Below are 57671 nucleotides of genomic sequence, written 5' to 3'. Positions count from 1 at the left end.
TCAACCAGGTTGGCTGCGATCATTTGTGCAGGACGACCTTCGATCATATGACGCTCGATGAAGTGTACCAGCTGACCATCTTTAAATAAAGCGATTGCGGGAGAAGACGGAGGGTAAGGTAACAGGTGAGAACGGATCTGCTGTACAGCCGCCATATCAAATCCTGCAAAGCTGGTCGTTAATCTGTCCGGCTTTTTCTCACTGTGTGCCACAGCTAATAAAACGCCCGGACGTGCAGTACCTGCAGAGCAACCACAAACGGAATTGATCATTACGAGCGTAGTTCCTTCTTTCTTTAAGATCTCATCTACTTTTTCTGGTGACAGCAATTCTTCAAAACCATTATCTGTCAACTCTGCCTTCATTGGCATTACAAGTTCTGCTGGATACATATAACTACAATTTTTTTTGTTCGATAGTTTACACAAAGTTAATCATAAGCTGATAAATAGAAAAACATGAATGAATATGTCTTTATGTCACATCAAACCATCGACAACAGACATAAAGTCCGATACATTAAGCCATATTATAGCAAAATAGCAGGTTTAATGCCCTGGTATTCCGTTTGCATATTTCCTTTCGTACAAATTTTTAACACAAACTCTTAAAATTTATAAAACATGACTTTCGTAAAATTCAATCAGGCACCAGCAGTAAAATCATTTGGCGGTTTAGTAGAAGAAATCTTTAACAACGCCGGTTTTAACAAAGCATGGAAAGACGATTTCCATACACATGACTTCTACGGCGCCTATCCCCCAGTGAATATCACAGAAAGTAAAGATGCCTACCAGGTAGACTTGCTTGTTCCCGGATTATCTAAAGAAGACTTTAAGATCAATCTTGAAAACAAGACCCTGACTATCAGTGCAGAAAAAGCAGCTGAAAGCAAAGATGAGAACCAGAAACAATTACGCAGGGAGTTCAGCTTCCGTTCATTCAAACGCTCTTTTACCCTGAATGAACAAGTGGATGCTGGAAAGATCCAGGCTAAGTATGAAAATGGCGTCCTGAAATTACAGTTAGCGAAGAAAGAAAATGTGCAGGATCCTGCTAAAGTGATCGTAGTAGAATAAGAGAAAGGTTGAATAAGTGTGATGGCCCCTCCCTTACCGGGAGGGGCTTTTTTATTTTAGCCCGTTTAGCAAATTCCTAAATAATTCACACAAACGTTTAAGAACTAAACTGTTTTTATAAGATAATTTGCCATACAACTATATGGGCTATGCCGCAGCTGATTAAAAGAATATATATACTGGCAGTTAAAATCTACCACAACACTCAGGAGGCTGTGATTGGCAATGCTTTACACATTAGTACCGATTCAAGAGAGAGATGTAATGCGCGGTTATTATTCGATTATCTGTTCTTTCACCTGCTCCTCCTGATACCGGAATCACTTATCGGACTATATACACATAATACAACGGAACTGTTACTTATCGGCGCTTTCCTTTTTTCACTGGGAGGTTGTCTTATACTGGTCAGAAAAGGAGTACCTGTCAAAACAGTCAGTATCATTGCAGCCTTTGTGACTTTCCTCATTCCTGCAGCCTGCTCTTTTCTAAATAGCCAGGATCTTTCACTGCGGTATTCTATGATATGGGTATTGAGCATCCTGTTCTGCTACATCGCAACAAATATTGCAGCTACGCTTGCGCTTGGCGGACTACTATGCGGTTATCTCAGCCTGGTTGCATGGATAAAGGTGAATAATATCACCACTTATGTTGTGCCCGGCTTCACTTCTGAACAAAGCTTAATCTTTACACCGGTGCTTGCCGGTTTCTATATAATATTCTTAATCAGGGTACTAGGGGGACATTACAGGAACATTTTTATATCGGAGCACGAACGCACCATTCAGAAACAGAAACAGCATTCCTCACTGTTAAGCCAGCACCTGACCAAACAGTTCATCATTCTTAAAGGCCTCTCCCGTTCAGGGAAGTCAAAATACCTTGATGGCAACAAAGAACTGCTGGAGGCTTGCCTGATAGAGATAGAAAAACAGTGTGAGAGCGCGATCAGCTACCTGGACAGTAACCATCAGCCGGAAAATTAAGGCTAAGTCCGTCGGGTACACATCCGTGTGAGTGGTTTGCAGATATGGTGATTAACCGTTTAAAAAATTACAACTTTCGGGTATTTCCCACCTTTCAGAACCACCTTACCTTTGTTATGTAAACAAACAGGGTCCTATTCTCCCTATACACCAGCTGATTCTCTTTTTCCCTATACACCACAACCTTTTATCCCTTTCATTTTACAGTCTTATTTTCCTATATGCTTTTTGATGGTACGCCTATGCCATGGAATTTTATGCCCGGGATAAATCCCCGGGCAATTTTTTTTTGGGGGATTGTCATGTTTCCCCGGGGTTTACAATCCGGGCTACAAACAAGGGAACCCCTACGGAGTCATATTGAGATTTGTTAATGCCGGTATGTAGTACGCTTTATACATGCTTTATACATGCTTCATACACGACGTATATACGGCGCATACACGACGCATCTCGCTTTGAAGGGTGGGCCAAAATGGCTAAAAAAATAAACCCCGCGAGAAATCGCGGGGTGTTTCAGTGGATTACTAACCCATTTTTTTAATAACCCAAAATCTTTAACATACTCTGGGCGGTCTGTTCCTTGGCATACAGCCAGTCTTTCAGTTGCCCGTTTTTGTCATATCCTATGATCACATGCTTGGGTGAAGGGATCAGGCAGTGTTTGATACCGCCATAACCGCTTAACTGATCCTGGTATGCTCCCGTATGGAAGAAGCCGATGTAGAGAGGCTCTTCTCCGGCCAGCTTTGGCAGGAATACCGCATTTATGTGTTCTTCAGAAGTGTAAAAGTCATAACCGTCACAAGTCAGCCCTCCGAGGTGTACCTCCTGGTATTCCTGGTCCCATTTGTTAATGGGCAGCATCAGGAACTTCTCACCTATCCCCCAGGTATCCGGCAGTGTCGTAATGAAAGAACTATCGATCATATACCAGTTTTCCCTGTCGTTCTGCATCTTCTCTCCTACCACGCTGTAGATCACAGCTCCGCTTTCACCGACAGTAAAGGAACCGAACTCTGTATAGATGTCTGGTACGGGTACCTTGTTCTTCTTACAAACACTCTTGATATTGGCAACGATCTCATTTACAATGTAGTTGTAATCGTAATCGAAGCCCAGGGAATGCTTGATCGGGAATCCACCGCCTATATTAATACTATCCAGTTCGGGGCAGATCTTCTTTAACTGACAGTACAGGTTCAACACACGGTTAAACTGGCTCCAGTAATAGATGTCATCTTTGATCCCCTTGTTCATGAAGAAATGGAGCATTTTCAGCTCAAATCTGTCATTTCCCTTCAACTTGTCCACATAGAACTCCAGCACATCGCGGGAACGGATACCTAATCTGGACGTATAAAAGTCAAAGGTAGGTTCCTCTTCTGCTGCAATACGCAGCCCCAGTTTCACCTTATCCTTTGAACGGACGAATTTCTTATAATCTTCCAGCTCCTCTGTGTTATCCAGTACCGGTATAACGTTACGGAAGCCGGAGTTGATCAAACGGGCGATCGCTTTAGTATATGGCTTTGTTTTGTAACCATTGCATATTACGAACGTGTCCTTGTTGATCTTCTTCCTTTCATATAATTTGGTAATGATATCAATATCATACGCAAAGGAAGTCTCAATGTGAATATTGTGCTTCAGCGTTTCCTCCATTATAAAGGAGAAGTGCGAACTTTTGGTGCAATAACAATAGTAGTAGTTTCCGTCGTACCTGTTCTTCTTAATTGCATCCTGGAACATTTTTTTGGCCTTATTTATCTGCATCCCGATCTTGGGCAGATAAGTCAGCTTGAAAGGTGTCCCATACTTGTCTATCAAAGCCTTGATATTCACCCCATTAAACTCCAGGTAGCTATCCTGAACATCAAATCCTTCCTGAGGAAACTCGAAGGTCTGGTTAACGAGATCTGTGTAGGTGCTGTTCATTTAAACCTATGACACATTTTAAGGATTAGTAAAAAGCAATCACAACCCTCGCTGGAAAACTCCTGGTTTACACACCTACGTCAGTTCGAAACCCAGCAAAATTGGTTGCAAAGCTAAATATTTTGTCGAATTGGCCGGGCAAAAACTTTCATTTTTTTTTAAACGGTTAGATATTACGCTAAAACGTTACACATCAACCAGTTGACGCTAAATACATATGTAGTTTTTATACTATTTAAGTAGCTCTATACTGCGCTTTCCTTCACAGAAAATAAGGTCCAGAATACTCATATCCGGAAGGAAACCAACCCTTTCCTGGAAGACCTGGGTATAACGTACGGTCTCTTCGTCTACCGGTTTCTGAGACGGCAATATTGTATCCCTTGCATCAGTAATGCCTTTACCGGCCTCATAGGTTTTATGATACTCGTCCGTGAAGGTGATAGGGGAGGAAACTCCGATGACCTTATTAGCCCATTCCAGGCACATCAGGTTCCAGTCTAACAGATAAGATACCTCTTTTGTAAAAAGCCTTCCCAGCTCATCTTCATAATATTCGAACCAGGGTGAACGGCGATAAGCGGACACGAGCGTCTTCCAATGCAGCGCCTGCCATTTCTCATCATTGCTGATCCGGACATCTTTCATGACAGTTCGCTGGTTCTTTCCACGGGCCAGGGGAACACTCAATAATATGCTTCCGTTCGGTCCGGCAATGTAACAGCGATTACGAAAACTAACCTTTTGGTAGTGTTCATATCTTTCTATCAATAATATATCGTGATTAATTAAAGTTTTATAAAAGGAAATGCTTGGAAAGTATTGTGATTCAATGAGTAATGATCTCTTATTTGTATCAACTGCCATATCGTCAAAAATTGGTGTTTTAGTGCTAAAAATGTATGTTTCAAGTAGTTGAAAAGTTTACCTTTAATTAACTGATAAGTAGATTTAATTTCCTGATAAACAGTTCATAGAAAAATTATAAATATGCTATTCTCTTTAGTAATTCTGCGTTTAAAGTAAAAAATTAAGCGCCCGCAAATTTACTAAACTATTTAGTAGCTTTTTCAATTCATTTTCACCCATTTAATGCTTCAAGTAAAATGTTAAGTAGTGGTTCTGAGGCCGTTAAAAGTTTCCTAATTCCTACTTAACCCTTTTGTAGTCTATTAAGTTTACTGTAGGTTTGATAAAAATTTGTCATGAAATTTTTCAGACTGGCCATATTTATTATGACAATTTGGGGCGTGGTAAGTTCGTGTGAAAAAGCAAAGGACCTCGAATTTGTCAGGGTTGCCGGAATCAATTTTGACAACCTCGGCTTTTCTAAAAGTGTGGTACGGTTGACCCTGGCTTACTACAATCCGAACAATTTTAAACTGAAACTGAAGGACGCGAATTTTGATCTTTTCTTCGACGATACCCAGGTGGGTCATTCCATCCAGGACACGATGATAGCGATCCCGGCAAAAGACACTTTTTACTTTCCGGTAAGGTTAGAGGTGAATATGGAGAACGTCTTCAAAAATGCCTTAGGCGCCCTCATGAATAAAGAAGTGACTATCCGGGCTACGGGTAATTGCAAAGTAGGGAAAGGTGGGGTTTATCTCCCGTTCCCGATAAAATGTGAAACAAAACAGCCACTTAAGTTTTTCTGATCATAACCGTGTAAAAACTAAAAAGGCCTCGTTGCATAGCAATCGAGGCCTTTCTCTTTTAATACGTTCCTGAAGTACGAGCTTAGTGCTTTTTCTCCATTCCGCCACCGTCTTCCGGTTTCTTGCAGCAGGTAGGCAGCTTTTTGTAGGCTTCTTCTTCTGCAGTTACGTTATCTGCGTCATACCCTGCATTTGCGATAGCAGTCTTCACGTTTTCTATATTGGTACGATCGCTGAAAAATTTCACGGTGGTGATGCCTTTTTTGAAATCTACCTTGGAGCTCTGTACACCCTCTTCTCTGGAGAGATATCTTTCTATGCGATTTTTACATTGCTCGCACTGCACAGTGGGGGTATTGATCTTAGCAGTTACCAATGTGCCTTTTTTTGCCTGGCCCATTGTTACGCCGATACCCGCAAATAATAATACCATTACTAGTTTAACGATACGCATAAGTTACTTTTTACGATCCTAATATAGTAAATACTTGTCAATTGAAGTGTCCTTTTGGGAAGAACGGTTTATACAGCGGGCGCTGCATTCCATTTATCAGGAGCCGCTCTCCAGGCTTCAAGGGTAGCCTGTTCGTCTGCTGATACCATCCCTTTCTCAACTGCCAGTTCGATCAACGCGCTGTAATTGCTCAGAGAATAGAACGGCACTTTTGCTGCTTCAAATGCTTTCACAGCAATATCAAATCCATAGTTAAAAATGGATACCATTCCGATCACTTCCCCTCCTGCTGCACGGATTGCATTCACCGCTTCGAGGCTGCTTTTTCCGGTAGAGATCAGATCTTCCACTACCACAACCGGCTGGCCCGGCTGCAATACGCCTTCGATCAGGTTACCCATACCATGTTCTTTCGCCTTTGCCCTTACATAAATAAAAGGCAGCTTCAACTGGTCAGCCACTAATGCACCCAGGGGAATACCACCCGTAGCTACTCCCGCGAGCACTGCTGCATCAGCAAAAGTTTCAAATACCACATTGCACAACTCGGACTTTACGTAGTCACGCACATAAGGATAAGACAAAATCTTACGGTTGTCGCAATAAATAGGCGACTTCCAGCCAGATGCCCAGGTGAAAGGTTCTGACGGGCGTAACTTTACCGCCTGTATCTGTAATAGCTTTTCTGCTATCTGTTTTTCGCTGATCTTACTCATAGGTGGCAAAAATACTTAATTACGGATTATTTTTGCGCCATGCAAAAAGATACAGTCATTTATCTCAATGAGCGTCCATTGGTCATCACTGCTACTCACCAGGGTATTCCTGCTGAATTTAAAGATGCTGTTTTGTACACTGAACCAGACGCGGCTACTATAGAATCGGTATTACAAGCTCTCGAAACCGGTAAATCCGAAGCGGCCATTTTCATCCATCCGGACACGGAGGCACTTGTTGAAACTGTTAAAGGTTACTTCAATGTATTAGTTGCTGCCGGTGGACTGATCACTAACCCGGAAGAAGAAGTTCTACTGATGTTCCGCCGTGGTAAATGGGACCTTCCTAAAGGCAAACAGGATGAGGGAGAAAACCTCGAAGCCGCCGCTGTCAGGGAAGTTGCTGAAGAAACAGGATTACACACCATTGCGTTGGAACATAAAATCGGGGAAACCTTCCATTTTTATACCTATAAGGAGAAAAGGATCCTGAAACATACCTACTGGTACAAGATGAAGTTTACCGGTACGGAACTGACTATTCCGCAGATCGAAGAAGACATTATTGATATCCAATGGGTTAAACCGGAACATCTGGGTAAATACCTTAAATTTTCCTATCAGAATATTGTAGATGTATTTGTGAAGGAAGGTTACGCTGTATGACGTAACGGGGCTTAATGTTGTGTGTGACCCACATCCGGCATTAAGCCTTTTTGTCTCTTATTGCTACAGTTAACCGGCTGATACACACCAGCTTATTATCATCGTCACAGATACGGATATCCCATACGTGCGTGGTCGTTCCTATATGTAATGGCCGCGCTATCGCATGTACATACCCGGATGTAACACCTTTGATATGATTGGCATTGATATCCAGGCCCACACAGATCTGTTTCTTCGTATCAATAACAAGTGATGAGGCCACGCTTCCTACTGTTTCTGCCAGCGCTGCAGACGCTCCCCCATGTAGAAGCCCATATGGTTGTTTTGTTCTATTGTCAACAGGCATGATCATCCGCAGATAATCGGGGCCGATCTCTGTAAACTCCATACCCAGCAAGCCTGCCATATTATTGTTCCCGATTTCATTCAGTTGATCCAGGGAAACATCCAGAGAGTGCCATATCGGTTTCATGGGTGATGCGCGTTAATAGTTAAAGAATGATCTCAGGCTTTTTTTAACTCCCTGATGATATTTTCGGGTAGTAAGCGGGAGGTGTCTCCTCCATATCGCAATACATCCCGCACCAGTGAGGAAGCCAATGTTGAATATTGGGGTGAGCAACTCAGGAAGACAGTTTCTATACTGCTGTCCATCATGCGGTTTACATCTGCGATCGCTTTTTCGTACTCAAAGTCGCCGATACTACGAATACCACGTAATATAAACTGGGCGCCTACTTCCTTACAACTCTTGATGGTAAGTCCTTCGTAAGAGATCACTTTCACTTTAGGCGTATGACTATAAATATCCCTTATCCACTGCATTCTTTGTTCCAGGGGGAACATCGGAGTTTTAGCTGAATTGACGCCTATCCCTACCACAATTTCATCAAAAAGGTCCAGCGAACGGTCTATAATATCGGTATGTCCCAGTGTGATCGGGTCGAATGTACCTGGGAATAAACAAATACGTTTCATGCCAGTTTATTTTTTCAGCTCCTCCCTGTTTATAAAGATCGAAAAGATGGTTGTGCCATAGTTGCGTTCCGTACGATAGTAAGAGTAATTTTTGTAGTTGTTGCGGGGCGTATGTTCCAATACAAACCACCCTTCCGGTTCCAGCAGCTGCTTTTCAAAAATGATCAGCGGCAACTGGTCTATTGTAGTAAGGGCATATGGAGGGCCTGCAAATATAAAGTTGAACTTTTCAGTACACTGCTCCAGGTATTTGAATACGTCCATACGCTGCAGCTTCAATGGCACCTCGAGCAATTTGGCTGTTTTCTGGATGTAATCGGCCATGCTCGGATCTTTCTCCACAATTGTCAGATCGGTCACTCCTCTGGACGACAGCTCATAGCTGATGCTACCGGTACCTCCGAAAATATCCAGGGTTTTCAGTGTAGGAAAATCCAGGTTATTCTCCAGGATATTAAACAACCCACCTTTGGCAATGTCGGTAGTGGGCCGAGTATACGGCATATTTGCCGGCGGCTGGAACCTATGACCTCCCTTTTCTCCCCCGATTATACGCATAATGCCATTGCATAAAGGTTATTGAAATAATATCCGGGGATCTCTTCCATCTTCGGAATATAGCTGAAGCCTGGCAGGCGCGGCATCCATTCCAGTTTGGGAATAAAGCGGCGCAGTTCTTCATGGATCTGGGAGTCGGAAGTTACCGCCCCTCCTACTTTCACCTTCACGAGCTGCTCGTCCAGGCCTGTCTGGCGCAGGATATTCACCAGGTGATATACTACGTCAAGTCCTGTCTGGCTGGTTACATCCTGTTGGATGAGCAGTTTGCCGAACCGGAAGATCGTCAGGGAGAATTTATGTTGCTGAATATCAACGTATGCCACCCCGTTCAGCTCCAGGAAGTCATTATCAAAACGGTACGACTTCAGTAATCCTGTATTGGCATGGATCACTTTATCGGTAGAAAACTCTTTTCTGAGGTATCCCATCACATCCTTGTCCACCGCGTATACATTCACCAGCTGCTGATCTGTCAGTACGTCTGCCAGTACCAGTTCCTGCGTCTGTTCAGGGTAGATGACATGGAGATAATCTTTTTTCAGGGATGGATTATAGTGCTGTTCGGGCACCAATGTATTGTTAACACCATCAAACGCCAGCTGCACCAGGCTGAAGTTGGTGAATAACAACTTGTCCGCATCGAATATCTGTTCGATCATCTGCAGGTCTGCCGTAGCTGTTTTCTGCGGCAGGAAGTGGTACGACTTCAGGGCCAGGAACTTTTTCAGCCCTGGATCATATACCACATAACTAAACGTCCCTTTTCCTATTAACACGAGCAGCTGGCAGGAAGTGAGGTCAGTTTCAAGCAGAGAAGTATCATCAGCTGCGAAGGCAGGATGAATATTGTACGTCACAGACATTAGTAATACATTAGATATGGCACAATAATAACCAAAAAACGTGACTTTTGCTCCTATGCAATTCGAAGTAACTAACCGGCAGATCATAAAAATTGCTGCTCCTATATGCCTGGCACTCATTATTCCACAAATAAATCACATGACAAATACGGCTTTCCTGGGACGCCTGGGAGAGTTTGAACTGGCGGCGAATGGGATTGCGGGTATGTATTACCTGGTGATGTATATGGTGGCCTATGGCCTGAATAACGGTTTGCAGGTGCTGATAGCCCGCCGTGCGGGGCAATTGAACCCTAAGGGCATCGGGCAGTTATTTGCCAACGGACTGGAACTCGGGCTGTTCTCTTCTTTTCTTATAGTTGCCATGACCATGTTCCTGGCTCCCTGGTTCTTTGCCAGTACTCTTCATAATAAACAGATCTATGAAGCGGCCCTCTCTTTTATCCGCATCAGGATCTGGGGTTTGCCTTTCCTGATGATGCTTAGTATGGCCAACGCCTTTTATATTGGCAGCGGCAATTCTAAAGTGCTGGCCGTCACTTCCCTTTGCCAGGAGATGGTCAATATATTTTCTGACTATGTGCTGATCTTTGGAAAATTCGGGTTGCCGGCGCTGGGCCTGAACGGTGCTGCTATCGCCTCTGTCATTGCAGAAGGAACGGGATTACTGGTGGCGTATAGCATCCTTTTCGGGAAAGGGTTTCACAAACGATTCTACCTGTTCGATTATCTGAAGCCTTCCTGGCAGATCTTCCGCAGTATCCTTTCCATTTCTGCTCCGCTGATTGTCCAGTTCCTGTTCAGTATTGGCAGCTGGTTTATATTCTTCATTTTTATTGAGCACCTGGGGGAAAGGCCGCTGGCTATTTCCAATATGCTAAGAAGTATCTTCGGATTTTTCGGTGTGTTTACCTGGGCTTTGAGCGCTACCTGCAATACGATGGTCAGTAACGTAATTGGTCAGGGAAAGCATGATATGGTATTCAGCGCCATCCGCAGAATAGCGACAATCAGTCTTCTTTGCGCCCTGGTAGTGTGTATCCTCGTCAACCTGTTCCCTGGTACCATCCTGCAGATCTATACGACGGACAAGTCACTGATCAGTGATTCTATCCTATCTGTGAGGATCATCACGTTGAGCACATTGCTCATGGCCATATCGGGCATAGTGCTGAGTGCAGTTACAGGTACCGGCAATACCCGGATCAATCTGGGTATAGAAATGGCAGCTGTAATCGGGTATCTTTTGTATTGCAGTATTGTGGTAGAACGTTGGCGCAGTCCGCTGCACATCGCATGGCTGGCGGATTTCATCTACTGGACCATCATTTTTACACTGAGCTTTTTCTATCTGAAAAGCGGGAGGTGGAAAGCTAAATCGATCTGATAACTATTCCAGTTCTTCCAGCATCTTTTTACAAGCCGATTTGATATTGAGATCATCCTGGTAAATAGGACGCAAGGTTACCGCTTTGCGCAGTGTTTCAATGGTCTTTTCCAGTTCATCGTTGTCTTTATAAGCTTTTGCGAGGTCCAGGTAATTGGGCAGGTAGGAAGGATCGAGCTTACGGCATTTCTCATAATTGGCGATAGCATCTTGTAAGGTTGCTTCCGGCATACCACCGAACAACATCTTAGCCGCTGCTTTTTCCAGGGTGTTCATATTAGCCACTTCATAGTTCCATTTACCCAGCAGGTTGAATGCTTTCGCATATTTCGGGTTGAACTTGATAGCCAGTTCTGTATATCTTTTTACTTCTTTGGAAGCAGCTACTTTCTCTTTGGCTCCTGACGAGAGTGCAATACGTCCGAGTGCTACGGCCATTACATAGTTAGCGTCTGCATTTTCCGGGGCGAGTTTCAATGCCTGTTCAGCATAGCTTTTCGCATCGTTATAGTTACGGCTTTTTTCATCTTTGTCGGCTATACGGAAACCTTCGCGGGCAGAAACCTCGCTGGCGCCGGTCAGTGCGGCAATATTGTCAGGCTGTACTTTCAGCGCATCTTTATAGGCAGAAAGCGCAGCAGCGTCTTTCATTTGTTTTTCCTGCTGTTTGGCCTGGTCAACCAGTTCATCGGCAGTTTGAGCAAAGGATACAGTAGATACCAGGAATAAAGCAGCAGATGCAAATACCTTCTTAAACATAGGGCGGAAATTTACACATATGAAAATAACTAAATTTAATACTTTATTGACAGTTTTTCAATACCGCATATGTATTAATCTGTAAAAGGCAGTGTCTGGCGCTGCTTTTAGTAGTTTTTTTCGAGAGAGACAACAGAATTCCGGATGGAAGCCCCCATTGGCGGGTTCATTTTACGCAGGGATACGACTGATTTCTGGATTTCAGGGTATTTGTTTTTGATAGCATCGCTCATGTTATAAACCACCTGTTCCAGCAATGGCTGCGGAACGGCCATGATCTTCTTTACAATATTGTAAAGCCCCTGATAGTTAACAGTTTCGGAGATGTTATCAATATGGTGTGTACCCGGGATCGTTACATATACATCTACTATGAATTCATTCCCAATGATACGTTCTTCCGGGTATAAACCATGGAAGGCATGAAAATGAGCTTGTTCTACCCCTATAGTAAGCATGCAGTAAAATTAAAAATCAGGAATTAAACATTGCAGATCATTTTCTGACCTGCAATGTTCCGTTCCTGATTGATTTATTATTAATGTCCTAATGCAGATAAATATCTTTCTGCGTCCAGTGCAGCTATACAACCGCTACCGGCAGCAGTTACCGCCTGGCGGTAGATCTTATCCTGCACGTCGCCACAGGCAAATACGCCTTCGACGTTTGTGCGGGAGGTACCAGGTACGGTTACGATGTAACCCTGTTCATCCATTTCCACATAATCTTTGAAGATAGCGGAATTAGGCTGGTGACCAATAGCTACGAAGAATGCGCTTACCGGTACAGTTGTTTCCTCCTGTTTTGCGGTGTTGAGCAGTCTTACGGCTTCTACTTTGTTTTCGCCTAATACTTCCTGTGTTTCTGTGTTCCAGTAAACAATGATATTGGAAGTTTTCAGCACACGGTCCTGCATTACTTTGGAAGCACGCATTTCATGGCGGCGTACGATCATGTGTACGTTGGTACACATTTTAGAGAGGTACAGTGCTTCTTCAGCGGCAGTATCACCTGCTCCTACGATAGCTACTTCTTTACCACGGAAGAAGAATCCGTCGCAAACAGCGCAGGCAGAAACACCGCTACCGTTCAGGCGTTGCTCTGAAGGCATTCCCAACCATTTGGCGGAAGCGCCTGTAGCAATGATCACAGCATCTGCTGTTATTAACTTTGATTCATCGATCGTTACTTTGAATGGCTTGCTGCTGAAGTCAACAGAAGTCGCCAGGCCAAAACGGATATCCGCTCCCATGCGGGTGGCCTGTTTTTCAAAATCGACCATCATTTCAGGCCCCTGGATCCCTTCCGGATATCCGGGATAGTTTTCTACTTCTGTTGTGATGGTGAGCTGGCCACCTGGTTGAATACCCTGGTAAAGTACAGGTTTAAGATTAGCTCTGGCGGCGTATATAGCAGCAGTGTAACCTGCTGGTCCGGAACCTATGATCAGTAATTCGACATGTTCCTGTTGGTTAGTTTCCATGCTTACTATGTAATATTAAATGTAATCGTTTCTAAAATTCTGTCTTCCTGAATGCGCACATGACAAGTAAAAGAAATGATGAGCCATGCGGCATACAAAAATACGTTTCCCCTTAAAATAAAAAACACCGGCTTGTAAAATATACAGCCGGTGCGTTCTATAAGAAATGATATAGATCTTTGATTTGAATTGGCAACTGTTATTGCCTATCTCTTCTTTGCTTAAATCTTCGTCAGCTATTAACCCAGGTAAGATTTAAGTGCTCCGCTGTAGCGGGCTTTCTGCAGCCTTTTGATGGCGCGTTCCTTGATTTGACGAATTCTTTCTTTTGTAAGATCGTACTTCTGACCAATCTGTTCGATCGTTGCTCCGTTCTCACCATCCAGACCAAAGTATGCGTTTACGATTTCCGCTTCGCGTGGGCTGAGTGATTTCAGTACACGACGGATCTCTTCACGCAGTGAATCACGCATAACATCATCATCAGTGATATCGCCACCTTCCAGCAGATCGCCCATAGCCACGTCTTCTGCTTCGTGTACCGGAGCGTCGAGTGACATGTGACGGGTATTGCTTTGGAAAATGTTGTTAATCTCTGATTCGGACATTTCCAGGATTTCTGCTAACTCCTCAGTAGAAGGTTCTCTTTCATTCTCCTGTTCAAATGCCATGTAGGCTTTATTAGCTTTATTGTAAGTGCCGATTTTATTCTGCGGCAGACGAACCAGACGGCCCTGTTCTGCTAAAGCCTGCAGTATGGATTGACGAATCCACCAAACAGCATAAGAAATGAATTTGAACCCTTTCGTTTCATCAAATCTTTGCGCCGCCTTAATCAAGCCTAAATTGCCCTCGTTAATGAGGTCGCTGAGGCTAAGCCCCTGGTGCTGATATTGCTTTGCTACTGATACAACGAACCGAAGGTTTCCTGTAGTTAAACGTTCAAGAGCCTTTTGGTCACCCATTTTAATGCGCTGCGCCAAAACGGTCTCTTCCTCAGGGGTTAACAAAGGGATCTTTGAAATCTCCTGCAGGTATTTTTCTACCGCCTGCGAATCACGGTTTGTGATCTGGGTGGCAATTTTAAGTTGCCTCATATTGAAAGTTTATTAGTTTATAAATTGAATAACATCGAAAGATTTATTTTGTTGAGATATTTTAAATAATTATCTTACAACCTATTCCACTCTCCCAATATTATCGTTTTAACAAATTAGCCTGCAAAGATCGTGCTAATACCCCATACTGCCAAATCGTTCTCAAGCCATTTGATTAGTATAACAAAGTACTCCATATAAACGATATTTAATAGCCCTTTATTAGGTATTTTTGCCGCTTTAATTAAATTTTAACAATTGATAAGTAATCAACTTCAGATTATTAACTTCACTAATTTATTGTTCAATACATTGCAAATTCTTCAATGATGATTATTGATTTCAGGAGTGATACATTCACCCGGCCCACCCCCGGTATGCTCCGGGCTATGTCAACTGCTTCCACCGGAGATGATGTATTCGGGGAAGATCCAAGCGTTAACCAACTGGAAAGCACGATGGCAGCCTATTTCGGCAAAGAAGCAGCCTTGTACTGCCCATCAGGCACTATGAGTAATCAGATAGCCATTAAGGTGCATACACAACCAGGCGATGAAGTGATTTGCAGCGACCTCGCTCACGTATATATATATGAAGGCGGTGGTATCGCTTTCAATGCCGGCGCACAGGTACGGGCGCTTGAAGGCGACCGTGGCATGATCACCGCAGCCCAGGTAGCAGCGGCCATTAATCCTGACGATGTTCATAAAGCCACTACCAGCCTCGTTTGTCTCGAAAATACTTCTAACCGTGGCGGTGGCTGTTGCTACGATATTGAAGAGATCAACAGGATAAAAAATGTTTGTCGTGATAATGGTCTGAAACTCCATCTGGACGGGGCAAGACTGTTCAATGCGCTTGTGGCGACAGGGGAAAATCCGAAGACTTTTGGGGAACTGTTCGATAGCATTTCAGTATGCCTCAATAAGGGCATGGGCTGTCCTATGGGCTCTGTGCTGCTGGGGAGCGCTGCGTTTATTAAATCTGCCAGAAGGATCAGGAAAAAATTAGGCGGCGGCTTACGTCAGGCTGGCTATATGGCAGCTACCGGACTTTATGCCATAGATCATCATATTGCCAGATTGGCAGAAGATCATCATCATGCTAAACAGATCGCTAAATATCTGCTGCAGAAAACCTTTGTCGGTCACATGCTGCCGGTTGAGACCAATATCCTCATCTTCGATGTGCAGGATACCTGGACGCCGAAACGTTTTGCAGAATACATGAAAAAAGAAGGCATCCTCGTTATGGCCATTTCCGATACACAGGTGAGAATAGTAACCCACCTCGATATTACCCCGGAAATGGTGGAAAGGACCTGCGCAGTCATTTCACAGATGGAATAACAATAACCGGTCATCGTTCTAATCGGTTATTCTCTTATTTTTGCACACTTATATAAATGATATATCGCAAGCATGGAACTTTCAAAAAATTATACGCCCGCTGCTGTTGAAGGCAAATGGTACCAGCACTGGATGGACAAAGGTTATTTCCGAAGCAAACCGGACAACCGTCCCCCATTTACCATTGTGATCCCTCCTCCTAACGTGACAGGTGTGCTGCACATGGGACATACCCTGAACGAAACCGTCCAGGACATCCTCGTGCGCCGTGCCCGTATGAGCGGATATAATGCATGCTGGGTGCCTGGCTCCGACCATGCTTCCATTGCTACCGAGGCCAAAGTGGTGAACATGCTCAAAACCGAAAAAGGTATTGAGAAATCACAGCTGACCCGTGAAGAGTTCCTCAAATATGCATTTGAGTGGAAAGACAAGTATGGTGGCATCATTTATAACCAGATCAAGAAACTGGGCTGCTCCTGCGATTGGGACAGGGTGACCTTCACAATGGATGATCATTATTATGAAGCAGTTATAAAGGTTTTCGTTGACCTGTACAATAAAGGACTGATCTACCGCGGTGCACGCATGATCAACTGGGACCCGAAAGCTAAAACGGCCCTCAGCGATGAAGAGGTACAGTACAAAGACCTCCAGGGTAAACTGTTCCATGTACAGTATGCGATCACCGATTCTGAGAATAATCTCACCGGTGAATCCATCACTATCGCTACACAGCGTCCGGAAACCATCATGGGCGATACAGCGATTTGCGTAAATCCTGATGACGAACGTTATAAACACCTGGCAGGTCACTTTGCCATTGTGCCACTGGTGAACCGTAGAGTGCCTATCATCTTTGATACTTATGTAGATAAAGAATTTGGTACCGGTGCGCTGAAAGTAACACCTGCACACGATATCAATGACTATAACCTGGGCCTGAAACATAACCTGGAAATCGTTGATACCCTCAATGACGATGGTACCCTCAGCCCTGCTGCCGGTGTATTTATCGGCGTTGACCGTTTCAAAGCCCGTAAAATGGTGATCGCAGCGCTCAACGAACAAGGATTACTGGTAAAGGAACAGGAATACACTACCCGTCTCGGATACAGCGAACGTAACCCGGATACTGTAGTTGAACCCCGTATCAGTACCCAGTGGTTCGTGAAAATGGCAGAACTGGCCAAACCAGCGCTGGACGCAGTGGTAAACGGTGATGTAGACATCCATCCCGGCGATCGCTTCCTGGCTACCTACAAATACTGGATGGAGAATGTGAAAGACTGGTGTATTTCCCGTCAGCTCTGGTGGGGACAACAGATCCCTTCCTTCTACGCTCCGGACGGTACTTTTGAAGTAGCGCAGAACGTGGATGCCGCTATTGCACAGTTCAAAGCGAAAGGTTTCAATTATACCGCTGCCGACCTTCGTCAGGATGAAGATTGCCTGGATACCTGGTTCTCTTCCTGGTTGTGGCCGATGGAAGTATTCAATGGTATTTCCAAGCCGGATAACGAAGAAATCAACTATTACTACCCTACAAACGTACTGGTAACCGGACAGGATATTATCTTCTTCTGGGTGGCCCGTATGATCATGGCGGGCATGGAATATAAAAAGGTTAAACCTTTCAGTGACGTATACTTCACCGGAATGGTAAGAGATAAACAGGGACGTAAAATGAGTAAGCAGTTGGGGAACTCTCCTGATCTGCTGGAGCTCATAGACCGTTTCGGTGCTGATGCGGTTCGTTACGGTATTATGATCTCTTCTCCTGCCGGTAATGATCTGCTGTTTGATGACGCCAGCTGTGAACAGGGACGTAACTTTACCAACAAGATCTGGAACGCCCTGAAACTGGTAAAGATGTGGGAAGGCCGTCAGGCTGCCAGCAGCAATGCGGCTGATGATCATTTCGCCGTGCAGTGGTTCGAAAGCAGACTGAATGAAGTACAACAAAGGGTAGCAGAACTGTTCAAAGATTTCAAACTGAGCGAAGCCCTGAATATGGTTTGTAACAGTCTGATCTGGGATGATTTCTGTAGCTGGTACCTGGAATGGGTAAAACCTGGTTTCGAACAACCTTGTGATGCCGCTATCTATACCAAAACAGTTTATTTCTTCGAACAGCTGATGCAGTTGCTGCATCCGTTCATGCCTTTTGTATCAGAAGAGATTTATCAACTGTTGCGCGAACGTAGCGAAGGTGACGATGTAGTGATAAAACAATATACTGCTCCTGCCGCTTCGGATGCAGGCATCCTGGAACAAGGTGCACTGTTAAAAGAAGTGATCACCAGCATTCGTGATGCACGTAATAAAAACCAGATCAAACCGAAGGATGAGATAGTACTGCACATCAATACCTTGCAGGAAACTACTTTCAAACAGATCGAAAATATGCTGGCTAAACAGGTAAACGCTAAAGCCATCAACTACACCAAAGAAGCAGTTGGCGGTTGCATTAACCTGGTTGTACAGAAAGATAAGTTCTATCTGGAAACAGAAACAGCCCTGAACACTACGGTACAGAAAGAAGATCTGGAAAAAGACCTTGCCCGCCTGCAAGGCTTCCTGGTAAGCGTGGAAAAGAAGCTGAGCAACGAAAAGTTTGTTCAGAACGCCAAGCCGGAAGTGCTTGAATTAGAGCGGAAAAAGAAAGAAGACGCCGAGGCCAAGATCGTAGCCATTACGGAAAGTTTAAAATCTTTATAATTTTCAGGATCGCCCGGACGTTAACTAATCCGGGCGATTTTTTTATATCCCTTATTGTACTATGCGTAAATGTTATTTGATATCGGGTATCCTGTTGCTGTTTATCAGCCTGCCGGCATTGGCCCAGACTGGCAAACCGAAAGCTCCTGCTGCTAAAAAACCTGCTGCTGCATCTGCCAAAACCACCACTCTCCGGTTCAGAAGCACCTGGGGCATTTTCCTGAGTGATTCCCTCCCCCGCCCGGAAGTCATAAAACTGCTGGATTCTCCTCTCGTGGTAAGGGACGAAAAGAATAACAAATATCCTGTGGTGTCCTTCGACTTCACCTATGAAAGAAAAGAACCTTACCTGAACGATACCACCGGTAAACCCGGCTTCTACTCAGAAATGGTAGGCGATTCCTTTAAAGGCGACAAGCTTCCCTCTCTGTGGGTAGAGCGTATCAAAGAGATGCTGGAAAGGAATGAGGTGTTTTACTTCGATAATATCATCATTAACTACACAGGAGACAAACAGTATAGAGCTCCTAAATTAAAATTCAACGTTCGTTAGTAATTAAACAGCTGCTGCAATGGCAGAATAAATGCGAACCTTTGAGATGCATTATCCAGCGGATCTTTATCAAAGAGATGGCTGTAACGCAGACCGAAGGTGAAAGGGAGCACATTGCCTATCTTGGTATCAAAGAATAGCTCACCGCCTGCTGACCTGTACTGTGTATTCACCTTACTGATAAAGTTATAAGACCTGCTGTAATCGTAGAATACATTACCACGGATGCGCATAAAATATAACAACTGCGCAAAACCCCAATCAGGATATGCTATCGGGAAATGATAGTTCACACCCAGTTTATAGATATGCTCATAGAATGGTTCGTTGTATCCTCTTGCATAAGCGAAATTATCTGTAAAAGAATAATTCCTGGACGTATCCCGCTGCTGCCATGCCGCCTGTAATACCAGGCTGTGATTGGCCGACAGACCTGGCAGGTATAAGTCTGCCCGTGCAAAAAGCTGTTCTGCAAAAACGTTTGTCAGCGAGCGATTGTACTGCAACGCAACATATTGTCCGAAGTGAGAATAGATGTTCTGTCTTGCCCTGATACGCTGGTTATTGAACACCAGTGTGTTGCCAATATATTGTATCGATGGATTGGTGAACCGGAAATTTCCCTGCGGATATCTTTCCAGGTAATGATACATGGAAGACAACGACAAGCTGCGGCTATATAGACCAGATGAGAGATTCAGCGGTATAGTAAAGCCTCCGTGGAGGTCCATTTCTTTCCAGTACAAACGTCCTTTTCCTGAAAAAACGTCCGAGCGGTTGAAGGTGTATTTTGCCCCTGCCTGGAGGTATGGGAACAAAGCACCATAAATGAAATCGCCTGTAAATCCGGAGCTACCTTCATTACGGTTATAGGTGTACCCCAAGGCTGTAGACGCTGTATTCAGGATGTTATTTCCGTATAAGGTCAGGCTATAATCAGGATCATCGAAAGTGGGCAACCAGCTGTGAAAATTAAGCAGGCGCGTTCCTTTCGGATATTTTCTGATGTCGTACTGCTCATGCGGCACTTTATCCAGGATGTTGCCGCCCTCCTGGAAATCGGGTTTCAGCCAGGCACTATGGTAGCTCCTGCCCGTTTCTATCTGCTGCCAGTTCTCCGGCGATAGTGGCGTAGCATATAAGGCACATCCTTTAGTACCAAAGGCACTGTATACGACCTGCTGTGAGCTATTATCGATAGCGGCATGCACTACGCTGTTGGCATGTGCTGTTACCTGGTAGATCTTTTTATCGGGTAATGTCAGTGCAAACAGATTATCGGCGTCCTTATACGCCGCCGTGTAATACACTGTGTCGCGGCGTACCAGAGGGATGCCCAGTACGATATCGCCAAACGCTGTCAGTTGCTCTGTTGTACCTGTAGCCAGTGACTGGCGTACCATGGCCATTTGTCCGCGGTCGTTACGTACGTTACTGATCACCCATTGTTCATCGGCAGAGAACTTCGGATAAGTATAATACCAGTTATTCGGATTAGGCAGTGTTTCTATTACGGCGCCAGTCTCTCCGTCCAGCAATTGCAGACCGTATTGTTGTGAAGGCAGTGTTACTGCCACGATGATCTTTTTACCATCTGTGGTAATATCAGGAGAGAAATAACGTGAAGTGTGTGTTAGTGTACGGGTATGACCTGTGGTCATATCGTAGGTCTTCACGACAGAATAATCTTTCCAGGACCAGCGCGGATGGAAACGTGCTTCGGTCCATACCAGCCTGCCATTGCGGTAGCTGAAATAATCGTCGAAGTTCATCCCGGGACGTGTTACCAGTTGCTGTTTACCAGTGCTGTCCAGCAGATAGAATCCTGCCACGCGGTTATATGCATCTTTATAAACGATCCATTCCCCTGGTTTCACAGGGTAAATGTATTTATAGTTGGTAACGGTATGCGGCGCTTCCAGCAAGGCTTTACCTGGCTTGCTGTCCTGCGTCGCATAGCTATTCCATAAAGGCTGATATTCCTGCAGCATAGCCCTGTAGAACCCTGTTACATTATGCCCTGTACGTTTTTTCAGGCTTTGGGAAAATGCATAGAATAATCCGCGGTAGCGTACCGCATCAGTGGTCACATCTTTCCAGAACGTGCGGCCGTAATGTTCACGGCCATACATGCTCATAAGATATCCTAACGGATAATGATTGGGTGTGAAGTCAACATAAGAACCATTTCTGATCTTCATATAACTGTAGTCCTTGTGCTCCAGCGACAAAGCCCTGAAGCCATCAAAGAAGGCAGGCAGCCTGCCCCTCCCCTGTGAGCTTAACGCTGTTTCCATTGTAACGGCGTCACCTTCCCAGAACCAATTAGGTACTGCGATGCTGGTAGCTGCAGCCAGCCCCATCTCACCCAATACATAGGACACTACTTTAGACACGCCCTGATTGAAGTTGCGGTTCTGCAATACGTGCCGGTATTCATGTATGGCCAGCTGGTCTTCCCATTTCAGTGATCCGAGGTCGGAGGAGTTAGGCGGCGGTGTGAGGTAAAACTCTGAACGGAACGGGCCAAGCTGCACGTAGCCGTTGGATTGCAGCGTCTGATTCTGCAATACGATACTGACTTTTTTATTTCTGTCCCCGATAGAATAGCGGGTATGTCTGTCTATGTAATGTACGAGATCTGCTACCCGTTGGCCCTGTTTCTCCAGTCCTGCAGGAAATATGATACGTGCGGTGTCGCTATTGATCTGACGCCATTTCAGGGAAGGAGGATTACCACCGAATGTTTGAGCCAGTGCGGTAGAAGGGATTACTAGTAGCAGTAGGAACGCAAAAGTTCTCATAATCAATTGCAGGTATAATCAAACAATATACGTAAATAATGCAGAATGCTGCATACAACAAGGAAGGTGTACTTCTTTGTTGTATGCAGCATTGGCCGGTATCAGCATTCGGGCAGGCTGATAGGTATGTTTACGGCAAGACCGCCGTCTGATGTTTCTTTGTATTTGCTGTTCATATCGAGTGCAGTGTCCCACATGGTTTTTACTACTGCATCGAGGGAAACCTTTGCCAGTTCCGGGTTACTCTGGAGTGCCAGCTGGGAAGCAGTAATAGCCTTGATAGCCCCCATTGTGTTCCTTTCGATACATGGCACCTGTACCAGTCCGCCAATAGGATCGCAGGTAAGGCCGAGGTGGTGTTCCATAGCAATTTCTGCAGCCATCAGTACCTGGCGCTGTGAACCACCGAGGCACTCAGTAAGTGCGGCTGCCGCCATTGCGGAAGATACGCCTATTTCCGCCTGACAACCACCCATAGCCGCTGAGATAGTAGAGCGTTTTTTGAAGATGCTGCCGATCTCTGAAGCGGTCAATATGAACTGCAGGATCTTTTCATCATGGTAGCCGTCGCAGAAGGTGATGAAGTACTGTAATACAGCAGGTATCACGCCTGCGGCACCATTGGTAGGTGCAGTAACTACTCTGCCGAAAGAGGCATTCTCCTCATTTACGGCCAGCGCAAAACAGCTTACCCAGTCCAGCGTATAGGCAAAATGGTTTCCACCCTGCCTGATGGCGCTGATCCATGAATCGTAATCAGTATAAGTATTTCCTTTTAATAGTTTCTTGTTCAAAGCAGCGGCGCGCCTTGCTACGCGAAGCCCGCCGGGTAATTCTCCTGATGTATGGCAACCGCGGTAGATACATTCTTTCATCACGCGCCAGATATTCATAACACCAGCTTTGGTGTCAGCTTCGGGACGCCAGGCCTGTTCATTTTCCATGACCAGTTCTGAAATGGAATAACCGGTTTTGATACACCACTGTAAGAGCTGTCTGGCAGTATCTATCGGGAATGGCAGGTCCACCTGCGAAGCGCTGCCTGCACCCTCTCCTTCTTTTACAACAAAGCCGCCACCGATAGAGTAGTACGTTGCAGCCTGCTGTTCGCCATCATCAAAGGTCACCAGGAAGGTAAGTGCGTTCGGGTGGAAAGGTAATGATTCATCATACAGGAAAGAGATATCCTGCAGGGGATCAAAAGAAATAGCGTGGTCACCTCCGAGCAACATGGTTTTATTACGGCGGATGTCATCCATTTTACTATTGATCTGATTGACATCGAAGGTTACAGGATCATCTCCGCAAAGTCCTAACTGTACCGCGATATCCGTACCGTGGCCGTGCCCGGTTTTGGCAAGAGAGCCATATAATAAAACGCTGACTTGTTTAACTGAAGTGAGCTTTCGCCCTGTGGCCTGCACTTCCCGCAGGAACTGGAGGGCAGCCCGCCATGGGCCTAACGTGTGTGAGCTGGAAGGACCTACGCCTATCTTAAAGATATCAAATACCGAAATGCATTCGTGTGCCACTACTTAGAATTTGAGCAAATGTAAGGCATTCCACATATCCAAAAATCCACACATGAGGTAAATAACAAGTCCCGCCTGAACTGATCAGAACGGGACTTTATGAAGTGTAAAGTACAATACTATGGATTGACTACATCCACTAATTCAACATCGAAAATCAGTGAAGAGTTAGCCGGTATTTTCTCTTTGGCCTGTGTTCCATATCCGTAATAGGAAGGGAAATACACACGGATCTTACCGCCTTTAGTGATCTTTGTCAAAGCGAACTGGAAGCCTACAATTACATTTCCTGCTGTGAATTCTGCCGGAGTGGTAGAGGTTGAATCAAATACAACACCATTCAGCAGTTGTCCTTTGTACAAGGTCTTCACTTTGGTATCAGTTCTTTTAACGCTGTCTTTGCCATTTCCAGGAGCGCTAATGCTATAGAAAATACCGGAAACGGTATCCTGAACAGCTGTCAGGTTGTTAGCCTTCAGATATGCCTTGATGGAATCAATTTCCTTGTTGAACTGCGGAACGGGATCGTAAACGTCGCCATCTTTACTGCACGCGGCAAACAAACCCATCATCAGTACTGCGCCCAGCAGTAAAAAATTTCTCATGCTTAATCTTTTCATGAAATGCTCAAGTTTTTATAATAGTCAGTGATTAAATACAGAAGGAAACTCATTTAAAATCAACTAATTCAACGTCGCATACCAGAACGGTGTTAGCAGGGATAATATTGCCAACGGCAATATTGCCAAAAGCGAGTGGTGAAGGAATGATCATAAATATTTTGCCACCCTTGCCTATTTTCTGCAATCCGATCTGCCAGCCGATGATATGGTCTTTCAGTGCACGGCCGTCAAAATTGGTAGATCCGAAAGATGCGTCGAACACAGAGTCTCTCAGATTAGCGCGGGTGTAAATGACAGTTGGAACGGAATTGAGCGTCATGTGAGCGCTATCGCTCCCAGGAGCTTCTATATTGAAATAGAGGCCGCTGATGTCACGTTCCATGTTAAGATTATGGTCCTGAATATATTTCTGGATCAGGATATCCTGTTCCATCATTGTTTTCTCTACATCAGTGTATACGCCTGCGCCGGAATATTCATCTTTAGAACAAGCCGTCAGCAGGAATACTGGCAATAAAAAACAGAAAGCGGCGCGTAAAAAGGCGTTCATACAGTTATAACGGACAAAGGGATCTAAAGTTACAGGAAAGCCGATAAAAAGAAAAGGGTATTCGCCGGAGGCGAACACCCTTTCACTTATATTTTTGGATACTATATTAATAGTCCATACCCATACCGTGACCACCATGCGGAGCTGGAGCAGCGGATTTAGGTTCTGGTTTGTCTGCGATCACACACTCGGTGGTCAGCAGCATACCTGCGATAGAAGAAGCGTTTTCCAGTGCGATACGGGTAACCTTAGCAGGGTCGATAACGCCAGCTGCCAGCAGGTTTTCATACACCTCAGTACGGGCGTTGAAACCGAAATCACCTTTACCTTCTTTCACTTTCTGAACTACGATAGAACCTTCGATACCTGCGTTAGCAGTGATCTGACGCAGTGGCTCTTCGATAGCGCGTTTAACGATAGCGATACCGGTCTGCTCATCTTCGTTCTCACCTTTCAGTTTGTCGAGGCTTTCGATAGCGCGGATGTAAGCAACACCACCACCTGGTACGATACCTTCTTCAACAGCAGCGCGGGTTGCGTGCAGGGCATCGTCAACACGGTCTTTCTTCTCTTTCATTTCCACTTCGGTAGCAGCACCTACGTACAGTACAGCAACACCACCGCTCAGTTTAGCAAGACGTTCCTGCAGTTTTTCGCGATCGTAGTCGGAAGTTGTAACTTCTATCTGGGCTTTGATCTGGTTGATACGAGCCTGGATAGCGTCTTTTTCGCCTTTACCACCAACAACGGTAGTATTGTCTTTATCGATAGTTACGGATTCAGCACGGCCCAGGTAAGTCAGGTCAGCATTTTCCAGTTTGTAACCTTGTTCTTCGCTGATCACAACGCCACCGGTCAGGGTTGCGATGTCCTGCAGCATTTCTTTTCTTCTGTCGCCAAAGCCCGGAGCTTTAACTGCAGCAACTTTCAGCTGACCACGCAGTTTGTTCACTACCAGGGTAGCCAGTGCTTCACCTTCCAGATCTTCAGAGATGATCAGCAGCTGCTGGCCGTTCTGAACGATCTTTTCCAGGATGTGCAGGATATCCTTCAGGGTGCTGATCTTTTTATCGTAGATCAGGATGTAAGGGTTCTGCAGTTCAGCGTGCATTTTTTCGCTGTTGGTGATGAAGTATGGAGACAGGTAACCACGGTCAAACTGCATACCTTCTACTACTTCTACAGTAGTATCGGTGCCTTTTGCTTCTTCAACGGTGATCACACCATCTTTGGTTACTTTGTTCATTGCTTCAGCGATCAGTTTACCGATCTCTGCGTCGTTGTTAGCGGAGATAGCAGCAACCTGTTCGATCTTTTTGTTATCGCTACCAACTTTTTCTGCCTGTTTAGCCAGGTTATCAACGATCGCTTTAACAGCTTTGTCGATACCACGTTTCAGGTCCATTGGGTTTGCACCGGCAGCAACGTTTTTCAGTCCTTCGCCGATGATAGACTGTGCCAGTACAGTTGCGGTAGTGGTACCGTCACCTGCGATGTCAGCGGTTTTGGAAGCAACTTCCTTCACCATCTGAGCACCCATATTCTCGATCGGATCTTCCAGTTCGATTTCTTTAGCAACACTCACACCGTCTTTAGTTAAACTAGGAGCGCCGAATTTTTTCTCGATAACAACGTTACGACCTTTAGGACCCAGGGTCACTTTCACTGCGTCTGCCAGGGTGTCCACGCCCTTCTTCATCTTATTGCGGGCATCAGTGCTAAAAAATATCTGCTTTGCCATAATTAGCTTGTGTTTTTTAAATTTTTGTTTTGGTTTACCTGTAAATCAACGTGTTTGATTAAACAATCGCTAAAATGTCAGATTCACGCATGATTAAGTAATCGCCGCCTTCGATGCTGATCTCTGTACCGGAGTATTTACCATACAATACAGTGTCGCCTACCTTTACTGTCACCGGCTCATCTTTCTTACCAGGACCGGCAGCTACTACAGTACCTCTTTGTGGTTTTTCTTTTGCGGTATCAGGGATGATGATACCACCAGCTGTTTTCTCTTCTGCGGCTGCGGGTTTCACGATCACCCTGTCAGCTAAGGGTTTAATACTTAAATCTTTTGCCATATAGTTATACTTTTTAAAAAGGTAAGATGAAGATTTATTAGTGATCTTGGCACCTCGATAATTGTGCCAAGGCACTTTTCACGTCAAATCTGGTCAAATTTTCAGTCACCAAAGATAGACTTATCAGGCACACTGACAAAAATGCCATTTTTTCAGAAAAAACATGACAGAATCAGCTGTAATATAGGAATTAGGAATTAAGAATTCCAAATTCCCTAATTTTCCCATAGCTTTGCGCCCTCATACAGTTCTTGATTATAAGATGATTAGCAGAAGAAATATCCGGGTGAAGGTCATGCAGACCCTTTATGCACTGGAAACGATGGAAGAGGGTACCGTCAAGCCGGGCACGGCTACCAGTTTACTGAACGAGAAACTGGACCAGACCAGTCAGATCTTTACATACCTATTATACTGCCTGTCCCAGGTAGCACAGTATGCCGAGATCGATGCGCAGACACGTGCTTCCAAACATCTTCCCTCAGCGGCCGACCTGCAGGTGAATACCAAGATCGCCGGAAATGAATTCATTTTCCAGATAATCAATGATAAAGGCTTCCAGGTAAACCTGGAACAGTGGAAACTCAAACACCTTCCCGAGCCGGACCTGATGCGTAAACTCTATAATACGCTCACAGCTACAGAGATCTATCAGAATTATATAAAGGAACCTTCCCGTACCAAAGCCGGTGAGAAGGAGATCATGGAATATCTCTACAAAGAGGTCCTTTCCAAGAACGAACTGTTCCTTCAGCACATGGAAGATACTTTCCTCCATTGGGGCGATGACGCAGAAATGATGGACCTCCTGGTTGCCAATTACATGCACAAGCCGCACCTGTTCAACTTCCTCCAGCTGATCAGCAAGGAGAAACTGGAATATGCACGCGAACTGCTCCTTACCGTAATTGACAAGAAAGAATACTGTCTGGAACTTATCAAGCCTAAATTACAGAACTGGGACCCGGAACGTATCGCCGCAGTGGATATGCTGCTGATGGAGATGGGCGTTTGCGAGTTCCTCTACTTCCCGACCATCCCTACTAAGGTGACAATCAATGAATATATCGACCTGGCGAAAGCTTACAGCACTCCCCAGAGCGGACAGTTTGTAAATGGTATTCTTGATAACATCCTGAAAGACCTGGATCAGGCTAATCAGATAAAGAAGGTAGACCGTACAAAAAAATAGCTATTTTTGGGTAGAACCCTTAATAATTATGAAAAAGATATTCTTTTACCTGATTGCCGGAAGCCTGTTAGCAGGCGCCTGTAATTCAAACGCCGGCAAGACCGGTGGCCAGGAAACAGCCACTACCGCTGCATCTGATACCGCTACAGGCACCCCAGTGATCTCCTTTGATGAAATGGTCCATAATTTCGGGAACATCACGGAAGGTGAAAAAGTGGAATACTCTTTCAAATTTACCAATACGGGAGACAGGGACCTGCTCATAACAGACGCTACCTCCAGCTGCGGTTGTACGGTGCCTGAATGGCCTAAAGAGCCTATCAAACCGGGTAAAAGCAGCTACATGAAAGTAGTTTTCAACAGTGCAGGAAAAGAGGGATATACCGAGAAAGAGATCGTTATCAGGGCCAATACGAAACCTGACCAGGTACAGGGACCTAAGATCCAGTGTACCATCCTGAAACAAAGCTAAGACCGACATACAGACCGGTATAGATATTGAGGCAGGAATAATTAGAAACAAGAACAACTAAACAACAAATACAACTTAATACGATGTACACTAACATGCTGAACGTTTTACTGATGGGTGGTGGTGCTCCAGGTGGTCAAGGTGGCGCCGGTGGCTTCCAATTCATATTTATTGGTGGTATGATCCTGGTAATGTGGTTATTTATGATCCGCCCTCAGACTAAAAAAGCAAAAATGCAGAAAGACTTCATCAGCAATCTGCGTGAAGGCGACAAAGTGGTTACCATTGCAGGTATTCACGGCACTGTGAAAAAAATCAATGACGATGGTACCCTCAAGATCGAGGTGAGCGCTGGTACTTACTTAACTATCGAGCGTTCCGCGATCAGCATGGAATACACTACTGCACAACAGAAAGCAGCTGCAACACCAGCAAAATAATTGTTATCTTCAGATAACACATCCCAAATTCCTTACGGAGTTTGGGATTTTTTTTGGAATTTGGACGTATGTTAAAAGTTGGTATTACAGGCGGCATAGGATCAGGCAAAACGACAGTGGCCCGGGTATTCGAATTACTCGGCGTTCCGGTATATTATGCCGATGATGCTGCAAAAACGATCATGCAAACCGATGAGCTCCTGATACAACAGGTAAAAGCTCATTTCGGTGAACACATGTACAGCAACACGAATGTGCTTGACAGAGCGGCGTTGGGAAAGATCGTTTTTAATGATAAGGATAAACTGGAGCTACTCAACTCCCTCGTACACCCTGCCACCATCCGCCACAGCGACGAATGGGCTGACAAACAGACTACTCCCTATGTACTGAAGGAAGCCGCTCTTCTCTTCGAATCCGGCTCATTTCAATACCTGGATAAATGCATAGGCGTTTCCGCGCCCCAGCCAGTGCGTATTTTAAGGGTGATGAAACGGGATAATATCAGCCGTAACGACGTACTTGCACGTATGCACAAACAGATCGACGATACCATCAAAATGAGGCTGTGCGATTATGTGATCCGTAACGATGATCAGCAAATGGTCATTCCCCAGGTGCTGACATTACACGAACAACTGTTGCTGCTGGCGGCTGAAAGACCATGAACCGGTAACCATAAAAGGAACAATATTATTCCAGCATTGTCCATTGCTTTAACCTTTTTCAGAAGGTTATCTTTGTCCTTGTTGATGAACCTGAATTACAAGAGATGAGTAAAACCATAACGCAAGGCGGTAACAACAAAAATAAACCAACGCCTGTACTCCTGCTGGAATTACAGTCTAATCATCCTACCCCGGTAAAGATCAGTGCAGGCATACTCAAAGAAGATGCAGGCGGGCGTACCTGCCAGCGTATGCCACTGAACGATAAAAAATCATTGTCCATCTTCAATACCCTGCCTGCCGGTGTGCAACACCTGTTACAACCCTGCACGCAGGAATCGATGGTTTATAAAGAGCTTCAGTTAAAGGAGAAGTTCCGGGACGCTCCCGTGAAATCGCTTACCCAGCACCAATTTGTGCAGGAAGGCATGCAGCAATACCTCTATCATACCCTTCAGCAATTGCGGCCACTGACGCCGGTATTACCCTGGTATACCATGATCACGGACGACAGTATGCTGCTTAAACATACACGACCGGCTACTGTAAATAATTTTCCACCTGTACTCTCCTTCGAACTGAAACGTTCTACCACCGGCGCTTTGCGGGTAGTTGCACTTGTTACTATCAACGGTCAGGCCTTTCCTCTTTCCGACTTTGAGCACTATGGTTTTGTACTGCGGAGCCGCGGAGAACTGTTCATCCTCCCTCCTGCTGCCGCCACCACATTGGAACAATTTCCCGGTGGTTTTAAGGATGTTCCGGCGCATGAAGAAGCCGCTTTTATTGAACATACACTGCCTGCACTCAGTGAACAATACAATGTCAATAAGAGTATCCTGCTGCAGAAAGAAGTGATAGACACTCCGCCGGAATGTAATATCTGGCTGAGTGAACTGAATAAGTCCTTCCTCGTACTAACGCCACAGTGGCAGTACGGCGGCTTTTCAATCGAAGATACCAGCGATCCCGTAGTACTGAAAGCTGAAGGAGATATCCAGTATGAGATCAGAAGGCATATGGAAGCAGAAAAGGAACTGATCGCCTTCATACGCACGCTGCATCCACGTTTTGCACAGCAACGGAACGGCTATTTCTATCTGCCTTTTGCGGATGCAGAGAAGAGCCAGTGGCTGGTGAAGTGCTATCGCAAGCTGACAGACAGGAACATCGGTGTATATGGGATGGACCAGCTGCAGCACTTCAGATACAATACCAATGTGCCTGTGATGGACGTTCGCTGGCATGGAGACGACAAGGATACATTCGATCTGGAAATAGACATCCGCTACGGCGACATCCCCGTGGCACTGACAGATCTGCAAAAGGCACTGTTGCACAAGCAGCCCCACTTACTACTGAAAGACGGTACCATCGGCGTCATTCCCGACGAGTGGTTACATAAATACGATATGCTCTGGAAACTGGGGCAGGTAAATAAAGACAAACTAAAACTGTCACGTCTTCATTTTACTGTAGCCCAGGAGATGCTGGAAGCACAAGGCACCGTGGTGAAGGAAAATACCATGCAGCAGTTACAGCGCTTGCAGGCACAAGCTGCCGAGCGTTTCCCCGTACCGAGTGCTATACAAGCACAGCTCCGGACCTACCAGCAGGCAGGTTTTGAGTGGATGTGCCTCCTGGACGTTATGCGCTGGGGTGGTTGCCTGGCAGATGATATGGGTCTTGGCAAGACCCTCCAGACCATCACCTTCCTGCAACATCTTTGTGAGAAATACCCAGGGGAAACTCACCTCGTAGTGTGCCCCACTTCCCTGATCTATAACTGGCAGGCCGAATTGCAGAAATTTGCCCCCGGCCTGCGCTACACTGTGTATCACGGTGGTAACAGGCAATATGATGCAGCGCACTGGAAACAGCAGCAACTGGTCATTACAAGTTATGGTACGGTGCGTAGCGATACCGCCGTTTTCACCACACACGTATTCGGATATGCGGTGCTGGACGAAAGCCAGGTGATCAAAAATCCATCTTCCCAGACCACGAAGGCATTGCAGGTATTGCAATGCCGTAACCGGCTGATCCTGAGCGGTACACCCATCCAGAACAATACCATGGACCTCTATGCACAGATGAACTTTGCCAATCCGGGGTTATTGGGTAACCAGGCTTTTTTCCGCTCAGAGTTTGCCATGCCTATTGACAAGTATGCCGATGCTGAAAAGGCCGGCCGCCTGCGCAAACTGATATATCCCTTCCTGTTGCGGCGTACCAAAGAACAAATAGCACAGGATTTGCCTGATAAGACAGAGATCATTATGTGGTGCGAGATGGGCGAAGAGCAACGGAAGGCGTACAACCGCATCCGCGACCTGTATAAGGAGAAGCTGATGCAGCGGATCAATGAGCAGGGCATTGCCGCCAGTACCATCTATGTGCTGGAAGGCCTGACCCGCCTGCGACAGGTATGTAATGCGCCACAACTGGTTGCGGAGGAAGCCCATGTGACCAGCTCCGTCAAACTGGATGAATTAATGCGCGAGATCAGTGAGAACACCGGTACACATAAAGTACTGGTCTTTTCACAGTTTACTGGTATGCTGCAGCTCATTGCAAAGTCTATGGAAAGTGAAGGGCTCCCCTTCCTTTACCTGGATGGCAGTACCAAAGCGGAACATCGTCAGCAGCTGGTAAACCAGTTCCAGGAAGATGAAAAGGTAAGGGTATTCCTCATTAGTCTGAAAGCTGGTGGAGTCGGTCTGACACTCACTGCCGCCGATTATGTATATCTCGTAGATCCGTGGTGGAACCCGGCGGCAGAACAGCAGGCAATAGACCGGACGCACCGTATCGGTCAGCAGAACAAGGTCTTTGCCTACAAAATGATCTGTAAAGACAGTGTGGAAGAAAAGATCCTCGCATTGCAGGAAAGGAAGAAAATGATTGCCGACGATCTGATAAGCGAAGACACTGGCTTTGTGAAAAAGCTGACCGAAGAGGACGTTGCATTTCTGTTCAGCTAACAACTGTGCCGTTTCAGCCAAAGACGGTCCGCGTCTGGCGAAGGCACTTTGCCTTATACACGAATTTTCGAATATTTGCGCTATGGGAAATATCTACAAATCACTGGTTGTTACATTTGTCATCTTTGTACTGGCTGCATCGCCGGCCATTGTAAGTGCACAGGACGCCCCCAGGATGCCTGAGGGATTTAATATCCGACGCGGTGTGAACATCAGTCACTGGTTGTCGCAGCCAGGCGGCCGGCGCAGTGTGGCCCAGGTTGACTACTTCACAGAAAAAGACGTGGCCCTGCTGGCGGAAAAAGGATTCGACCATATCCGCATTCCGGTAGAGGAAGCCGAACTGTGGGATTACAAGGAAGAAAAATACAAAGACGCCTTTGTGCTTTTACATAAAGCGATCGGCTGGTGCAAACAATACAAGCTGCGTGCGATCGTAGACCTGCATATTCTTCGCAGCCATCACTTCAATGCCAAGAGCAGAGCGCTCTGGGAGCAATCTGCCGCACAGGAACGTTTCCTGCAATGCTGGCGGGAACTGAGTGGGGAGCTGAAAAAATATCCGTCCGACCTGGTAGCTTATGAACTACTGAATGAACCCGTAGCCGACAGTGCCGCCCAATGGAACGAACTGGCGGCCAAAGGCATTGCCCTCATCAGAGAGCTGGAGCCTAAACGCGTCGTTATTATCGGCAGCAATCGTTATCAGTCTTACAGCACCTTTCCACAGCTGAAAGTACCTGCAGGCGATAAAAAGATCATCCTCAGTTTCCACTATTACAATCCGTTCTACTTTACGCACTATAAAGCCAGCTGGACAGCTCATAAGGACTATTCCGGCCCGGTACACTATCCCGGCGCTACGATCACTACCAAAGAGATCGCGCAGCAACCGGCTACCATCCGGAACCTGCTGGCAGGCAGCTCGGAAGAATACGATGATGACGTCATTGAACAGCAGATGATGACTGCAGTGAAGGTGGCCCAGAAACTTAAATTGCCGCTCTACTGCGGGGAATGGGGATGTCTGAACACGGTATACCGCAAAGACAGGTTGCATTGGTACAAGGACGTGAAAAAGGCCCTGGAGAAGAACCACATTGCCTGGACTATCTGGGATTATAAGGGCGATTTCGGCATTATTGACCCTAATGGCGATCCGGATGATAAGCTGATAAAACTGTTGACGAGGGACTAAAGATCCTGTTCGACTTTAATCTTCCTCTGGCAATGCCGGAGGAAGATGGTTTTTAAGCTCCGTAAGCCGTTTTTCATCCCAGGAGACCCCTACATACTACTTACGGACAAAAGGCCCAAAAACGGCCTCTAATGTATACTAAAAGGGAACCAGGAGATGAGAAGAGAGAATAGGCTGCTTTAAGTCCAAGCCACAACCAGGCGCTCCCACTTAACGTGGAAACAATACATGTCAAAATGATCGGCGCTGGCTGGTAAATGAAGAATATTCCAACATATGCAGGCAAAGGTTACCAACCAGAAAGAAGCCATTCGTAAACAGTTTATGTGAGCAGCAATTCCTTCAACGTTCGATTCCCCGGCAGACTTTTCGCTACCACAATGACTTTACCGCCTGCAGGCAATGCCGCTGCTTTATAATACCAATCTACTCCGTTACGGCCTAAAATTGCCCGCCCGCTCTCTGTAACAACACCGTCAGCGTCTATTACCTTTACCTCCACTTCCGCTACCCGGAACTCATCTTTGGCAGTCACTACCACCTCCTGCTCTTCTAACCTGATATTCTGGACTTCGGGACTGCGGTAAGCATCCTTCACCGCCATATTATAGGCATTTTGACCCGGCCCTGCCAGCGACTGGTAGTAGGCCTTTATCTGCGGATCTTCCAGCATGATATGCGCACGCATCGAAGCAATGGTCATTTTATGTCTGGCTTCCAACTGCTTCTGGGTAGGCTTTTTCGTTGAAGGACCGCGTTTCTTCGCCATAATGATCTGCCCGTTCCGTTCGTAGATCGTGATCTGCTTACCCAGGGTGCCCCGCACCAGTTGCATGAGGATATTGTCTTTAACAATGGCCATAAAAAGGTCGTTTTGAGGTTATAAATACAAGTTTACTGTATCGTTTCTCTAAGGTACGTAAAAGCTTACTAAAATGTCATTAAAAGGTCATCTAAAGGTCACTTCAATATCGATTTGATATATACATACCCTTTTAATGCCCTTTTGGTATTCTTTTAATAAGCCGGTATGAAGCTAACAGAAGGCTTGTCTGGACGCTACAGAATGGACAGACGATGTATGTGCAGGCTTATTTTGTGTGTGGTAAATTTCTACTTACCAAAACGGTCCGGAGATTGAAGGCATAAAAAAAGCCCCTCGGTTGGACCGAAGGGCTTTTTATTATCAAACATTTTAGTTGAACACTATTTCTTAGCGGTAGCCGGAGCTGCAGCGGTTTCTTTTACAGGAAGCGCTTCGCTTTCGTTAGACAGCTGGTTCTTCTTGTCAAAGTCTACCAGTACCGGAGCTGCCACGAAGATGGAAGAGTAAGTACCGGTAACTACACCTATCAGCATTGCGAAGGCGAAACCACGGGTTACTTCACCACCGAAGATGAACAGGATCAGGATGGTCAGGAACACAGTCAGGGAAGTCATAACGGTACGGCTCAGCGTATCGTTGATGGCTTTGTTGATCACCTGGTCTCTGGTTGCACCCTTCATTACACCTGTACGGAAGTATTCACGGATACGGTCGAACACGATCACGGTATCGTTCATGGAGAAGCCGATAACGGTCAGGATCGCAGCGATGAAGTGCTGGTCAACTTCCAGTGCGAACGGAACGAAATCACGGCAGTAAGAGAATACTGCGAGAGTTACCATCACGTCATGCAACAGGGAGAAGATCGTACCGATTGAATATTGCCATTTGCTGAAACGCAGGAGGATGTACAGGAAGATCACTACCAGTGATAAAACGGTCGCTTTCACAGCACCTGCACGTAAGTCGTCGGAAATGGTCGGAGACACGGTCTGAGACGCTACGATGAACCTTGGAGAAGCGAATGCTTCGTAAGTCAGTCCTGGCTCGTAGAATTTCTTCAGGCCTTCGAACAGTTTCTGTGTTACTTCTTTATCTACTGCTTCGCTCTGTTCGTCGATCTTGTAGTTTGTAGTGATGCTCAGCTGGTTGCTTGTACCGATTGTTTTCACGTAAGGTTCAGTACCGAACTGTTTTTCCAGTTCATCACGTACTTCGTCGGTCTTCATTGGCTGTTCGAAACGAACAGTGAAGTTACGACCACCGTCGAAGTCAACACCGTGACGGAAACCGTGGAAGAAAGAGGATGCACCTAAAGCAATCATTACGAATGATATGATATAAGCGTATTTTCTTTTTCCTACGAAGTCGAAAGCGGCGTGTTTGAATATTTTACGGGAGATCGGAGTAAAGTATTCGAAGTGTCTTTTCTTGTTAGTCCACCAGTCAGTAACGATACGGGAAACCATGATACCACAGAACAGGGACAGCAGCAAGCCGAGGATCTGAGTGGTAGCGAAGCCCAGTACCGGACCAAGACCGAAGTAGAACAGGATGATAGCCGTGAGCAGGGAGGTGATGTGACCATCCAGTACAGGAGCGTAGGAACGTTTGTAACCGTCTTCTACTGCCTGCTGGTAGCTCTTACCGCGGCTCAGTTCATCTTTAATACGTTCAAATATGATTACGTTCGTATCCACAGCCATACCGATGGTGAGTACCAGACCGGCGATACCAGGCATTGTCAGCGTAGCGCCGAGGGAAGCGAGGATACCGAAGGTGAACAGCAGGTTGAGGATCAGGGCGATATTCGCTACCCAGCCAGCGGTGTTGTAGTACACCAGCATCAGGACGAAGATCACGATGAAAGAGATCAGGAAGGATTTAGCACCAGCGGCGATAGATTCCTGGCCCAGGGTAGGTCCAACGATCTGTTCCTGAACGATCTTGGCAGGAGCCGGCATTTTACCTGATTTCAGGATGTTTGCCAGGTCATTTGCTTCTTCCAGGGTAAAGCTACCGGAGATAGAAGAACGGCCACCTGCGATCTCACCCTGAATGGATGGAGCAGAGTAAACGATGTTGTCCAGTACAACTGCAACATAGTTCAGGGTAGCCGGGTTGTTAGGATCTGTAGGAGCCAGTTCGCCTGTCAGTTTTTTCCATTCTTTGGCACCAGTTGGGTCCATAGTCATGGAGATTTCCGGACGGCCGCTCTGGTCGTAGTCCTGTTTAGCGTCCACGATCCTTTCACCACCTACGCGAGGAGCAGGGTTGATCGGATTAACCTTGATGGCATATACATTCAGTGGAGCACGTTTATTTTCTTTGTCTTCAGCACCATATATAAATACCAGGTCTTTAGGCAGTACATTTTTTACTGCAGGGATCTGGAGGTAACGGCTGAAGGCAGCAGTATCGGAAGGAAGGATATTACCGATGATAGGGCCGTAAGCAACGCCCTGCTGAGGGTGATATCTTGGGGCGAAGATGCTGAAGAAAGGTTCAGCTTTTGCCAGTTCAGCCCTACGTTCAGCGTCTGACTTCAGGGAGTCAGCTTTGCCGGATTTGTTAGTGCTGTCGTTTAAGATAGCGGTCAGACTACCGGTAGTAGAGGAATCTTTAGCAGCTGTAGCTACAGCAGTGCTGTCTTCCGCTTTTTTGGTAGTATCAGCAGCAGCTTTGGCAGTAGTACCGCCAACGGCAGCTTTGATCGCTTCGTTCATCGGCTGGAGAATGTTGGAAATGAACTGTTCGTCATTTCTGTACACCTCACGGAATTCCAGGTTAGCGCTGGCCTGCAGGTATTTCCTTACACGTTCAGGATTGTCAACACCTGCCAGTTCCACAGAGATGATACCTTTATTTTCATCCAGGCTGATATTTGGAGAAGCAACCCCGAATTTATCAATACGTTTCTGCAGTACCAGGTAGGTATTTTTGATGGCTGCGTTGGCCTCACGGCGGATCACATCCAGTACCTTGCTGTTGCTTGCATTAAAATCGATGTCATGTTGATATGAATTGGCAAAGATGACAGCAAGACGGCCGTTAGGCTGTACTTCTTCATATGCCTGCCCGAACAATGTTACGAAGTCAGACTGACTGGATTTCTTACGCTGTACGGCCAGGTCCAGGGCTTTTCTGAAAGCCGCGTCCTGTGAATGGCCGCTCAATGAACGGATCACATCTTCCACACTTACGTCCAGTACTACGTTCATACCACCCTGGAGGTCAAGACCCAGGTTCAGCTCCTTTTCTTTGGCTTTGTCATAAGTAACATACCATGGAAAACCCGCCATTTCTTTGTTGCTGGCACTATCCAGGATCCTTTGTCTTCTTTCTTTCACGAGGTCAGACAAGGTGTCCTGATAAACCGACCGCAGCTCCGCGTTATTTTCACCAGGATATTTCTGTTCAGCGCTGGGGAATGATTTACTGACATCACTCGCAGCCTGCGCAGCTACTTTCGATTCGTAGTTACGTACCAAAAACGTGAACGACAAATAATACACAGAGATAAGGATCAATGCACCGGCAAAAAATCTAACCAGTCCTTTAAGTTGCATATTGTTTCGGGTTTATAAAAATTTTTTAAGAGTTGCAAAGATAGAATTTAAATTGATATATTAAAGCCGTTCAGAGGTAGAAAAGGAAAAAGGTAGAAATAATTGATTATCAGCTTATAAACCCTTGCTTTCCTGCCAAAATTTAATCTTTATTTATGCGCCGTTGTATTTTTCTCTGGTTGATGCTATTCTTTGCAGCCTGCAATACTAATAAAAATATGGGAACAAGCCATTATCCTCAGAAAGACTCTTTCCTCGATACTTTTTTACAGGCCCATGCCGACAAGCTCGGGCCGGTATTCCAGCGTTCGCAGGACTTTGGTTTACAGATCATTTATACGCGGATAGACCGGGATGCGGCCAACCGGCCTCACTTTACCGATCACTATTACAAGGCAGATACCAGCCGGTACTTTTATCCGGCTTCCACCGTTAAACTGGCCGCGTGCGCCCTCGCCCTGGAGAAACTGAACGATCTCAATATTCCGGGACTGGACAGGAATACCCCTATGTTCACCGACAGCCTGGAGAACATCACTGCCGCCGTGGCGTCTGACAGCTCCGCTGCTAACGGATTACCTTCAGTAGGCCAATATATTAAAAAAATATTATTAGTCAGCGATAATGACGCCTTTAACCGTCTTTATGAGTTCATCGGACAGGAGACCTTTAATAAGAGACTGTGGGAGAATGGCTTTGCTGCTACCCAGATACGCCATCGTGTGGGAGTTACGGGCATCAGCCCCGAGGAAAACCGGCATACCAATGCCGTTATTTTCCGGAAGGGCGACCAGGTACTTTATGCACAACCGGCGGCTTACAGCCGGCTCACCTTTTCACCGCGGCACGACCTGATGGGAAAAGGTTATTATAATAGTAAGGAAGAACTGGTGAACAGCCCTATGGACGCCTCTGAGAAGAACCGGGCGCCGCTGGCTGACCTTCATGGTATATTGCGTCAGATAATTTTTCCGGAGGCTGTAACAAAAGGAGATCGTTTTCGTTTAAAGGATAGCGATTACCAGTTTTTATATCACTGTATGTCCGCTCAACCTGAAGAGTCAGCGCATCCCCACTATGATACAACACAATTCTACCGCAATTACGTAAAATTCGTGTTGTTTGGAGGAGAACAACGTAACGACGTCCATGCGAACATACGTAGCTTCAATAAACCCGGCTGGGCCTATGGCTTTTTGACCGATATCGCGTATATAGCAGATTTCACAAACCAGGTAGAATTCATGTTGTCGGTGACAGTGTATGTAAACAAGGATGGTATTTTAAGCGACGAGCATTATCAATTTGAGGAAACAGGTAAGCCATTCATGAAAGCACTGGGCAAAATCATTTACGAACATGAATTGCAACGAGGGAAAAAACATCTCCCGGACTTGTCAAAATTCAGGTTCGATTACACCAGGAGTATTGAATAACCTTTATAGTTCCAAAATCAATTCGCACTAAAAGATAGCAAAAATGACAACTAAAAAAACTCGCGTGTGGGCAATAGCGGCCCTTGTGACAGTGGTAACCGGCCTCAGTGCCTGCTTGAAAACTGATAACGTAACACCTCAACGTGACAGGGCGGCAGTAGCTATTGTTAATGGCATTCTCAGCAGCTCCGATCTGGATTTTTATGACAACACGACAAAAGTGAACCAGAGCAGCCCTCTTACCATCGGCTTTGCCTATATAGGTTATCCTATTTTTGCAGGCATCCGTACCTTCTCTTTCAAGAAAGTTGGTGCGACTGCTGATTTTGCAGCAACAACCGCCAGGTACGATTCCCTGAACTATTATACACTGGTTGCTTATGGCGATTCAACAGCTCCGGAGATGACAAGCATTAAAGACGACTTCTCCGCTGCAAAGGAAACTGCTGTAAATATCCGCTTCTTTCATTTAAGTCCTGATGCAGGTCCTGTTGACCTTTACATCGACGACGTAAAAGTGGACAGCAACCGTACCTACGTAGGCCAGAGTGGTTTCAGGACAGCTTTCAATCCGCTGACCAAATCAGTATACACTAACAATATTAAGGTGAAGGCAGCTGGTACGAGCACTGTATTGACAGAAAATTCATCACCAAACGCCAGCTTCTCTTCCGGTAGAGTATATACTATTACGCTGATCGGCTCTAAAGATTTCACCGACAAGAAAAAATTAACTGTAAATTCTTTGTACAGTCTCTATTAGTCAGTAAATCACACATAGCAATATACGGGCAGCCGGGGTCAATATTCATGTTGGCCCCGGCTGCTTCTTTATTACAGTGTATCCGTGTACATCGGGGTTTTCCATTATAGCTTTATATTTTTTATACTATGACACTTACAAATTTATTGTAGGTTTGTCTCCAGTTAACCCTATAAAACTGTTATTGTTTATGATGCAAATGGAACTCGCCGAAAGGCTATCGAGGATCTCCGAGCCTCAAACGATTAAGATGGCTAAATTAAGCCGTGAGCTGAAAGCCCAGGGTATAGACATTGTAGATCTGAGCATTGGAGAACCTGATTTTGATACACCTGCCCATATCAGGGAGGCCGCAAAAAAAGCCATCGATGAGGGCTTTACACATTATACACCTGTAGCTGGTTATCTTGAACTGCGCCAGGCCGTAGTGCATAAGCTGAAGCGCGATAACGGGCTGGAATATACGCCTGAACAGATCGTGGTATCAACAGGTGCGAAACAGAGCATTGCCAATACCGTTTTGAGCATCATCAATCCGGGCGATGAAGTGGTGATACCTACCCCCTATTGGGTCACCTATTCCGAACTGGTAAAGCTCTGCCAGGGTGAAGTGGTGTTCGTTCCCTGCAGCATTGAAAACAAGTATAAGATCACTCCTGCCCAGCTGGAAGCCGCTATTACACCGAAGACCAAACTGTTCATGTTCTCTTCTCCGTGTAATCCTACCGGCTCTGTATACAGCAAGGAAGAACTGAAGGCGCTGGCCGATGTATTCGCAAAGCACCCTCAGATCTACATTATGGCTGACGAGATATATGAGTATATTAACTATGTTGGTAAGCATGAAAGCATCGCCCAGTTTGAAGGCATGCAGGAACGTACCATCATCATCAACGGTCTCAGTAAAGGTTTTGCAATGACCGGATGGCGTCTGGGTTACCTGGCCGCACCGAAGGCACTGGCAAAAGCTGCTGATAATATTCAGAGCCAGTTCACATCTGCCACCAGCTCTATCACACAACGCGCAGCCATTACCGCCCTCACCGGCGATCTTACCACTGCACATGCGATGGTGGACGAGTTCAGAAAAAGAAGGGCTTTTGTATTTGAACAACTGACCAGCATCCCGGGCCTGAAACTGATCCAGCCGGATGGCGCATTCTATATGTTCCCGGATGTAAGTGCTTTCTTCGGTAAGTCGTTCGAAGGACAGGTTATCAACAATGCGGACGATATCTGTATGTACCTGCTGCATAAAGTGAACGTATCTACTGTAACAGGAGCGGCTTTTGAACAGCCGAACTGTATCCGTCTCTCTTATGCTACTTCTATGGCGAAACTGGAGGAAGGCATGAAACGCCTGAGAGCAGGATTCGCTCAGTTAAGCTGATAAGTTATAAGATCATTAATAAAAGCTCCGGCACCTTCATATGCCGGAGCTTTCTATTTTACAGCACCCTTGCATATTAATTCATTTCCATATATTTGCACCTGTAATATCCAATCTGAATGAACATTTCAAATAGCACTTTACTGTTTATCGTACTGGGCGCCGGTGTACTGGCTATCCTTTATATGACTTTAAAAGACATGATCCGTAAACCGGAGGCTACTCCTGCTCCTGCGGAAGGCACACCAAAGCAGGCTACAGATAAAGCGATCCTGCCATTACAGCTACAGGCTTATGAGCGCCTGGTATTACTGGTAGAACGTATCAACCTGCAAAACCTGATCGGCCGTATCTTTCAGCCGGGACTGACAGCAGTGGATATGCAGGTAGGACTGGTACAGACGATCAAAGCTGAATTTGAGCACAACATTGCACAGCAGATCTATGTATCTCCGATTGCCTGGGAGGCAGTAAAAACGCTGAAGGAACAAACGATCACGATCATCAACCAGGTAGCGGTCCAGTTACCTCCTGATGCTACTGCAATGGACCTGAACAAACAAATACTGGAAATATTCCTGCAGGCGGAAACATCTCCTTCTGAACTGACTTCACAGATATTAAATGCAGAAGCTAAACGACTATTTTAGTCGTTTAGTTTCCTTACAACAACGTACTGCTATTTCTTATTCACCATCTCTACCCGCTGTGGTCTTATCACTTCATACAACAGGTATCCCCTGCCGTTAAAATGAATATAGCGGGGGGGCGACCGGAACCAGGGCTGGCCCGGCTCTTTTACATGGGCCTGAATGTGTAAATGCGGCTCTGAACTAAATCCGGAATTACCTACACATCCCAGGGGATCTCCCTGTTTCACGATATCTCCTTCTTTCACGATCACACTCCCCTGTTTCAGGTGTGCCAGGAACACGTAACTGTTAGGTGTTTCTATCAGTACCTGGTTCGTATTATGCGGTCCGCGTGCCATTGCTGGTGGTATGTTGTCAGGGTCATCGCCAACAGCCTTCGCAATACGGCCATCGCATGGGCTATAGAGCGTATCTCCGAATATTTCATAGTCTTCCAGCCTACGGCTGAAAATAGCATTTGCCCGGCTGCCATTGGGTTTCAACTTTACAATGTCCATCGCATATATAGCGCCACGCAAACTGTAATGAAACAGGTTAGTAGGTAATCCCTTTCCTCCCTGCAGCACGAAATACCTGCCCGTCTTCAGCGGGAACGCCAGGTCTATAGCCCTCGCCTTCCCCGTAGTACCGGTAAAATACAGGACACTGAGCGTGAGAAATACAGCTGAGAAGAACAGGTTGCCCGAGAAGCGCCACCAGCGTCTTACCGGTGCAATTTTCTTTTTACGGAAGAAGCCAAGTACCAGTGTAAGCAGCAAACAGATGCCAAATCCCCATTTGGCATCCACAGTAAGGTAGATCCAGGTACCGTAGAGATAAATAAACAGGCCGAGGGAAAGTCCTAAGATATACAGGGACCAGCTATGCCGGAAGTTCCTGGCGGATGCGACGAAGACCAAAAAGATACTTAGAAGAGCCAGGGCGAATGTGAGTAGTAACAAAACGTAAATAAACATAGCTTACCGAAAAATCTTTTTGCAAATTATCAAATTTAAGCACCACCGCAATAACGTAATAATTATGTAACATTGCTTGCTACTACATTCTTTCCACGAAAATCAGATTATGAAAGATAACATCAAAACAGATGCCGGTATCACGATTGCTCCTGTATATACGGAATCTGTGCCTATGCAGGAATTACCGGGTGAATTTCCTTACACGAGGGGGGTACATGCTTCCATGTACCGGGATAAGTTGTGGACAATGCGGCAGTATGCAGGTTTCAGTACGGCAGAAGCGTCCAACGAACGTTATCATTACCTGCTGCAACAGGGGGTTATGGGGCTTAGCGTGGCGTTTGACCTGCCTACCCAGATAGGGTATGACTCCGACCATCCGATGTCGGAGGGTGAGGTGGGGAAAGTTGGTGTTGCTATCGATTCGCTGGAAGATATGGAGCGCCTGTTCAAAGGCATCAAACTGGAAGAGATCTCTACTTCCATGACCATAAATGCTACTGGTTTTATCTTACTCGCACTTTATATTGCCCTTGCCAAAAAGCAGGGTGCTGATCTGAAGAAGATCTCCGGGACCATTCAGAATGACATCCTCAAGGAGTATGCTGCCCGCGGTACTTTCATTTACCCTCCAAAGCCCTCTATGAGGCTCATTACCGACATCTTTGACTATTGCAGTCATGAGGTACCCAAATGGAATACCATCTCAATTTCAGGCTATCATATCCGCGAAGCGGGTGCTAACGCAGTACAGGAACTGGCCTTCACCCTTGCAAACGGTAAGGCATATTTAAAAGCTGCTCTGGATAAGGGACTTGATATAAATGTGTTTGCCCGCCGTCTTTCCTTCTTTTTCAATGCACACAATCACCTGTTTGAGGAAGTCGCAAAATTCCGTGCGGCACGTCGTATGTGGGCACATATCACCAAAGACATGGGGGCTACTGATCCGAAGGCACAGATGATGCGTTTTCATACACAGACGGGTGGCAGTACGCTCACGGCTCAGCAGCCGCACAACAATATAGTTCGTGTAACTGTACAGACGCTGGCGGCTACGCTTGGCGGCACGCAATCCCTGCACACCAATGGTTACGATGAGGCGCTGTCACTGCCTACTGAAGCGGCTGCGCGTATTGCGCTTCGCACACAGCAGATCGTCGGATATGAAAGTGGTATTGCTGATACTGTTGATCCGCTGGCAGGGTCTTATTATGTTGAAGCGCTGACCAATGAGGTTGAAGCCCGGGCATGGGAGCTTATAGAGCGGATCGATGTTATGGGTGGTGCTGTCAGTGCGATAGAACAGGGTTTTATGCAGGATGAAATTGCGAGGAGCGCTTACCGTTATCAACAGGAAATTGAGAATGGCGAGAAGGTGATTGTCGGCGTGAATAAATTCGCTGTGAAGGAAGATGTCACTACGGAGGTTTTCCGTATTGATGACAGCATCCGGCAAGTGCAGACCGAACGCCTGCAATCGCTGCGGAGCAGGCGGGATAATGCAGCCGTAACGGCCTTGCTACAACGGCTGGAGAATGCTGCGCAGACTACGGAGAATGTTATGCCGATCGTTGTGGAGGCTGTGGAGCATTACTGTACGCTCGGGGAGATTGCCGATACGCTGCGGAAGGTTTGGGGTGAGCATAAGGGGATTTGATGTTATCGCACTTCATACTCAGTGTGTTGGGCAATTCTTATTTCATGATCCGTAATTCGTAATTGTATTGTATTTTTAGGCCATGTCTTCTATTTATTATAATGCCTGCCCATTGTGTGGGGCCGGTAATTTACACAAGGCGCTGACAGCGAAGGATTATACCGTATCAGGAGAGTCATTTGATATTTATCATTGCGGGCATTGCAGCGGAAGGTTTACCCAGCACGTGCCTGGCCCTTCAGAGATTGGACGCTATTATCAATCGCAGGACTACATTTCCCATTCAGAAACCCGTAAAGGACTGATCAATCGTTTATATCATAGCGTGAGGAAAATCACCATGCGCTCCAAACAGAACTGGGTGAAAGCCGCTACAGGACTGAAACAAGGTACACTTCTCGATATCGGTTGCGGTACAGGCGCTTTCCTTCATTACATGAAACAACTCGGATGGCAGGTAACCGGCCTCGAGCCAGACGAAATCGCCAGAAATAACGCTAAAACACTTTATAATATTGAGCCACAGCCATCCGATGAGCTGTTCTCCCTGCCACCACAGCAGTTCGATGCTATTACCATGTGGCATGTATTGGAACATGTGCATTCACTGCATGATTATCTGAAACAGATCCGTACACTACTCAAACCGGAAGGCTCACTGATCATTGCAGTCCCTAATTATACATCTCCTGACGCAGAGCACTACGGTCCCTTCTGGGCTGCCTATGATGTGCCGCGCCACCTCTACCACTTCTCTCCTTCCTCCATGGAAGAACTATTGAAACAACATAAGATCAGGATCGTTAGAAAACATCCGATGGTGTTCGATGGCTTCTATGTGAGCCTGCTCAGTGAGAAATATAAAACCGGTGGTAATGGCCTGTTCAAAGGCTTCTGGAATGGGTTCATCTCCTACAGAAAAGGACTGAAGAACGTGGACAGATGCAGCTCAGTAGTATATGAGTGTAAGGCTGAATAGCATATCATTTTAAGTGTATCATTTTGCATCATTGCATCTTAGTACATCCTTGTACTTCGTTGTACGTCATTGTTCATCATCGTACATCATTATAATAAAAAGCCAGAGACACATAGCGGGATAAGCTAGTCTCTGGCTTTTTTATGGGCGATAGTTTATGTGCCTACCACCTTTGCTCATGCATCAGCTAATAAGGGACCTTAAGGCTTAATACAAATAGTTTAGTGCTATCCGATCGTTTGCATTGAATGTACGGTTGCCGCCATTGGAACAAGCAAGCATCCAGGAGTTGGCGTCAGCGCCTGAAGGGGTGCCAGGGATCAGGACTGCGCCGTACGGAGCGACACCTTCGTTCACATTTTGATTACAACTGGAACGGGTTGTATAGTCAGTATGACGGAAACCTATACAGTGGCCGATTTCATGTTGTATTACGGAACCTACATACAGTACATTAGGATTTGATCCATATGCCTGAGGATGTGTGTTCATCAGGATCTGATTGAAAGGATTGCCTGATGCTGTCGGGAAACCCGCTGACCCTAATGTAATAAACCCACCGCTTGGTCCCTGAGAGAAGCCCTGAATAGTAATATTTGCCGTGCCACTGGTAATACGGGAAAACCTGATAGTTAAGTTAGCCCTGTTATAGCGGGCAATGGCGGTATCTGCGCCTGCTATGAAAGCACTACCAAGTCCGCTTACCCTTACAGTGATGGTACGGGTACCGGAAACAGAAACCAGGTTAGTGGTGCGATATTGCTCGCTTTCAGCAATCCTCAGAAACGGGCTGTTCACCTTTGTATTCAGGTTTTCTTCTGTTAACACGATATCATTTTCCACGAGATAGCCGCCGTCTACTTTTCTTACATTGTCAGTGCCGAAGCCGAGAGCATAGATCTTTGCTTTTGTTTCATCAGAGATCTCTGATGATGATGTTGTTGATTTTACCGCTTCCTTTTTACAGGAAATGATCAGCACTCCTGCCATCAGGCAAAGGAGGGCCGTTAATGTGTGTTTACGCATACATTGTTGGGTTTGGGTTTCAATAAAATGATAAAATGAAGATATTATTAGCTGATCAGCTGATGATAAATGTGGCGAACATAAACAATTGACAACTGGCCTGTAATGAGAATAGTTTACATACAGGACAGATCATCTCCCGGAAACCGAAGGCAAATGTTCAGCAAACTGCTTCCCATAACGTTTATGGAGACGTACATTGTTCATCAGTAGATATAGCTAACCTGACAGATAATTTGCTTAACTCATGCTTTCATTTTTGTGGCTGCAAGACATACGGCTGCTAGCGATTTACCGCGTTCATTGCTGGATTCTCAAATAGTTGATTACTCGGGTAACACCGGGTGTGCCCGGTTGTAGATTGCTCTGATTTTAGTGCTCGACTTGTCGTTTAGATTTCAGTTGCTCGACATCAATATTACAACATTCCATGATACTCAGAAAATAAAAATGAATTGAAAATCAAAGAACAGCGATTAACGAAGTGATGGTAAGGAGATATATGCAGAAAGGCGTGAAGGATCACGAAAGCGTCTTGCTAAAGGGGACAATTTGGTAACAGGAAGCAAGTGCGCTGAAGCAACTCTCATCAAAATTGCATCAAGGGCAACAGAAGTAAACAAAAAGCCCTTCTGCAGAACAGAAGGGCTTCACTATAGAAGAGTTAATTATTACAGGTGAATTGCTTCGCCGTAAGCAACCTCTATCGCGTCTTTTACAGATTCGCTCATAGTTGGGTGCGGGTGGATGGAATCCAGTACTTCCTGATAAGTGGTTTCCAGTTTACGTGCAGTCACTGTCTGTGCAATGATCTCAGTAACGTTGGCACCGATCATGTGAGTACCTAACCATTCGCCGTATTTAGCATCGAAGATAACTTTGATGAAACCTTCAGGAGCACCGGCAGCAGAAGCTTTACCGGAAGCAGAGAATGGGAATTTACCCACTTTCACTTCGTAACCAGCTTCTTTAGCAGCTTTCTCAGTATAACCTACAGAAGCGATTTCCGGAGCACAGTAAGTACAACCAGGAATGTTCATGTAATCGATAGGTTCTGGTTTGTGCGCGTATTTCTTTTCGTTGTAAGCGATCGCTTCAACACAAACGATACCTTCTTTAGAAGCAACGTGTGCCAATGCCTGACCAGGAACCATGTCACCGATAGCGTAAACGCCCTGTACATTGGTCTGGTAGTATTTGTCAACCAGTACTTTACCCTTGTCGGTTTTAACGCCCAGCGCTTCCAGACCGAGGTTTTCGATGTTAGCAGCGATACCAACAGCGCTCAGTACTACGTCAGCTTCCAGGAATACATCGCCGGTAGCGGTTTTCACTCTTGCTTTAACACCATCGCCATTAGCTTCAACAGCTTCAACAGAAGCGTTGGTCATGATGTTAAGGCCTTGTTTCTTATAGATCTTTTCCAGTTCTTTGGAGATGTCTTCATCTTCAACCGGAACGATACGCGGCATGAACTCAACGATGGTCACTTTAGTGCCCAGGGTTGCGTAGAAGTATGCAAATTCAACGCCGATAGCGCCGGAACCTACAACGATCATGGATTTAGGCTGTTTAGGCAGTACCATTGCTTCACGGTAGCCAATTACCTTCTTACCATCTATTTTCAGATTAGGCAGTTCACGGGAACGTGCACCTGTTGCCAGGATAATATATTTTGCATCGTGTACGGCAGTCTTACCATCTTTATCGGTCACTTCGATCTGGCTCTTGGATTTCAGTTTACCTGTACCCATCAGCACGTCGATCTTGTTCTTCTTCATCAGGAACTGTACACCCTTACTCATCTTGTCAGCTACACCACGGCTACGCTTAACTACAGCCTCAAAATCAGCGCTAGCGCTACCTTCGGTAACGTTAATTCCATAATTTTTAGCGTGCTGTATATATTCAAATACCTGCGCAGACTTCAATAATGCTTTCGTGGGGATACAGCCCCAGTTCAAACAAATACCGCCCAGGCTCTCTCTTTCAACTATTGCCGTCTTAAATCCCAGCTGAGAAGCACGGATAGCAGCCACATATCCACCAGGGCCACTACCAATTACGATTACGTCGTATGCCATATTGCTTAATTTTAATTTAAACTTGCCAAAGGTAATAATAAAATGGAAAAAGCCCGGCCAAAAATAGCCAGGCTTTCCCGTCTTCGGTTTCGCGAAGACCCATCAATATTTTATCGGAGGTCTACTACTTCTACGCCAGGATACTTTTTAGGATCGAAGCTGAAAGTAGCGTCAGATACGTTTGTATTGGGCGTAAAGCTGGTGATCTCGTATGTGTAATGGTTGCCGTTCTTTTCGAAAACCTTCATCTTAGAGATGTTCTGGCCTTTTTTATCGATAGATACGATCACTTTAAATACGTTCTTGGACTTGTCTGTAGGTGTCATTTCAATGTTCTGCAGCACCTTACCTTTCTCTGTGGTTTCACCTTCCAGGCGGTACAGATAGTCTTTATCGTAGAAGTTGGTGAACAGTTTTGCAGGCGACAGGGAAGTACTGTTAGCATCTACAGTATTGATTGTTACTTCGTTAGCATCCTTTGCGTATGTCCAGGAAGTCTTGTTATCGCTGATGATCTCCTGACCGTCCAGGTTCACTTTATATTTAGCACCTTTCAGATAAACGGTACCTTTTTTAGAGTCTGTTACACTATTGTTAGCACCTTCTACTTTCAATATAAAATTGGCCACAACTGATTTTAACTGGGAAAATTTCTTGCTTACACCGTCCAGGATAGCTTTTGCCTTTGGGTCATTTTTTCCCAGGGCGCCTTTGGACTGAGCCATTCCGTTCGTTACTACACCGCCTGCTAATATGGCCAATAATAAAATTCTCTTCATTTTCGTAAGTTTTATTTCTGCTGTTTTTGAGACAAATGTTATGCCGATACCTATCTATCTTAAGTTAATATAATGCCAAAACTACGATGATCAGCCGAGATCGTCCAGGATCATTTCAAGATCAGCCTCTGTTTTGACGTTCACCTCTCTCGCCTTGCTACCCATATTTGGTCCGACAATACCGGCTGCTTCCAGCTGGTCCATGAGCCTGCCGGCCCTGTTATAGCCCAGTTTCATACGGCGTTGTAAGAGAGAAGTAGAACCTTGCTGGTTTTGTACAATGACGCGGGCAGCTTCTTCAAAAAGCGGGTCCCTGTCCTGCAGGCTGATCTCCCTGCCTTCCATTTCCTTCTCGTCCACATATTCCGGCAACAGGTAGGCTTCAGGATAAGCACGCTGTTCTCCGATATACTCTGCCACTTTCTCCACTTCCGGCGTGTCAACGAAAGCACACTGCAGACGTACCAGTTCTCCGTTAAAGGAAACCAGCATGTCCCCCTGTCCGATCAGCTGTTCGGCACCACCAATGTCGAGGATGGTACGGGAGTCGATCTTGGACGATACCTTGAACGCAATACGCGCCGGGAAGTTCGCTTTAATGGTACCGGTAATGATATTGACTGACGGACGCTGTGTAGCGATGATCAGGTGGATACCTACCGCACGGGCCAGCTGGGCCAGACGGGCGATCGGCATTTCCACTTCCTTACCGGCAGTCATGATCAGGTCGGCAAACTCGTCGATAACCAGTACCACGAATGGCAGGTAACGGTGGCCCCTTTGCGGGTTTAGTCTTCTCTGGACGAATTTGTTATTGTATTCTTTGATATTACGGGTACCGGCCTCTTTCAGGAGGTCATAACGGAGGTCCATTTCAATACAGAGGGCATTGAGGGTATGGATCACCTTTTTGGTATCGGTAATAATGGCTTCCTCTTCGCCTGGCAGTTTGGCCAGGAAGTGCTTCTCGATCAGCTTGTAGAGCGACAGTTCCACCTTTTTAGGATCAACCAGTACGAACTTCAGCTGGGAAGGGTGCTTTTTATAGAGGAGAGAAACCAATAATGTATTGATACCTACTGACTTACCTTGTCCTGTAGCACCTGCCATGAGCAAGTGCGGCATTTTGGCCAGGTCAGCTATAAAGTTCTCATTATCAATCTTCTTACCGATAGCGATCGGTAGTTCCATACTACTTTGCTGGAACTTCTCAGAAGCCAGCAGGTTTCTGAGCGACACAATGCTCTTTTTCACATTGGGCACCTCTATACCGATGGTACCTTTACCCGGGATCGGCGCAATGATACGGATACCCAGTGCCGACAGACTAAGGGCGATGTCATCTTCCAGGTTCTTGATACGGGAGATGCGCACACCGGCAGCAGGTACGATCTCGTACAGCGTTACGGTCGGCCCTACTGTAGCACTGATCTTCTGAATGGAGATATCGTAGTTTTTCAGGGTGTCAATGATCTGGTTCTTGTTCCTGTCCAGTTCACTGGCGTCCTGAACGATCTTTTCCGTACTGTGGTTATCGAGCAGTTCAAGGGACGGATATTTATAGTCACGCAGATCAAGAGTCGGCTCGTACGGGTCCATCTGAACGGGCTGTCTTACCGGCGCGACCTCTTCTTCCTCTTCATTTTCTACCACGGGAGGTTTGATCTCCCAGGCAACATCTTCTGTATTAGGTTTCTTTTTACCACGGGAAGCAGTCTGTTCAACTGTTTCTTCTATATATAATAGTGGTCCTGCCTCTTCCTCCTGTTCTTCCAGTACTTCTTCTTCCTCTTCTTCTTCCACCTCTTCTTCATGAGCTGCCAGATTGGCTGGCGGAATGAGCGTGATTGAAGCGTCATTACGTTCAACGAGCTGCATTTCAGGCAGTTCGGTATTATCTGACGGAGGTGGTATTACGGAGACGCCTGATTCTTTCAGTCCGTTCTTCCGTTTAGGTTCTTTTGTATTTGTAGTAGCAGCTTGCGGTGTAACGGCGATAATGGCAGGTTCAGGAACAGCTACCGGTGTTACGGCTGGTTTAGGTTTGGCTTTAAACTGCCGTTCCATCCATTGGAAATCGAGATTGTATTTCCAGATCAGCCAGGAAAGTCCGGCTACCATCAGCAGTAATGCAGCTCCTGCCCTTCCGAGGAAGCCAATGAGCCAGGTATTAACAGCATCGCCCATGGCGCCGCCCCAGGGGAAGTCGGACAGCATGGACACGAAGGCGGCCGTAGTACTGATGAACAACAGGCCGAAGAGAATATATTTAACGTTACGCCAAATGCGGAATACCCGGCGGCCAACTACGAAGTTGACGCCGAGGACAAAAAACAGATAGCAAAACAAATATGACGCGATACCGAACCCTTTGTAAAAGAACCAATGGGAGACGAAGGCCCCTAACCTCCCGAGGAGGTTTTCCACCTTCACGCTATCCATGTCCATCAACAATAAGCTGGCAGAATAACGAAATACCTTATCCTGGTCTTCTTCCCAGGTAAAGAGATAAGATGTAAACGCGATAAAACAGTAGAGCGACAACAACAGGCATATTACCCCCAAAACCTTATGGGTCCGTTCGTCTTTTACCAATTCTTTTACTTTTACCTCTACTTCCTTGTCCTGCTTTAGTACGTTGGGGTCGTTGCCTCGAGGTTTCTTACTCTCTGGTTTTTCTGTTTTGAGTTTATTTTTAGACATACATTATAGCGCTCCAAAATTACGGTCGCTGTTCGATATATTAAGAATTTATTTTCAATTAAGAATCAGTAACTAAGAACAGCATTCCCTGTACCTCATTACCAACTCCCATTTACGGGTCCACCCTTTAATACAACAACTGTACCCATCTTGTGATAAACTCCAATACTGCGGGGTTTATTGTCTCGTCTAACGTGCCATATTCTTCTAACGTACATGCTTCACAGCGTTGAAACAGGTGATTCAGTCCGGGGAAGGTCCTGATCGTAACCAGTTCATTTCCACCTTTTACAAGGCCGCTTTCTATTCCTTTCAGGTTGCTGGTAGCATCTGTAATGACATCCTGATCGCCGTTGATGGCCAGTACCGGGCATTTTATTTTAGCAAGGTAAGTTGCAGGGTCGTATTGCAGCAACGACAATGCTTCTGCGGTATTGTCCGCCGCGTAGGTTGATTCTATGAAGTTCTGCCTGCCGCTCGTGTTTGTACTGTCGCCGAAGTGATTATAGAGCGCAGACAGTTCTGCATAGGCTTTACGTTGCCTGTCGCCGGGATCGGCGGTGAGGTATAGTGCATTCAGATAACGCTGGTAGCTGGCTACATAGGCTTCGATGTAATTTTCCTTTTCGCCGAATGCTTTTGCTACCTGCGCCAGTTTCCTGTTATAATATTCTCTGCCGTCCAATCCGGGGGAGGCCATATTGATCATAAAAGCGATCTTCTGATCACCGGCTGCTACGATCTGTGCTACTGTTCCTCCTTCACTGTACCCCAGTAGTCCGATTGCGGCCGTATCGGCATCATTTCGTTTACGCAGCCAGCTTACTGCTGCTTTGACGTCTTCGGCGAAGTTGAAGATCCCGGAGGAGTCGTAGTTGCCGGTGCTCTCTCCCACTCCGCGGTCGTCGAACCTCAGTGTAGCGATACCGTGTTTTACGAGATAGTCTGTGAGGACTGCGAATGAGCGGTGGTCAAACTGTTCATTGTCGCGGTTCTGCTGGCGTTGACCTGATATCAGTACGATCACGGGATATGGGCCTTTCTGACCGGGTTTAGTGAATGTTCCGGTCAGCAGGACCTTATCTACCGGGTTGACGAACTTCACCTCTTCCACTTCGTATGCAGGATGCCCGGACGGGTCCTGTGGCCGGGTTACGGGCAGGTCTTTGATCTCTTCACGTGAGAAGTTCAATGTGGTACGGTTACCGATCTGTACGAAGTATCCTTCATAACGGTTGCGGATACTGTTCCAGTAGCCGGTATATTTGAAACTGATACTGTCTATTGTAAATTCCAGGGTGTTATTTTTAAGCGAGACCTTGTCGAGTTCAATACCGTCTTTAGCGATATCGGGGCTTTTTAATTGTCCTTTAAGCTGATTGCCCTGGCGCTGCAATTGTAATTGCAGGCGTTGTTTCTGGCCTTGCGGATTGGTGAAGACGCCGTACCAGTTGCCGTTGATATCTTGTGCTGTCACTGTTCCTGCGAGACTGAGGCAAATGATAATCAGGTATTTGAACATGTTATTACTTTTCTTGTTTTATTATGTTTTGCTTGCGGTTGTTTGTTGTTACTTGCCGTTCGATCGCGGATTGGATATTACTTGCCGTTCGGTCGCGCATTTGGTATTACTTGCCGTTCGTCGCGCATTTTGGTATTACTTGCCGTTCGATCGCGCATTTGGTATTACTTGCCGTTCGATCGCGGATATCGTAAACTGTGCTGTATCTGCTTGGCTGGATGTCGATGTAGCTTAGTCAAACGTTTCAGCGTTGGTTTGATGATTGAACCACATCAAACGTTTCTCAACCAGATAAGGCACATTTTTACGATATCCGCTTTCCCACTGGCATACAATTAAGTAATTGCCATCCTGCAGCGAGAGCATACTATTCTCTAACTGACATCCAATTACATAACATACTTCCAACTTACAGTACGAACATACCATTCTCTGACTGGCATCTCGTTACGTAATTGCCATCTTGCAGCAGCAGGATACTGTCCTATTACAGCATCGACGTATTGTTTTTCAACTGATGCAGCACTCTGTTTTATGTAATACTACTGCAGAGGCGCGCTACTATTCAAAATACCAGGGGCTAAGCCTGTAGGCCCAGCCCCTGGATAGTCTGATCGTAATTCTTATTTTTATAAGTGTAAGCATTAGTATTAATAATGCTATTACTGTTTTGGGTTGTGACCTGGTGTCGGAGGATCTGCAAAGTGTCAATTCATCCGCAGATATATTTAAAATCCTATTTCTTCAACAGTGCCAGCAGCAGGCAAACCCAACCGGCGATGAAGAATAAGCCGCCTATCGGTGTTACAATGCCTATCTTACTTAATCCTACTGTCTCTGTTGCTTTTATCATTGTCAGAACGTACAGAGAGCCCGAGAAAAGTATTACACCTATAAAGAAACAGCGTCCTGCCCATTCCAGGAGATTGCCAGCTGCAGGAGGTAACTGTGCAAATAAAATGCCTACCGCCAGCAAGGCGAATGTATGGTAAAACTGATACGTTACGCCTGTCTGAAATGTTCCTACTGTCTCCGGTGGTACAAGTTCCTTCAGCTTATGAGCGCCGAATGCGCCGAGTGTTACGGCCAGTGCGCCCAGTATTGCTGCGATGATGAGAAATCCTTTATGCATTGGTATATTGACGTTTGATTAGTTTCATGGCTCGTTGCCGCCCTCATAGTCGTCGTGGTGCTACATATGCCTCTGCAAATGTGCGGCTTCTGACGGGGACGTATTTTGCGGAGCATATTGTTCGCAAAGCGCTGTTCGGGAAGCTTTGATTATGAAGCTTTGTTTGTAAAGCTTTGTTTCTAAAGCTTCGTTTGCGAAACATTGCTATGCTTTTATGCCCAGTCTTTGTGTAAAGGAATCGAGACTGATGGTCTCAGATTCTGCGATGGTGATCTGTGCCTGTTCGTAGAAAGGTACACGTTCTGCCAGCTTCTTTTCTACGAAGTCGAGCAGTTCATCGTCGGCCAGGTCCTGGATCAGGGGGCGTTTGGACTTCTTGCGTTTCAGGCGCTCTACGATCAGAGACAAGCTTGGATTGAGCCATACAGTGATACCATTGTTGTTCATGATGTCCATGTTGTCCTGGAAACAGGGGGCACCACCACCACAGGAGACCAGGAAGGTCTCATTACGGGAAAGCTCTTTCAGCCAATAGTTTTCCTGCTGACGGAAGTAGTCTTCTCCTTTTGTGGCGAATATATCACTGATGGACATTGCTTCCGATTCCACGATCACATCATCCAGGTCATAGAACGGTAATGACAGATGTTCCGCCAGTTGTTTGCCCCAGTAAGTCTTGCCGGCGCCCATAAAGCCGAGTAGAAAGATTTTCAAATTGACTGTTTTTAAAACATTAATGTTCTAGTGTCCTGAGTGCCCTGAACGTGCCGCTTCCGCGTTTTCCGCCTTTGTGGGAGAAAGATCTTCGGACCCGCTCGTCCAGGTTAAGCATAACCCGTCTTCCATCAGGTATTGCAAATATAACCGTGCAATTTTATCTGCTTTGTTAAAATTGCAGGTAAGGAAACCTCTCTGTTGGAATATAAAGGGTGCAAGTTGCATATTTTCTTTAAAATCAACGCCTCCCAGCCCATACCACTTAAAAACGGCCTCTTTGGCGCTCCAGCAGATTGTCTTATGGGGCAGTTCCTGTACCGGGTCGATAAAAGCCTGCTCTTCAGGCGACAGGAATTTATGCGATACTGCTTCTATTTTAGGCTTTATCTCTTCTATATCAATACCTACCGCGCTATCGCTGCTCACAATTGCAGCAACATTATCGCCGCAATGCGAGATGGAAAAATGAAGGCTATGACTGTCCAGGTAAGGCTTACGGCTCTGCATCACCTGGATCTTCTCAATCGGGAAACCCGGGTACAGTTCCTGGAGCAGATATCTCCCCGCAAAGTGCTGCAAACGCTTGTGCGGATGGTGTATCGCGGGGGAAATATTGACCTTCTCCCGGAAAAACGCCTCTTCCTCTTCAATTTTCCAAACTCCCAACCGGGAGCCGGGATTGATTTGTATGGTACGTATTAATGGCATATCTTGCCAAATTAATGCAAAAAGCTGAATGCAGAATGCATTAAACACGGAAGCTAAGACTAACACAACTATTTACTACTAACTAATTACACCCGATCTATGATCCTGTCAGACAAAAGGATATTGGAGGAAATTGAGAAAGGCACTATCGTTATTGCGCCTTATGACCGGAAGTACCTCGGCACCAACTCTTACGACGTTCACCTGGGTAAATACCTGGCCACTTACAAGGACAGGATACTGGACGCCCGCGCACACAACGAAATTGAACATTTCGAGATCCCGGAAGAAGGATATGTACTGCAACCCGGTACACTTTATCTGGGCGTAACCCTCGAATACACCGAAACACATGCACACGTGCCTTTCCTGGAAGGTAAATCCAGCACCGGCCGCCTGGGTATCGATATTCACGCGACTGCCGGTAAAGGTGATGTGGGTTTCTGTAATACCTGGACACTGGAGATATCATGCGCACAACCCGTACGTGTATATGCCGGTATGCCAATCGGACAGCTGATCTATTTTGTGGTGGAAGGAGAAGTGGAAACCTTCTATAACAAGAAGGGCAATGCTAAATACAATGGCCGTACTATCAAGCCGGTAGAAAGCATGATGTGGAAGAACCAATTCTGATAGAAAGAGAAAATACTATTAATACATCATTGTAAAGAAGGCCCCCGGAGCAGTTTCCGGGGGCCTTCTTTATAATATTTAGTAGTGAATATCAATCAATTAATACAAATCGTGTAGTTTCTGATTGCTTATATATGCTTTATACACGACGCATACAGGGCGTATATACGACGCATACATGACGCGTCTCCGCTTAAAGCACTCTCCGATCTACCCCATTGCCAGTAAAAAACAATGTTATTTTAACTAATCGCTGTTATTTATCCCTATGAATATAGGGAGGGGCAAAAAAACAACCGGCCGGAGGTGATCCGGCCGGTGCTTATTA

51 protein-coding genes (1 of these 51 cut by a window edge) are annotated in these 57671 nt (G+C 45.9%); 21 read left to right on the top strand and 30 right to left on the bottom strand.

The window, feature by feature from the left end; genetic code table 11:
• Positions 1-392 carry the 5' portion of a BrxA/BrxB family bacilliredoxin gene (locus C7475_RS22560; RefSeq protein WP_110055667.1) on the bottom strand. It extends 22 nt beyond the left edge of the window, so the window shows 392 of its 414 coding nt (coding positions 1-392); the start codon lies at positions 390-392; the stop codon falls past the left edge of the window.
• A gap of 231 nt (positions 393-623) precedes the next feature.
• Between C7475_RS22560 and C7475_RS22555 the strand changes: the two genes are divergently transcribed.
• Both C7475_RS22555 and C7475_RS22550 read left to right on the top strand, forming a co-directional pair.
• Complete coding sequence (locus C7475_RS22555; RefSeq protein WP_110055666.1) at positions 624-1079, top strand: Hsp20/alpha crystallin family protein; 456 nt, start codon at positions 624-626, stop codon at positions 1077-1079.
• A 149-nt stretch (positions 1080-1228) separates the two neighbouring features.
• Positions 1229-2068 carry a hypothetical protein gene (locus C7475_RS22550; protein WP_110055665.1) on the top strand — a complete coding sequence of 280 codons (840 nt, stop codon included), beginning with the start codon at positions 1229-1231 and terminating at the stop codon, positions 2066-2068.
• A gap of 540 nt (positions 2069-2608) precedes the next feature.
• Here C7475_RS22550 and C7475_RS22545 read toward each other — a convergent pair.
• Positions 2609-4006: an arginine decarboxylase gene (locus C7475_RS22545; protein ID WP_110055664.1), complete on the bottom strand. Its 1398-nt coding sequence runs from the start codon at positions 4004-4006 to the stop codon at positions 2609-2611.
• 231 nt (positions 4007-4237) lie between these two features.
• The gene (locus C7475_RS22540; protein WP_110055663.1) at positions 4238-4873 is read right to left on the bottom strand and encodes a WbqC family protein; all 636 of its coding nucleotides are present in this window, start codon (positions 4871-4873) and stop codon (positions 4238-4240) included.
• Between the two features lie 338 nt (positions 4874-5211).
• On the opposite strand from C7475_RS22540, the gene C7475_RS22535 reads away from it, so the two are divergent.
• Positions 5212-5667 (top strand): LEA type 2 family protein, encoded by a 456-nt coding sequence (locus C7475_RS22535; RefSeq protein ID WP_110055662.1) that lies wholly within the window; start codon positions 5212-5214, stop codon positions 5665-5667.
• 82 nt (positions 5668-5749) lie between these two features.
• Here C7475_RS22535 and C7475_RS22530 read toward each other — a convergent pair whose 3' ends face one another.
• A complete protein-coding gene (locus C7475_RS22530; protein ID WP_110055661.1) occupies positions 5750-6121 on the bottom strand; it encodes a heavy-metal-associated domain-containing protein in 372 nt (123 codons plus the stop codon).
• 68 nt (positions 6122-6189) lie between these two features.
• A complete protein-coding gene (pyrE, locus tag C7475_RS22525) occupies positions 6190-6837 on the bottom strand; it encodes an orotate phosphoribosyltransferase (protein ID WP_110055660.1) in 648 nt (215 codons plus the stop codon).
• 39 nt (positions 6838-6876) lie between these two features.
• Here pyrE and C7475_RS22520 point away from each other — a divergent pair, with 39 nt between their 5' ends.
• The gene (locus tag C7475_RS22520; RefSeq protein ID WP_110055659.1) at positions 6877-7503 is read left to right on the top strand and encodes an NUDIX hydrolase; all 627 of its coding nucleotides are present in this window, start codon (positions 6877-6879) and stop codon (positions 7501-7503) included.
• A 40-nt stretch (positions 7504-7543) separates the two neighbouring features.
• Here C7475_RS22520 and C7475_RS22515 read toward each other — a convergent pair whose 3' ends face one another.
• Genes C7475_RS22515 through C7475_RS22500 form a run of 4 tightly spaced genes read right to left on the bottom strand, consistent with a single transcriptional unit; the run spans position 7544 to position 9908 of the window.
• A complete protein-coding gene (locus C7475_RS22515; RefSeq protein WP_110055658.1) occupies positions 7544-7978 on the bottom strand; it encodes a hotdog fold thioesterase in 435 nt (144 codons plus the stop codon).
• Positions 7979-8010: 32 nt separating this feature from the next.
• Positions 8011-8484, bottom strand: a complete 474-nt coding sequence (gene coaD, locus C7475_RS22510; RefSeq protein WP_110055657.1) for a pantetheine-phosphate adenylyltransferase — start codon at positions 8482-8484, stop codon at positions 8011-8013.
• Positions 8485-8490: 6 nt separating this feature from the next.
• Positions 8491-9042: an RsmD family RNA methyltransferase gene (locus C7475_RS22505; RefSeq protein WP_110055656.1), complete on the bottom strand. Its 552-nt coding sequence runs from the start codon at positions 9040-9042 to the stop codon at positions 8491-8493.
• Positions 9033-9908, bottom strand: coding sequence for a DUF3822 family protein (locus tag C7475_RS22500; RefSeq protein WP_158286586.1), 876 nt, complete (start codon positions 9906-9908; stop codon positions 9033-9035). Before C7475_RS22500 ends, C7475_RS22505 begins: the two co-directional genes overlap by 10 nt.
• 55 nt (positions 9909-9963) lie before the next feature.
• Between C7475_RS22500 and C7475_RS22495 the strand changes: the two genes are divergently transcribed.
• A complete protein-coding gene (locus C7475_RS22495) occupies positions 9964-11295 on the top strand; it encodes an MATE family efflux transporter (RefSeq protein ID WP_110055654.1) in 1332 nt (443 codons plus the stop codon).
• A gap of 3 nt (positions 11296-11298) precedes the next feature.
• On the opposite strand, the gene C7475_RS22490 is transcribed toward C7475_RS22495, so the two are convergent.
• From C7475_RS22490 to C7475_RS22475, 4 genes are all read right to left on the bottom strand, one after another.
• On the bottom strand, positions 11299-12054 hold the full coding sequence (locus C7475_RS22490) for a hypothetical protein (RefSeq protein WP_110055653.1): 756 nt from the start codon (positions 12052-12054) through the stop codon (positions 11299-11301).
• A gap of 107 nt (positions 12055-12161) precedes the next feature.
• Positions 12162-12512, bottom strand: a complete 351-nt coding sequence (locus C7475_RS22485) for a dihydroneopterin aldolase (RefSeq protein WP_110055652.1) — start codon at positions 12510-12512, stop codon at positions 12162-12164.
• An 80-nt stretch (positions 12513-12592) separates the two neighbouring features.
• Positions 12593-13537, bottom strand: a complete 945-nt coding sequence (gene trxB, locus C7475_RS22480; RefSeq protein ID WP_110055651.1) for a thioredoxin-disulfide reductase — start codon at positions 13535-13537, stop codon at positions 12593-12595.
• 239 nt (positions 13538-13776) lie between these two features.
• The gene (locus tag C7475_RS22475) at positions 13777-14634 is read right to left on the bottom strand and encodes an RNA polymerase sigma factor RpoD/SigA (protein ID WP_012793808.1); all 858 of its coding nucleotides are present in this window, start codon (positions 14632-14634) and stop codon (positions 13777-13779) included.
• Between the two features lie 329 nt (positions 14635-14963).
• Here C7475_RS22475 and C7475_RS22470 point away from each other — a divergent pair, with 329 nt between their 5' ends.
• The 3 genes from C7475_RS22470 to C7475_RS22460 all read left to right on the top strand — a co-directional run bounded on the left by C7475_RS22470 (position 14964) and on the right by C7475_RS22460 (position 19257).
• Positions 14964-15983: a low specificity L-threonine aldolase gene (locus tag C7475_RS22470; protein ID WP_233259930.1), complete on the top strand. Its 1020-nt coding sequence runs from the start codon at positions 14964-14966 to the stop codon at positions 15981-15983.
• A gap of 72 nt (positions 15984-16055) precedes the next feature.
• Complete coding sequence (locus C7475_RS22465; protein WP_110055649.1) at positions 16056-18704, top strand: valine--tRNA ligase; 2649 nt, start codon at positions 16056-16058, stop codon at positions 18702-18704.
• Between the two features lie 61 nt (positions 18705-18765).
• Positions 18766-19257 (top strand): hypothetical protein, encoded by a 492-nt coding sequence (locus C7475_RS22460; protein ID WP_110055648.1) that lies wholly within the window; start codon positions 18766-18768, stop codon positions 19255-19257.
• Here the strand turns inward: C7475_RS22460 and C7475_RS22455 are convergent.
• The 6 genes from C7475_RS22455 to groES form a co-directional block, all read right to left on the bottom strand.
• The gene (locus C7475_RS22455) at positions 19254-22061 is read right to left on the bottom strand and encodes a hypothetical protein (protein ID WP_110055647.1); all 2808 of its coding nucleotides are present in this window, start codon (positions 22059-22061) and stop codon (positions 19254-19256) included. The two genes, C7475_RS22460 and C7475_RS22455, sit on opposite strands and share 4 nt — an antisense overlap.
• Positions 22062-22162: 101 nt before the next feature.
• Positions 22163-23593: an L-serine ammonia-lyase gene (locus tag C7475_RS22450; protein WP_110055646.1), complete on the bottom strand. Its 1431-nt coding sequence runs from the start codon at positions 23591-23593 to the stop codon at positions 22163-22165.
• A gap of 119 nt (positions 23594-23712) precedes the next feature.
• Entirely contained in the window at positions 23713-24198 is a 486-nt protein-coding gene (locus C7475_RS22445) for an FKBP-type peptidyl-prolyl cis-trans isomerase (RefSeq protein WP_158286585.1), read from the bottom strand.
• A gap of 64 nt (positions 24199-24262) precedes the next feature.
• Positions 24263-24766 (bottom strand): FKBP-type peptidyl-prolyl cis-trans isomerase, encoded by a 504-nt coding sequence (locus C7475_RS22440; protein ID WP_158286584.1) that lies wholly within the window; start codon positions 24764-24766, stop codon positions 24263-24265.
• A 106-nt stretch (positions 24767-24872) separates the two neighbouring features.
• On the bottom strand, positions 24873-26507 hold the full coding sequence (groL, locus tag C7475_RS22435; protein WP_110055643.1) for a chaperonin GroEL: 1635 nt from the start codon (positions 26505-26507) through the stop codon (positions 24873-24875).
• 58 nt (positions 26508-26565) lie between these two features.
• Positions 26566-26847 carry a co-chaperone GroES gene (gene groES / locus C7475_RS22430; RefSeq protein WP_072356767.1) on the bottom strand — a complete coding sequence of 94 codons (282 nt, stop codon included), beginning with the start codon at positions 26845-26847 and terminating at the stop codon, positions 26566-26568.
• Positions 26848-27109: 262 nt separating this feature from the next.
• On the opposite strand from groES, the gene nusB reads away from it, so the two are divergent.
• The 6 genes from nusB (at position 27110) to C7475_RS22400 (ending at position 33801) form a co-directional block, all read left to right on the top strand.
• A complete protein-coding gene (gene nusB / locus C7475_RS22425) occupies positions 27110-28039 on the top strand; it encodes a transcription antitermination factor NusB (RefSeq protein ID WP_110055642.1) in 930 nt (309 codons plus the stop codon).
• Between the two features lie 28 nt (positions 28040-28067).
• Positions 28068-28511 carry a DUF1573 domain-containing protein gene (locus C7475_RS22420; protein WP_110055641.1) on the top strand — a complete coding sequence of 148 codons (444 nt, stop codon included), beginning with the start codon at positions 28068-28070 and terminating at the stop codon, positions 28509-28511.
• A gap of 83 nt (positions 28512-28594) precedes the next feature.
• Positions 28595-28951 carry a preprotein translocase subunit YajC gene (gene yajC, locus C7475_RS22415; protein WP_110055640.1) on the top strand — a complete coding sequence of 119 codons (357 nt, stop codon included), beginning with the start codon at positions 28595-28597 and terminating at the stop codon, positions 28949-28951.
• 68 nt (positions 28952-29019) lie between these two features.
• Complete coding sequence (gene coaE, locus C7475_RS22410) at positions 29020-29619, top strand: dephospho-CoA kinase (RefSeq protein WP_110055639.1); 600 nt, start codon at positions 29020-29022, stop codon at positions 29617-29619.
• A gap of 104 nt (positions 29620-29723) precedes the next feature.
• A complete protein-coding gene (locus tag C7475_RS22405; protein WP_110055638.1) occupies positions 29724-32603 on the top strand; it encodes a DEAD/DEAH box helicase in 2880 nt (959 codons plus the stop codon).
• A gap of 82 nt (positions 32604-32685) precedes the next feature.
• Complete coding sequence (locus C7475_RS22400) at positions 32686-33801, top strand: glycoside hydrolase family 5 protein (RefSeq protein ID WP_110055637.1); 1116 nt, start codon at positions 32686-32688, stop codon at positions 33799-33801.
• Positions 33802-34123: 322 nt separating this feature from the next.
• Here C7475_RS22400 and C7475_RS22395 read toward each other — a convergent pair whose 3' ends face one another.
• Positions 34124-34663, bottom strand: coding sequence for a hypothetical protein (locus tag C7475_RS22395; protein WP_110055636.1), 540 nt, complete (start codon positions 34661-34663; stop codon positions 34124-34126).
• A 344-nt stretch (positions 34664-35007) separates the two neighbouring features.
• Positions 35008-38196, bottom strand: a complete 3189-nt coding sequence (secDF, locus tag C7475_RS22390; protein ID WP_110055635.1) for a protein translocase subunit SecDF — start codon at positions 38194-38196, stop codon at positions 35008-35010.
• A gap of 218 nt (positions 38197-38414) precedes the next feature.
• Between secDF and C7475_RS22385 the strand changes: the two genes are divergently transcribed.
• The 4 genes from C7475_RS22385 to C7475_RS22370 all read left to right on the top strand — a co-directional run bounded on the left by C7475_RS22385 (position 38415) and on the right by C7475_RS22370 (position 42435).
• Positions 38415-39632 carry a serine hydrolase gene (locus C7475_RS22385; protein WP_158286583.1) on the top strand — a complete coding sequence of 406 codons (1218 nt, stop codon included), beginning with the start codon at positions 38415-38417 and terminating at the stop codon, positions 39630-39632.
• 43 nt (positions 39633-39675) lie between these two features.
• On the top strand, positions 39676-40395 hold the full coding sequence (locus C7475_RS22380) for a DUF4397 domain-containing protein (protein ID WP_110055633.1): 720 nt from the start codon (positions 39676-39678) through the stop codon (positions 40393-40395).
• A gap of 190 nt (positions 40396-40585) precedes the next feature.
• Positions 40586-41785, top strand: coding sequence for a pyridoxal phosphate-dependent aminotransferase (locus C7475_RS22375; RefSeq protein WP_110055632.1), 1200 nt, complete (start codon positions 40586-40588; stop codon positions 41783-41785).
• A gap of 119 nt (positions 41786-41904) precedes the next feature.
• On the top strand, positions 41905-42435 hold the full coding sequence (locus C7475_RS22370) for a hypothetical protein (RefSeq protein ID WP_110055631.1): 531 nt from the start codon (positions 41905-41907) through the stop codon (positions 42433-42435).
• Between the two features lie 29 nt (positions 42436-42464).
• On the opposite strand, the gene C7475_RS22365 is transcribed toward C7475_RS22370, so the two are convergent.
• Positions 42465-43394 carry a M23 family metallopeptidase gene (locus C7475_RS22365; RefSeq protein ID WP_110055630.1) on the bottom strand — a complete coding sequence of 310 codons (930 nt, stop codon included), beginning with the start codon at positions 43392-43394 and terminating at the stop codon, positions 42465-42467.
• 109 nt (positions 43395-43503) lie between these two features.
• Between C7475_RS22365 and C7475_RS22360 the strand changes: the two genes are divergently transcribed.
• Both C7475_RS22360 and C7475_RS22355 read left to right on the top strand, forming a co-directional pair.
• Positions 43504-45057: a methylmalonyl-CoA mutase gene (locus C7475_RS22360; RefSeq protein ID WP_110055629.1), complete on the top strand. Its 1554-nt coding sequence runs from the start codon at positions 43504-43506 to the stop codon at positions 45055-45057.
• Positions 45058-45139: 82 nt separating this feature from the next.
• Positions 45140-46036, top strand: coding sequence for a bifunctional 2-polyprenyl-6-hydroxyphenol methylase/3-demethylubiquinol 3-O-methyltransferase UbiG (locus tag C7475_RS22355; protein ID WP_110055628.1), 897 nt, complete (start codon positions 45140-45142; stop codon positions 46034-46036).
• A gap of 207 nt (positions 46037-46243) precedes the next feature.
• Here C7475_RS22355 and C7475_RS22350 read toward each other — a convergent pair whose 3' ends face one another.
• From C7475_RS22350 to C7475_RS22315, 8 genes are all read right to left on the bottom strand, one after another.
• On the bottom strand, positions 46244-47062 hold the full coding sequence (locus C7475_RS22350; protein WP_110055627.1) for a M57 family metalloprotease: 819 nt from the start codon (positions 47060-47062) through the stop codon (positions 46244-46246).
• Between the two features lie 671 nt (positions 47063-47733).
• A complete protein-coding gene (gene lpdA / locus C7475_RS22345) occupies positions 47734-49146 on the bottom strand; it encodes a dihydrolipoyl dehydrogenase (RefSeq protein ID WP_110055626.1) in 1413 nt (470 codons plus the stop codon).
• Between the two features lie 110 nt (positions 49147-49256).
• A complete protein-coding gene (locus tag C7475_RS22340) occupies positions 49257-49925 on the bottom strand; it encodes an outer membrane lipoprotein carrier protein LolA (protein WP_110055625.1) in 669 nt (222 codons plus the stop codon).
• Between the two features lie 90 nt (positions 49926-50015).
• On the bottom strand, positions 50016-52628 hold the full coding sequence (locus C7475_RS22335) for a DNA translocase FtsK (protein WP_110055624.1): 2613 nt from the start codon (positions 52626-52628) through the stop codon (positions 50016-50018).
• Between the two features lie 127 nt (positions 52629-52755).
• Entirely contained in the window at positions 52756-54150 is a 1395-nt protein-coding gene (locus C7475_RS22330; RefSeq protein WP_110055623.1) for a S9 family peptidase, read from the bottom strand.
• Between the two features lie 736 nt (positions 54151-54886).
• A complete protein-coding gene (locus tag C7475_RS22325) occupies positions 54887-55282 on the bottom strand; it encodes a DUF423 domain-containing protein (protein WP_110055622.1) in 396 nt (131 codons plus the stop codon).
• 204 nt (positions 55283-55486) lie between these two features.
• Entirely contained in the window at positions 55487-55996 is a 510-nt protein-coding gene (locus tag C7475_RS22320) for a shikimate kinase (protein ID WP_110055621.1), read from the bottom strand.
• Between the two features lie 27 nt (positions 55997-56023).
• A complete protein-coding gene (locus C7475_RS22315; protein WP_110055620.1) occupies positions 56024-56707 on the bottom strand; it encodes a 4'-phosphopantetheinyl transferase superfamily protein in 684 nt (227 codons plus the stop codon).
• A 99-nt stretch (positions 56708-56806) separates the two neighbouring features.
• On the opposite strand from C7475_RS22315, the gene dcd reads away from it, so the two are divergent.
• On the top strand, positions 56807-57343 hold the full coding sequence (dcd, locus tag C7475_RS22310; RefSeq protein ID WP_110055619.1) for a dCTP deaminase: 537 nt from the start codon (positions 56807-56809) through the stop codon (positions 57341-57343).
• Positions 57344-57671 lie beyond the last annotated feature (328 nt).

This window comes from Chitinophaga sp. S165 (assembly GCF_003182155.1).
Lineage (GTDB): Bacteria > Bacteroidota > Bacteroidia > Chitinophagales > Chitinophagaceae > Chitinophaga.
This window is presented reverse-complemented; position numbering and strand designations above follow the sequence as displayed.

What these genes read in the sequence shown, in the direction of transcription:
- C7475_RS22355 (WP_110055628.1), top strand. Translation starts at nt 45,140, where the DNA reads ATGTCTTCTATTTATTATAATGCCTGCCCATTGTGTGGGGCCGGTAAT.
- C7475_RS22360 (WP_110055629.1), top strand. Translation starts at nt 43,504, where the DNA reads ATGAAAGATAACATCAAAACAGATGCCGGTATCACGATTGCTCCTGTA.
- C7475_RS22385 (WP_158286583.1), top strand. Translation starts at nt 38,415, where the DNA reads ATGGGAACAAGCCATTATCCTCAGAAAGACTCTTTCCTCGATACTTTT.
- C7475_RS22340 (WP_110055625.1), bottom strand. Translation starts at nt 49,925, where the DNA reads ATGAAGAGAATTTTATTATTGGCCATATTAGCAGGCGGTGTAGTAACG.
- dcd (WP_110055619.1), top strand. Translation starts at nt 56,807, where the DNA reads ATGATCCTGTCAGACAAAAGGATATTGGAGGAAATTGAGAAAGGCACT.
- trxB (WP_110055651.1), bottom strand. Translation starts at nt 13,537, where the DNA reads ATGGAAACTAACCAACAGGAACATGTCGAATTACTGATCATAGGTTCC.
- C7475_RS22540 (WP_110055663.1), bottom strand. Translation starts at nt 4,873, where the DNA reads ATGGCAGTTGATACAAATAAGAGATCATTACTCATTGAATCACAATAC.
- C7475_RS22465 (WP_110055649.1), top strand. Translation starts at nt 16,056, where the DNA reads ATGGAACTTTCAAAAAATTATACGCCCGCTGCTGTTGAAGGCAAATGG.
- nusB (WP_110055642.1), top strand. Translation starts at nt 27,110, where the DNA reads ATGATTAGCAGAAGAAATATCCGGGTGAAGGTCATGCAGACCCTTTAT.
- C7475_RS22530 (WP_110055661.1), bottom strand. Translation starts at nt 6,121, where the DNA reads ATGCGTATCGTTAAACTAGTAATGGTATTATTATTTGCGGGTATCGGC.
- C7475_RS22335 (WP_110055624.1), bottom strand. Translation starts at nt 52,628, where the DNA reads ATGTCTAAAAATAAACTCAAAACAGAAAAACCAGAGAGTAAGAAACCT.
- pyrE (WP_110055660.1), bottom strand. Translation starts at nt 6,837, where the DNA reads ATGAGTAAGATCAGCGAAAAACAGATAGCAGAAAAGCTATTACAGATA.
- C7475_RS22515 (WP_110055658.1), bottom strand. Translation starts at nt 7,978, where the DNA reads ATGAAACCGATATGGCACTCTCTGGATGTTTCCCTGGATCAACTGAAT.
- C7475_RS22500 (WP_158286586.1), bottom strand. Translation starts at nt 9,908, where the DNA reads ATGTCTGTGACGTACAATATTCATCCTGCCTTCGCAGCTGATGATACT.
- C7475_RS22555 (WP_110055666.1), top strand. Translation starts at nt 624, where the DNA reads ATGACTTTCGTAAAATTCAATCAGGCACCAGCAGTAAAATCATTTGGC.
- C7475_RS22470 (WP_233259930.1), top strand. Translation starts at nt 14,964, where the DNA reads ATGATTATTGATTTCAGGAGTGATACATTCACCCGGCCCACCCCCGGT.
- C7475_RS22445 (WP_158286585.1), bottom strand. Translation starts at nt 24,198, where the DNA reads ATGAGAAATTTTTTACTGCTGGGCGCAGTACTGATGATGGGTTTGTTT.
- C7475_RS22460 (WP_110055648.1), top strand. Translation starts at nt 18,766, where the DNA reads ATGCGTAAATGTTATTTGATATCGGGTATCCTGTTGCTGTTTATCAGC.
- C7475_RS22325 (WP_110055622.1), bottom strand. Translation starts at nt 55,282, where the DNA reads ATGCATAAAGGATTTCTCATCATCGCAGCAATACTGGGCGCACTGGCC.
- groL (WP_110055643.1), bottom strand. Translation starts at nt 26,507, where the DNA reads ATGGCAAAGCAGATATTTTTTAGCACTGATGCCCGCAATAAGATGAAG.
- C7475_RS22395 (WP_110055636.1), bottom strand. Translation starts at nt 34,663, where the DNA reads ATGGCCATTGTTAAAGACAATATCCTCATGCAACTGGTGCGGGGCACC.
- C7475_RS22475 (WP_012793808.1), bottom strand. Translation starts at nt 14,634, where the DNA reads ATGAGGCAACTTAAAATTGCCACCCAGATCACAAACCGTGATTCGCAG.
- C7475_RS22535 (WP_110055662.1), top strand. Translation starts at nt 5,212, where the DNA reads ATGAAATTTTTCAGACTGGCCATATTTATTATGACAATTTGGGGCGTG.
- C7475_RS22520 (WP_110055659.1), top strand. Translation starts at nt 6,877, where the DNA reads ATGCAAAAAGATACAGTCATTTATCTCAATGAGCGTCCATTGGTCATC.
- coaE (WP_110055639.1), top strand. Translation starts at nt 29,020, where the DNA reads ATGTTAAAAGTTGGTATTACAGGCGGCATAGGATCAGGCAAAACGACA.
- C7475_RS22315 (WP_110055620.1), bottom strand. Translation starts at nt 56,707, where the DNA reads ATGCCATTAATACGTACCATACAAATCAATCCCGGCTCCCGGTTGGGA.
- yajC (WP_110055640.1), top strand. Translation starts at nt 28,595, where the DNA reads ATGTACACTAACATGCTGAACGTTTTACTGATGGGTGGTGGTGCTCCA.
- C7475_RS22400 (WP_110055637.1), top strand. Translation starts at nt 32,686, where the DNA reads ATGGGAAATATCTACAAATCACTGGTTGTTACATTTGTCATCTTTGTA.
- C7475_RS22380 (WP_110055633.1), top strand. Translation starts at nt 39,676, where the DNA reads ATGACAACTAAAAAAACTCGCGTGTGGGCAATAGCGGCCCTTGTGACA.
- secDF (WP_110055635.1), bottom strand. Translation starts at nt 38,196, where the DNA reads ATGCAACTTAAAGGACTGGTTAGATTTTTTGCCGGTGCATTGATCCTT.
- C7475_RS22330 (WP_110055623.1), bottom strand. Translation starts at nt 54,150, where the DNA reads ATGTTCAAATACCTGATTATCATTTGCCTCAGTCTCGCAGGAACAGTG.
- C7475_RS22495 (WP_110055654.1), top strand. Translation starts at nt 9,964, where the DNA reads ATGCAATTCGAAGTAACTAACCGGCAGATCATAAAAATTGCTGCTCCT.
- lpdA (WP_110055626.1), bottom strand. Translation starts at nt 49,146, where the DNA reads ATGGCATACGACGTAATCGTAATTGGTAGTGGCCCTGGTGGATATGTG.
- C7475_RS22485 (WP_110055652.1), bottom strand. Translation starts at nt 12,512, where the DNA reads ATGCTTACTATAGGGGTAGAACAAGCTCATTTTCATGCCTTCCATGGT.
- C7475_RS22375 (WP_110055632.1), top strand. Translation starts at nt 40,586, where the DNA reads ATGATGCAAATGGAACTCGCCGAAAGGCTATCGAGGATCTCCGAGCCT.
- coaD (WP_110055657.1), bottom strand. Translation starts at nt 8,484, where the DNA reads ATGAAACGTATTTGTTTATTCCCAGGTACATTCGACCCGATCACACTG.
- C7475_RS22550 (WP_110055665.1), top strand. Translation starts at nt 1,229, where the DNA reads ATGCCGCAGCTGATTAAAAGAATATATATACTGGCAGTTAAAATCTAC.
- C7475_RS22370 (WP_110055631.1), top strand. Translation starts at nt 41,905, where the DNA reads ATGAACATTTCAAATAGCACTTTACTGTTTATCGTACTGGGCGCCGGT.
- C7475_RS22455 (WP_110055647.1), bottom strand. Translation starts at nt 22,061, where the DNA reads ATGAGAACTTTTGCGTTCCTACTGCTACTAGTAATCCCTTCTACCGCA.
- C7475_RS22505 (WP_110055656.1), bottom strand. Translation starts at nt 9,042, where the DNA reads ATGCGTATAATCGGGGGAGAAAAGGGAGGTCATAGGTTCCAGCCGCCG.
- groES (WP_072356767.1), bottom strand. Translation starts at nt 26,847, where the DNA reads ATGGCAAAAGATTTAAGTATTAAACCCTTAGCTGACAGGGTGATCGTG.
- C7475_RS22405 (WP_110055638.1), top strand. Translation starts at nt 29,724, where the DNA reads ATGAGTAAAACCATAACGCAAGGCGGTAACAACAAAAATAAACCAACG.
- C7475_RS22365 (WP_110055630.1), bottom strand. Translation starts at nt 43,394, where the DNA reads ATGTTTATTTACGTTTTGTTACTACTCACATTCGCCCTGGCTCTTCTA.
- C7475_RS22440 (WP_158286584.1), bottom strand. Translation starts at nt 24,766, where the DNA reads ATGAACGCCTTTTTACGCGCCGCTTTCTGTTTTTTATTGCCAGTATTC.
- C7475_RS22420 (WP_110055641.1), top strand. Translation starts at nt 28,068, where the DNA reads ATGAAAAAGATATTCTTTTACCTGATTGCCGGAAGCCTGTTAGCAGGC.
- C7475_RS22490 (WP_110055653.1), bottom strand. Translation starts at nt 12,054, where the DNA reads ATGTTTAAGAAGGTATTTGCATCTGCTGCTTTATTCCTGGTATCTACT.
- C7475_RS22350 (WP_110055627.1), bottom strand. Translation starts at nt 47,062, where the DNA reads ATGCGTAAACACACATTAACGGCCCTCCTTTGCCTGATGGCAGGAGTG.
- C7475_RS22545 (WP_110055664.1), bottom strand. Translation starts at nt 4,006, where the DNA reads ATGAACAGCACCTACACAGATCTCGTTAACCAGACCTTCGAGTTTCCT.